A 43686-nucleotide genomic window follows, 5' to 3' on the forward strand; every position below is an offset into this window, starting at 1 on the left:
GACGGCGGCCGTACCCCCAAGGCGACGGCCGCCGTCGTTCTGTGCCGACTCCCCCCATAGAAGCCGGAACCTGCAGGACCCCTTATCCGAAACGGCCGGAGACGTAGTCTTCCGTGGCCTTCTGTGCGGGGTTGTTGAAGATGCTGGTGGTGTCAGCGAACTCGATGAGCTTGCCGGGCTTGCCCGTGCCTGCGATGTTGAAGAACGCGGTCTTGTCGGACACGCGCGCAGCCTGCTGCATGTTGTGGGTAACGATCACCACGGTGTACTGGTCCTTGAGCTCGTTGATGAGGTCCTCAACAGCCAGCGTGGAGATGGGGTCCAGGGCGGAGCAGGGCTCGTCCATGAGGATCACCTGGGGCTCAACGGCGATGGCGCGGGCGATGCACAGGCGCTGCTGCTGACCACCGGAAAGGCCGGAGCCGGGCTTGTCCAGGCGGTCCTTGACCTCGTTCCACAGGTTGGCGCCCACCAGGGACTTCTCCACCAGGGCATCGGCTGCACCCTTGGAGATCTTCTTGTTGTTCAGCTTCACGCCGGCCAGCACGTTGTCGCGGATGGACATGGTGGGGAACGGGTTGGGCCGCTGGAAGACCATGCCCACCTGGGTGCGGACCGTTACGGGGTCCACGCCGGGGCCGTAGAGGTTGTCGCCATCCAGGAGGACCTCGCCCTCGACGCGTGCGCCGGGGAGGACCTCGTGCATGCGGTTCAGCGTGCGGAGGAAGGTGGACTTGCCGCAGCCGGACGGGCCGATGAAGGCCGTAACGGACTTGGCCTGAATGTTGATGTTGACGTCCTCGACGGCCAGGAAGTTGCCGTAGTAGACATTGAGGTCTTTGACGTCGATGCGCTTGGACATGGTGTTCCTTTGTTCCTTGGGGGTTTGGAAGTGTGAAGGGGCCGCCGTCAAACGGCGGCTGGCCCGGCTAGCGGCCCGTTTTGGGCGCGAACAGACGGGCGATGAGGCGGGCTCCGAGGTTCAGGAGCATCACCAGGATGATCAGCACCAGCGCCGCGCCCCAGGCCCGCTGATCCGACGGCTCAGGGTTGGACGGCGACGTCGGGTTGAGGATCTGCGTATAAATGAACGTGGGCAGCGAGGCCATCCAGCCGCTGAAGACGTTGTTGTTGATGGTGGTGGCGAAGCCGGCGGTCACCAGGATGGGCGCGGTTTCACCGATCACGCGGGCGATTGCCAGGGTGACGCCGGACGCGATGCCGGAGATCGCCGTCGGGATAACCACCTTGGTGATGGTGCGCCATTTCCGGACGCCCAGGGCGTAGGAGGCTTCGCGGAGCTCGTTGGGGACGATCTTGAGCATTTCCTCGCTGGAGCGGACAACAACAGGGATCATCAGGACTGAAAGCGCGACGGCGGCTACCGCACCGGTCTTGGTGCCGGGGCCCACGATGGCGAAGAAGAACGCTGCCGCGAAGAGGCCGGCCACGATCGACGGGATGCCGGTCATGACATCCACGAAGAACGTGATGGCGCGGGCCAGCGGACGGCCGTTGCCGTATTCCACCAGGTAGATGGAGGTGAGAAGACCCACGGGTACGGAGATGACCGTGGCAAGGAGCGTGATCTGGATGGTGCCCAGCAGTGCGTGGTAGATACCGCCCAGGACCGGGGCGCCTTCCTCCACTGCCTTGTTGTCATACGCGCCGGTGACACCGTTCATGGACGTGCCCAGGAAGCCGGGAGTGATGAGGCCGGGAATGCCGTTGACCAGCACGGTGAAGATCACCGAGATCAGGGGCAGGAGTGCAATCAGGAACGAGCCCACCACAAGGCATGTGGCGAGCTTGTCCTTGGCCTTCCTGGAACCTTCAACGGCCCCGCTCCAGGAAACCAGGACCACGGCAAACAGGATGGCGGAGACGATGCCCCAGCCGAAGGCGTTGAAGCCGATGAGCGCCATGATGGCCGCGCCCACAATGAGTGCGACGGCCAGGACAATGTAGGGCGCGAACTTGGGCAACTGGCCCTTGGTGAGCGCTGAGCGCTTGCGGACTACTGTGGCGGACATTTAGTTGGCTCCCGAGAATTCTTTGTGCCGGGTGATGATCCAGCGGGCGATCATGTTCACGCCCAGGGTGATGACGAACAGCACCAGGCCGGCGGCGATCAACGTGTTGACCTTGATACCGCTGGCTTCCGGGAAGTTCAGTGCGATTTCCGCGGCGATGGTCTGGTTGCCGGACTGGATGAGACTGGCAGTGAGGACACCGGAGGAGAGCACCAGGGCAACGGCCATGGTCTCGCCAAGTGCCCGGCCCAAGCCCAGCATGATGGCGCTGATGATGCCCGGACGGCCGAAGGGCAGCACGGCCATCTTGATCATTTCCCAGCGGGTGGCTCCGAGTGCCAGCGCGGCTTCCTCGTGCAGCTTGGGGGTCTGCAGGAAGATTTCGCGGGACAGGGAGGTGATGATGGGCAGGACCATAACGGAAAGGACGATGCCGGCGGTCAGGATGGTCTTGCCGGTGGCGGACGCCGGTCCTTCGAAGATGGGGATCCAGCCGAGGTAAGTGGCCAGCCAGTCATAGGCCGGGGAGATCTCCTTGGCCAGGAAAGCCGCACCCCAGGCGCCGTAGACAACGGAGGGGATGGCTGCGAGCAGGTCCACCACGTAGCCCAGGCCGGCAGCGAGCCGGCGCGGAGCGTAGTGCGAGATGAACAGTGCTACGCCGATCGCCACGGGAGTGGCGATGACGAGGGCGATCACGGCGGCAATCAGCGTGCCCACCACGATCGGGGCGATGTAGGCGAAGAAGCCGTTGCCGCCCTGGATGTCCTCAGCCGGAGCGGTCAGGGCAGGGATTGCCTGCACCACAAGGAACAACGCGACTCCGAAGAGGACAGCGAGAATCAGGCACCCTGCGGCCATGGCGGCCCCGGAGAAAACCTTGTCCCCGGCGCGTCCTGCGCCTTGGGAGGTTGTCAGGGAGTTGGTGGTCACTTCACGTTCCTTCAGTCTGGAGTGAACTGGTCTTACATGGCTAAGTTCCCTGCCCCGCGCCGGTGCCGCGGTGGCCACCGGAGAGCGGGACAGGGAACTTCAGTGTTCAGCCGGGTTCAGCAAACCCGCCGGGAAACCTTAGGCCTTGGCCTTGATGGTTTCGATAGCGGCCTTTGCCTTGTCCTGCAGCGCCTTGGAGAGCGGCGCGGACTTCGCGGCGTCAGCTGCGGTCTTCTGTCCTTCGTCAGAAACGACGTAGCTTTCGAAGCCCTTGACCAGGTCAGCAACTTCCTTGGTCTCGTAGGTGGTGCAGACAACGTGGTACGAGACCAGGACTACGGGGTAGGCGCCCGATGCGGTGGTCTTGCGGTCCAGCTTGATGGCAACATCGTTGGCGGCGCGGCCGTCAACGGGCTTGCCGGCTTCAACGGCCTTGGCAGCGGCTTCAGCGGAGATCTTGACGAATTCGTCGCCCACCTTGATGGAGGCGGTGCCCAGCTTGCCGGAAACGGCGGAGTCATCAGCGTAGGTCACGGCGCCCGGGGTGTCGGTGACGGTCTTGACCACACCGGAGGTGCCCTTGGCGTTCTCGCCTGCCAGGGTTGCGGGCCAGATGCCGGCAGCCTTGTCCGTCCAAACCTCGGGAGCAGCAGCTGCGAGGTAGTCGGTGAAGTTGGTGGTGGTGCCGGAGTCGTCAGAGCGGTTCACGGGGGTGACCTTGAGGTCCGGAAGGGTGACGCCTTCGTTGAGGGCGGCGATTGCGGGATCGTTCCACTTGGCGATTTCGCCGCGGAAGATCTTGGCGACGGTCGCGGCGTCGAGCTTGAGGTCCGTGACGCCGGGGACGTTGAAGGCAACGGCGATCGGGGAGATGTACACCGGGATGTTGATGGCGCCGTCGGGACCGCACTTGGCCTTGGAGCTCTCAAGCTCTTCGTCCTTCAGGTAGGCATCGGAGCCGGCGAACTGTGCCGAGCCGTCGATGATGGCCTTGCGGCCTGCACCGGAACCGTCGGGGGAGTACTGAACAGTCGCGCCGGAGTTCGCGGCGGAGAAGCCGGCCTTCCAAGCATCCATTGCTGCGCCGGTGGAGGACGCGCCGATGCCGGTCAGGGTGCCGGTGACCTTGGGGCCGGTAGCTGCCGACTGGGTGCCGCCAGTGGTGCCGGTTGCGTTGTCTGAACCGCAAGCAGTGAGCGCGAGAGCGCCGGCTGCGATGACCGCGATTGCCGCGTTGCGGCCGAAGTGAGTTGCCTTCACTTGGATGTGCCCCTTCCAGGGATTCTTCGATGCGGGCCGAACGGAGATTTCGGCGTGCGCGAGCTGTGGACCAATGTGTTCCTTTACTGAAGGTAAGGAGCGCAGGTAACGGGATCTGCGGTGCAAGGTGAACGGAAGATGAACGACGGCGGACCATTGGGTTATGTGGCGCGTGCCACCTTGAGGGGTACCTGGCTTGAGGTAGTTGGGAGGGGTTGGCCAAATACACTTGGAGGCATGGCTGCCGCAAAGGGATTTACTGCAAGCAAGAGGTTCCTGCGCGCCAGAGTCAGGACCGGATTGGTTCGCAGCCGGAATTCGTTGACGCCGGCCATCCAGATGACGGTGTGCGCCGTGGGTGCCTACGCTTTCGCTGAGTACGTGCTGGGCCACCAGGGTCCTTTGTTTGCCGCTACTTCCTCCTTGATTGCCCTCGGTTTCTCCCGGGATCCCCGGTTGCGCCGGGTGATCGAGGTGGGTCTTGGCTGCACCCTGGGGATTGTTGTTGGTGACCTGCTGCTTCACTGGCTGGGCGCTGGGATCTGGCAGGCCGCCGTCGTGCTTCTTTTTTCCATCCTGCTGGCCAGGTTCCTGGACAGCGGCACTATCTTCACTACCCAGCTGGGCTTGCAGTCGTTGCTGGTGGTCCTGCTGCCGGCGCCGGCAGGTGGGCCGTTTACCCGAAGCCTGGATGCCGTGGTGGGTGGCGTTTTTGCGCTGCTGGTGACATTCCTGGTGCCGAAGGACCCGCGCCGGGAGCCCCGTAAGGATGTCCAGAAGATCCTGCATGAGCTTTCGGAGGTGCTGCGTGAGTGTGCCAAGGCCATGATCGACAGCGATTCCACCCAGGCCTGGCATGCCCTGATCCGTGGCCGGAACTGCCAGCCCTTGGTGGATCGGATGCGGCAGACTCTGCGGGCTTCCGGCGAGGTCGCCACACTGGCACCGGCACATCGGAGGCACCGCGATGAGCTTGCCGACTTGGAGCACTCCCTGGAGTACATCGACCTGGCGTTGCGTAACAGCCGGGTGTTTGCCCGGCGCCTCACCAGCGCAATCAACCATGCCGCGTTGTCTGACGAAGCGATCGAGAGCATCTCCGAAGTCCTTCAGGAAACTGCCGCGGCGATCGACGAGATGACCATTGGGTTGTCGGAGCAGAGCGAGGGCACACGGCGGGTGCATCTGCGCCGGGCCCGGAACGAACTTTCAGACATTGCGGCGCGCCTGCATCCCAAGATGCTGGACGTGCAAAGGCTCGAGGGAGAAACCGTGGTGATGCTGTTCCGGCCACTCATGGTTGATCTGCTGGAAGCGAGCGGCATGGAACCGGACGAGGCCCGGGCGGTGCTCCCGGCGCTGTAGCGTCCACCCGGGTGGCTAATACTGTCAGTCCCCGCCACTACGCTGGAACCCATGGCTTCCAAGACCTCCCGCGCTTCCAAGACACCCGCTTACAAATGCGCCGAATGCGGCTGGACCGCCATCAAGTGGGTGGGCCGCTGCGGTGAGTGCCAGGCCTGGGGAACCGTTGAGGAGTACGGTGCCACGGTAGCGCGTACGACGGCGGCCGCAACAGTTTTGGAGCCGGCCCGCCGGATCGCTGAGGTGGATGGGACCACCGCGGCGTTCCTGCCCACGGGAGTGGACGAGTTGGACCGCGTCCTGGGAGGAGGGTTGGTCCCCGGTGCCGTCATCCTGCTGGCTGGGGAACCCGGCGTCGGGAAGTCCACGCTGCTGCTGGATGTAGCTGCGAAGTTCGCGCGCACGGGACAGGATGTCCTCTACATCACGGGCGAGGAGTCGGCGGCGCAGGTGAAGTTGCGCGCCGAGCGGATCGACGCCGTGGCCCACACCCTTTATCTTTCGGCTGAAACAGATCTTGGCCAGGCACTGGGCCAAGTGGAGAAGCTTGAACCCAAGTTGCTGATTGTGGACTCCGTGCAGACGCTGAGCAGTGCGGACGTGGAGGGCAGCGCGGGCGGTGTGTCCCAGGTTCGTGAGGTGGCGGCGTCCATCATCTCTGCGGCCAAGCGACGCAACATGACCACGCTGCTGGTGGGCCACGTGACCAAGGAAGGCACCATCGCCGGCCCGCGTTTGTTGGAACACCTGGTAGACGTGGTGTGCCAGTTCGAAGGCGAGCGCCACTCCCGTCTGCGCCTGCTCCGCGCCGTGAAGAACCGCTACGGTGCCACGGACGACGTCGGATGCTTCGACCTCAACGAAACGGGCATCGAGGGGTTGGCTGATCCCAGCGGTTTGTTCGTTTCACGGACCCGTGAGCCCGTTTCGGGCACCTGCATCACGGTGACCATGGAGGGTCGCAGGCCGCTGCTTGCAGAGGTGCAGTCGCTCCTTGCCGAGAGTCCCAACTCGCAACCCCGCCGTGCTACCAGCGGGCTGGAGAGCTCCCGGGTGGCCATGCTGCTGGCCGTTCTTCAGCAGCGTGCCGGCTGCATGTTGCACAAGGACGATTCCTATGTGGCGACCGTGGGCGGCGTGAAGCTGACCGAACCGGCCACGGACCTGGCTGTTGCTTTGGCCGTAGCTTCGGCGAAGTCCCGCAAGGCACTCCCCCAACGACTCATTGCTTTCGGCGAGGTTGGCTTGGCGGGCGAGGTGCGCCCCGTGCCGGGGATCAACCAGCGCATCCAGGAAGCCCACCGGCTCGGCTTCACGCACGCCATTGTCCCGGCGAGCCCTGCGGGTGCAGGTGTAATCCCGGAGGGCTTCTCGGTGCGCGAAGTGGGCCACTTGGCCGAGGCCCTGGAACTGCTGATCACCTGATCCTGCCCCGGGGTGTCGGGGCGGTTCAGGGTGTGCAGTCAGCGAGGATGAGAGGCATGACCAAACGGAATGTGCTTATCGGGGGACGCTTTTTCTTTGGCCTTCTGACGTTGGTGGCGGTGGGAACACAGCTGACGGTTCATCTTGGCCTGGGCTATGACCTGTGGAACTTCTTCAGCTACTTCACCAACCTGTCCAATATCTTCGCTGCGTTGGTGCTCCTGATCAGTGGGTACCGGGTGTTGGTCCGGAAACGGCCTACCGAGGCGGACGATGTTACGCGCGGCACGGCCACCATCGCCATGGCCGTGGTGGGGCTCGTCTTTGGTGCGCTATTGGCGGGTGAGGACCTCGGCTCGCTGCTTCCGTGGGTCAACTTTGTGGTGCACTACCTAATGCCTGTGGTGATGGTTGCGGACTGGCTGTTTCAACCGCCGCGCGCCACCCTGCGCCCCAAGCACATTTGGTATTGGCTGCTCTACCCTGTTGGCTACCTGGTTTACAGCCTCATTCGCGGGGCTTTGGTCAACTGGTACCCGTACTGGTTCATTGACCCTGCCCGGGCCGGCGGTTGGGGTGGCGTGGTGGTGTTTGCCCTCGCTATTTCCGTCGGCTTCCTGGTGGTGAGCCTGGCGATGCTATGGCTGGGGAACAAGATGAAGCGTCAGGTGGATTACTAAACAACCGAGGCAAGACTCCGCTCCCGGGACGAGCAAAGTGACGTAGCTCGTGTTGACAGTGCGCAGCCGCAGGACAAGACTGAGGTACAGCTATACATTTGGTATAGCCTTCGGCGGAAGGAGAAACCCAATCATGCCGACGACCCTGAGGCCTCTTCAGATCGCCTACGCGCAGAAGGAACTGGCGCGCTTGGATCACATTCGCGCGGTGATGGCAGCGCACAAGGACGGCGCCTCCCAGACGGCAATAGCCAACGATGCCGGGATTTCGCAGGCAGAAGTTTCCAGAATACTGCGGCGTGTTGAGGCAGTGCCTGCCGCGATCGCCAGGTCTCCTCGTGAGGTGATCCTGCGGCACGCTGCTGGCCAGTTGGATCACGCGTCCATGCTGACCGAGCTTGTAAGCTGGAACTACAGTTTCGCGCAGGATGCTCAGCCGGAAAATCCGCTGAGCGTTCGAACCTCAGGCTCTTGGGAGCAAGTCACAGATGCGCTTCACAGAGGCCTGCTGAGTGACGACGACTTCGACTACCTCTTGGAGCATGTTCGCAGGTCCTCCGCGGACACTACCAAGGGGGACCTGGATGACGGCAATGGACGCGCGGTTGCGCACCGAGCGCGAGTTGATTCGTCTGTCACAGCTTGGGTCCTTTCTTCATAAGGACTCCCACCGATCAACAGCGGTCTTTTATGACGCACGGGATAAGTCGCGCCGTAAATTCCATTCTGAGCTGATCGAGAGCTACACATCAGACGCCGCAGACCTTGGTAAGGATGGGTCTGCGGCTCTCATCACTGCTGGTCCACCCGGCGCCGGGAAGTCAACCGAGGTGAAAAAGCTTGGGCTTACGGGATATCGGGTCATCGACCCGGATGTCATCAAGGAGCATCTTCTTGAAACTGCTTGCACCGACGGCATATTTGACGATCTCCTCGATCTTCAGCTGCCGGACGGGCGCGCGCTATTGCCCAATGAGTTGGCCTCGCTTGTCCACACGGAATCTGCCGATCTAGCGAACGCGGTTTTGCGGCGATCGATTGAAGACGGCGTGAACGTTGCCATTGAGGGCACTTTTTCGTGGCCAAACCTCAAAGACCGCTACCTCAAATGGCTCCTGACCGGCGACTATAGCCATCTCACTGTCGTCGACGTAGAAGTGAGCCGCGAGACTGCTAAAGCGCAGGCCCGCGAACGCTGGTGGGGTGGTCGCGAGCAAGCGTTTGCGGGCACGGGCTCCCATCTTGGCGGACGGTTTACACCTCCGGAGGCGATCGACGGCCTCTATGTAGCTGGCGCGACGACAGCCAGCACGTGCAATGCCAATGCCGTGGCCCTATTCAACGACCCCCTTGCCGATCTCTTCGACGAAGTAACGCTGTACGTCTATGACAGGACGGGCATCAGTGATGAACGCAGTACTTACGTCGCAAGAAACGGAGTCAAGGAGGGAGACGCTCCCGTTCCTCTGGATGTGGCACCAAGAATGACTTAGCCGGCGAGAGATTCGGCTGGCGCCCGCAAGGCAACCCCTCCAAAGCGGAGGATGAGCTCCTTGCCTGCAGCCCTCACTGCCGGGAGATCGCGCCTCAGCCCGGCCAGCGTCAACACGGTATCGGCGGTGGTGGATGCCGAATCTTTTGCGATCAGCCCGTCCGCGCGGAGGTTGATCAAGGACTCCACCAGCCGGAACGCGGTGTCTCCCAGGCCCGGGTCGGCGTCACAGATGGCCGCCAGTTCCCGCCCCAACTCGCCGTAGATAGTCCTGAGTTCCTTGCGGGCTGCCATGAAGGGTCGGAAGATCTCTGCCCTGGCTTCCGGGAGGTGGTAGAGCACCCCCAGGTTCCAGCGCGAACTGCACAGCTGTGAACCGTCAAACGACACCACTGCGTGCAACCGTGCCGCAGCCTGGCCGGCGTCGTCGGAATGATCCCGCACAGCCCGGGCAAACGCCAGGCTGGTGGACACCGTCCCGCCGAGCAGCTCACCCAGGATTTCGTCCTTGGTGGAGAAGTGGTGATAGAGCGACGATTGCCGTATTCCCACGGCATCGGCGATTGCCCGGGTGGAGGTGTTCGCGAACCCCTGGCCCGTGAAAAGCTCGGCTGCCGCATCCAGTATCTCTTCGCGGGCGGTGGCCCCAGGGCGCACCGCCTGCTGCTTACGGGGGCGTCCCGGTCCGGCTGTAGTCACCCTTCATTCTTGCACCGCGCCAACCCCAAAGTTCCCGTTCACGGCCGCCTCCCGTGGTGGTGAGTTTTCATTTACGCCCCGGAAACACGCGGTAACCCAGGCTTTACATCGGCGAAACGCTGCGGGGACACCGCGCTGGAAAACTATCAAGTGACCGATATTCCGGACGGGTGATCATAAGCCTCTCCGGGCTGGTTCCACATCCCGTTCCAGACACGGAGAAACCGATGACTTCCACCCTTTCGACGGCGGCCGGCCGCACTGATGATGCAGACCTGACAGCACTCGGCTACCAGCCCACCCTGCACCGCAAGCTGGGCCGCTACGCATCGTTCGCCGCAGGTTTTTCGTTCGTCTCCATCCTCACCACCATCTTCCAGCTCTTCGCCTTTGGCTACTCCTTCGCCGGTCCTGCTTTCTTCTGGACGTGGCCGGTGGTGCTGGTGGGCCAGCTCCTTGTGGCATTGAACTTCGCAGAGCTCGCCGCCCGGTACCCGTTGTCCGGCGCCGTCTATCAGTGGTCGCGCCGCATGGGCGGTGAAGTGGTGGGCTGGTTCGCCGGCTGGTTCATGTCCATCGCCCAGGTCATCACTGCTGCCGCAGCAGCCATCGCACTCCAAGTAGTCCTTCCCCAGCTGTGGGATGGCTTCCAGTTGGTGGGCGGCGACCCCTCTCTGACCTCCACCACGGGTGCGGCGAACGCCGTCATCCTTGGCGCCATACTCCTGGTGGTTACTACCGTGATTAATTGCCTGGGCGTGAAGCTCATGTCTCACGTCAACTCCATCGGCGTCACCTGCGAGATCGTGGGCGTCGCTGCGGTAATTCTCGCCCTGTTCTCGGCCGCCCAGCGTGGCCCGGGGGTAGTGGCGGACGTCAGTGTTGTTACAACCTCGGACCTTGGCGCCGTGGGCGCCTTCCTGGTATCCGGGTTGATGGCCGCGTACGTCATGGTGGGCTTCAACTCCGCCGGCGAACTCTCGGAGGAAACCAAGAACCCCCGCAAGACGGCCCCGCGCACCATCCTCTCGGCACTGATCATCTCCGGTATTGGCGGCGGACTCATGATCATCGCCGCTCTGATGGCAGCGCCAAGTCTGGACGACGGCCGGCTCGCCACCGAGGGGCTGCCCTATGTGCTCACTGCCGTGCTGGGTACGTTCTGGGGCAAAGTGCTGCTGGTTGACGTGGCAATCGCCATCTTCGTGTGCACTTTGGCAATCCAAACGGCGGGTTCGCGGCTGGTCTTCTCCATGGCCCGCGATGGCAAACTTCCGGCCTCGGCCCTGCTCTCCAAGGTCCACCCGCAGCGTGGAACCCCCATGTGGCCCTCCATCGCGATTGGCGCCCTGGCGGTGGGCATCCTAGCCATCAACATCGGCAACTCCGCACTCTTCACCACTCTCTGCAGTGTGTGCATCGTGATGGTGTACCTGGCGTACCTGATGGTCACGGTTCCGCAGCTGCTCAGCCGTTTCCGCGGCGATTGGAACCGGGTGGGTCAGACCATGCCGGCCGGGCTCTTCTCCCTGGGCCGTTGGGGCTTGCCGGTCAACATCCTCGCCGTCATGTATGGCGCCCTGATGGTCATCAACCTGTCCTGGCCCCGCCCCGAAGTGTACGACCCCTCCGGTGAACACGGGATCCTGCTCTTCTCCGCCTCCATCATGGTGGGCGCCGTCCTGCTCCTGGGTATCTGGGTCCGGCGGAACATCCGGGTCCGGGAGAACAAGGCGGCGCTGGCCGCGGAATCCGCCAACGCGGGCTGACCCGCCCAACATCAGGCCACTTCACGTTCAAGCACAGACAGTTCAAGCACAGAAATGATTGCCATGACACAGACTCTTGAAACACAGACCCCTGAAGGCACCGCCACAACAGCCGGCGCCAAGCTGCACGCACGAGCCCAGCACGGGCGCACGGCCGAAACCATGATCCACGTCCCGCCAGCTTCGGCCCCGGCCCGCCTGATCGAAAACCTCCCTGCCGAGGCGAAGGACTCCCTGACCTGGGCGGAGACCCTCGCCTTCGGCCGCTACACCCATATGGAACTGGCCCGCGGGACGCGCCTGAGGCTCACGGACCTCGACGGCGATGCTTGCGTTCACGCTGTCGTCCTCCGAAGCGGTGCCCAGCATGAGCGGCTCAACGTTGCGGACACCGTAAAAGTCCCTTGGCAGGCCTACATGACCACGGGCCACCCGCTTCTCTCCGACGCCGGCCGTCTGATGGCAACCGTGGTGGCTGATTCCTCCGGCAAGCACGATGCCCTCACCGGCACCACCAGCCTGGCCGGTAACACCGCCAAGTACGGTGCCGGATCAGCCCACAGTCCGTCACCGGCAGGCCGCGAGCTCCTCACCCTCGGTGGCATGAAGCATGGAGTCAGCCAAAGGCAACTACCGCCGTCGTTGTCGTTCTTCAAGGGCGTCACCGTGGACCCGGACGGCCGCATTCAGTTTGCCGGGAGCGCCGGTGCCGGGGCCGTCGTCGAACTTCTCCTCCACATGGACTCTGTGCTGGTACTGGCCAATACCGCGCACCCGCTGGACCCGCGTCCGGAGTTCACAGGCAGCGCTGTGGACATCGTCGCGTGGCGTGCGCCGCAGGACCTCGCAGCCTTGGTGGACGGAACCTCCACTGTTGACCTTGGCCCGGAAGGGCGTCTTGCCCTCCACAACACTGAACTCGACTACAACGCAAGGACTTCCGCATGAACGCCATCGCAGAAATCAGCCCCGCGCTCATAGAGGGGAAAGTGGTACTGGACGAGCTGGTGGAAGCCCGCGGCCCATGGTCGGCCGTAGTGGCTGCCGGCGACGTGCTCACCATCGTGGACCTGGACGGTAACCAGGCCGTGGATTGCATCCTCTACGCAGCACATGACACCGGCACGCGATACTCCGCCGCCATGACAATCGCCAGCCAGGGCTCGATCTTCCTCACCACCGGCTCGGTCCTCCGCTCGGACAGCGGCCAGGAACTCATGACCGTGGTGGCCGATGAAGTGGGCATCCACGACACCATCGGGGGCGCCTGCTCGCAGGAATCCAACACCCTCCGCTACGGGCAGCACACCCATGAACAGCACGCCTGCGTGGAGAACTTCCTCATTGAAGGCGCCAAGTGGGACCTGGGCAAGAAGGACCTTGTGTCCAACATCAACTGGTTCATGAACGTGCCGGTGGACCCGGATGGTGCCCTGGGCATCGTGGACGGGTTGTCCGCACCGGGTAAGCGGGTGGCACTCCGCGCCGAGGTGGACACCCTGGTGCTGGTGTCCAACTGCCCTCAAATCAACAACCCTTGCAACGGTTTCAACCCCACGCCGGTGCGCATGATCGTTACACGTCCGGAGGCCCGCGCATGACCCGTTTCGACACCCTCCTCATTGCCAACCGCGGCGAGATCGCCTGCCGGATCATCGAGTCGGCACGCAAGGCGGGGCTGCGCACTGTCGCCGTTTTCTCCGAGGCTGACCGTGGCGCCAAGCATGTGAAGCTCGCAGATGAGGCCGTCCTTTTGGGACCAGCACCGGCCAAGGAGTCCTACCTGAAGGTTGAAGCCATCCTCAGTGCGGCGGCTGCCACCGGTGCCGGCGCCATTCACCCCGGCTACGGATTCTTGTCCGAGGACGCTGCGTTCGCGGAAGCCGTGGAGGCAGCAGGGCTCGTCTTTGTGGGGCCTACCCCCCAACAGCTCCGAATCTTCGGGACCAAGCACACCGCGCGGGATGCTGCTCAACGCGCCGGGGTTCCCATGATTGCGGGATCCGGCCTGCTTGACGACGTGGACCAAGCCGTGGCCGCGGCGGAAACCATCGGTTACCCGCTCATGCTCAAGGCAACCGGCGGTGGCGGCGGAATCGGCATGGCAGTGTGCCGCGACGAAGCCGACCTCCGCAGCAATTACTCCCGGGTGGCCTGCTTGGCCAGCTCCAGCTTCGGAACCGCCGGGGTCTTCGCTGAGAGGTACATCGAGCACGCCCGCCACGTGGAAGTCCAGGTATTCGGCGACGGTGAGGGCCGCGTCGTAAGCCTCGGTGACCGTGACTGCTCGCTGCAACGACGCCACCAGAAAGTACTCGAAGAAGCGCCCGCGCCGGATCTCCCGGACGCTTTGCGGGAGGAGCTGCACCGGAGCTCCCGCGCACTCTGCGCCTCCGTGGGCTACCGCTCTGCAGGCACAGTGGAGTTCGTCTACGACCCCGTCCGCCAGGAAGCATCCTTCCTGGAAGTCAACGCCCGGCTGCAAGTTGAGCACCCCGTCACCGAAGCCATCACCGGCGTGGACCTGGTGGAGTGGATGCTGAATCTGGCCCAGCAGGAGCCCGTGCTTGATGGCGTGCCGGACAGCGTGCCCGTCTCAGGACATGCCGTGGAAGCCCGCATCTACGCAGAAGACCCCGCCCGGAATTTCCAGCCCAGCGCCGGAACCGTCACCAACGCGCAGTACCCGGCCTCCGACGTCGTACGCATTGACGCCTGGGTGGAAACCGGCAGCGAAGTCTCCACCAGCTACGATCCCCTGCTGGGCAAGGTCATCACGTCCGGTACCACCCGCGACGCCGCCTTCGACGCCCTGGCCACTGCGCTGGCAGAGACCCGCATTGATGGCATTGAGACGAACCTGGGCATGCTGCGTGCCGTGGCCGGAATGGACGTGGTCCGCGCGGCAGGGCATTCCACCGGAACCCTGGACACCGTAGGCGATCCGGAACCGCGGATCACCGTTGAGCGGCCGGGCCTCCAGACCAGCGTGCAGGACTGGCCGGGCAGGACCGGACTGTGGCAGATCGGCGTGCCGCCCAGTGGTCCCATGGATGACTTGTCGTTCCGGCTGGGCAACACCGCCCTGGGTAACCCCGAGGGCGCGCCCGGGTTGGAGTTCACCATGGCCGGGCCCGCGCTCCGGTTCACCCACGCTACCACGGTGTGCGTCACCGGCGCTGACGTCGCCGTCACCGTCAACGGCGTCGCGGCTAACACGTGGGAGCCCATCACCGTCCCCGGGAACGGCCTGCTGGATGTCGGCTCGGCTGACGGTTCCGGGCTGCGGGGTTACATCCTGTTTGAAGGCGGGCTGGATGTTCCCCAGTACCTTGGCAGCGCGTCCACCTTCACCTTGGGCCAGTTCGGCGGCCACGGCGGCCGTGTGCTGCGGGCCAGCGATGTGCTCCGAACGGTCACCGGTCACCTGCCTGAAACGGTCCCCGGCGCGGTCCCGGCCGAGAGCCGCCCGGTGCTCACTTCCGAATGGGAGCTGAAGGTGGTGGAAGGGCCCCATGGCGCACCGGAATTCTTCCAACGCGAAGACATAGAGGAGCTCTATTCCGCCGAATATGAGGTTCACTTCAACTCCGCCCGCACCGGCGTCCGCCTGATCGGGCCCAAACCGCGCTGGGCGCGCAATGATGGCGGCGAGGCCGGACTGCACCCCTCCAATATTCACGACACCGCCTACTCGGTAGGCGCCCTGGACTTCACCGGCGACACCCCCATCCTGCTGGGCCCGGATGGTCCCAGCCTTGGCGGTTTTGTCTGCCCCGTCACCGTGGTGACCGGCGAGCGCTGGAAGTTGGGGCAGTTGCGGCCCGGCGACAAGGTCCGTTTCGCGCCGATCCGCTCGGTTGAGGCGCCGTCCGTGAAGGAACTCGGCGCTGCGCGGCAGCTGATTCTGCCGGGCGGAACGGACTTCAGCAGCAGCGCCGCCGGGGTGCTGCGCGGAGACGGCGACGACGGCGTGCTGGGCCGGGTGCCCGAAGGCGAGGGCCGGCCTGCGGTCACCTTCCGCCGTTCGGGTGATGACAACCTTCTGGTGGAGTACGGGGATATGGTGCTGGACCTGGGCCTCCGCGCCCGCGTCCACGCCCTGCACCAGGAAATCGAACGCCTTGGTGTTCCTGGCATCGTGGATCTGACTCCGGGCATCCGTTCCTTGCAGATCAAGGCCGATCCGTCCCTCCTGCCCACGTCCAAACTGCTGGGCCTGGTGCGCGAGGTGGATGCTTCACTGCCTGCTAGTTCGGAGTTGGTGGTACCCAGCCGCAGCGTCCGCCTCCCGTTGTCGTGGGACGATCCCGCTACCCGTGAAGCAATCGAGCGTTACATGGCAGGTGTCCGCGATGACGCCCCGTGGTGCCCGTGGAACATCGAGTTCATCCGCCGCATCAACGGCTTGGACTCCGTGAATGACGTCTTCGATACAGTCTTCAACGCCGAGTACCTCGTGTTGGGACTGGGCGACGTATACCTCGGAGCTCCGGTGGCAACGCCCTTGGATCCGCGGCACCGGCTGGTCACCACCAAGTACAACCCCGCCCGCACGTGGACCCCGGAGAACGCCGTGGGCATTGGCGGTGCCTACATGTGCATTTACGGCATGGAAGGTCCTGGCGGTTACCAGTTTGTTGGACGGACCACGCAAGTCTGGTCACGCTACGCGGACGCCGCACCTTTTGAGCCGGGTTCCCCGTGGCTGCTCCGGTTCTTCGACCGTATTTCCTGGTACCCCGTCAGCCCTGAGGAACTGTTGGACCTCCGCGCGGACATGGCAGCTGGCAGGGGCCGGGGCGTAGAGATCGAGGAAGGCACATTTTCTCTGGCCGAGCACGAGGAATTCCTGGAACGCAACAGCGTCTCCATAGCGGAGTTCCGTGAAACACAGTCGGCCGCGTTTGCCGTTGAACGTCAGGCGTGGGAGGAAGCCGGCGAGTTCGATCGCGCAGAGCAGGCTGTTTCTTTGGCCCCGCCGGCGGACGACGTGGTGATTCCCGACGGCGGCACCTTGGTCACGTCCCCGTTCGCCGCGAGCGTGTGGAAAGTGGACGTGGAACCCGGCGACGTGGTGGTAGCCGGCCAGTCGTTGGTCTCCCTGGAGGCCATGAAGATGGAGACGGTCATCCAGGCTCCGGTGGATGGTGTGGTCCAACGAGTCCTGCCCACGGCCGGCGCGCAGGTGGTAGCAGGCGAGGCTTTGGTGGTGCTTGAGCCTGTGGATGTCCGGGAACCGGCACTTGTGCTGGAAGGAAGCGCACTATGATCAGCCCCAAAGTCACCACTGCAGAACGCGTCCTTGCCGCGCTTGAGGCGATTGACGCCGTCGACCGCCCTGAAATCTGGATCCACCTCCGCGGGCGGGATGAACTGCTCGCAGAGGCGGCACGGATCGACGCCGCGACTGCCGCCGGGGAGGACCTGCCGCTTGCGGGTCTCCTGCTCGCCGTGAAGAACAACGTGGACGTTGCCGGTGTGATGACGACGGCGGCGTGCCCCGGTTTTGGCGAGGTGCCCGCCCGGGATGCGGTGCCGGTTGCGAGGCTCCGCGCTGCGGGGGCGTTGGTGCTGGGAGCTACCAACCTGGACCAGTTCGCCACGGGACTGGTGGGTACCCGCAGCCCGTATGGAGCTGTGCGCGATTCGCGGCGTCCTGAGCGGATTTCCGGCGGTTCGAGTTCGGGTTCTGCCGTGGCAGTGGCCTTGGGCTTGGTGGACCTTGCCATCGGGACGGACACCGCCGGTTCGGGCCGGATTCCCGCGGCGCTGCAAGGAATTGTGGGGATCAAACCAACCCTGGGCGTGGTGTCCACCGACGGCGTAGTTCCGGCGTGCCGTTCCTGGGACACCGCCACGATTTTCGCGCGCGACCTCGCCACGGCCGAGCTCGCCATGGGCATCATGGCCGGTGAGGGGCGCAGCTGGCCCGCGGACGTCAAACTCGCTGCGCCGGCCACACCGCGGGTGGCCTACCCCGCTGCCCTGCCTGCCCTCCCGGACGCGTGGGCGCTCGAGTTCAAGGCACAGATCGAACGGCTGCGCTCCACGGGCGTGGTGGCCGAAGCCATCGAGCTGGACGTCTTCCTTGAGGCTGCACGGCTGCTGTACGACGGCGGATTGGTGGCCGAACGCTATGCCGCCGTCGGCAGCTTTGTTGACACGGTGCAGGACGGAGGGGTTTCCGCCACGCTCGACCCCACCGTGGCCGGGATCATCACAGCCGCGGGCAAGGTCCCTGCGCACAAGTACGTGACTGACACCGGGGCCCTGGAGAAGCTCCGCCGTGAGGCCATGCTGCGACTGGAGGGCTTCGATGCCCTGATCGTGCCAACCGCACCTTTCCATCCGACGCTGGCAGAGGTCGCGGCCGATCCCGTGGGGGTCAATTCCCGGATGGGTACGTATACCAATTTCTGCAACCTCTTCGACCTCAGCGCTGTGGCAGTGCCGGCCGGGACTGTCACTGACACCGCTGAAACCGGGGAGTCAGGGAGCGTCTCCCAGTTCGGTCTCACTGTGGTGGCCCGAACTTTCGAGGACGGCGTGGCCGCGGACATTGCACGGCGGATCGAGCTCACCCCGGAGAAGCCGGGACTGTTCGCTGCCGGAGCTGCCAACGACGCCGCGCCAAAGGTTCCCTGGCCGGTTGCCGCGGGCGCCGTCGTCGTACCTCTTGTGGTGGTGGGCGCCCACCGGAAGGGCCAGCCGTTGGCGGCGGAACTTGAGCGGCGTGGAGCTTTCTGGGATGGCCGGGTAGTCACTGCGGCGAGGTACCGCATGGTGGCGCTGGAAACCACACCCCCTAAGCCTGGCGTGGTTCGATCTGAACAGGGAACCGGGCTGGTTGCAGAGCGGTGGTTGCTGTCCGAGTCCGCCCTGGGGTCTTTCCTCGCTGACTTGCCCGAACCCATGCTGCTGGGGTCCATCACCTTGGACGATGGGAGCACGGCAGTGGGATTCGCATGCGATGCCGTAGCTGCGGCCAGCGCGCGGGACATCAGCGAATACGGCGATTGGATTAAATATCTGGAAGAAAGTACCTCCTTGCCGGGCAACCAAGGACTGTGGCGGGAGGCAGGCACTGCCTTGCTGACAGGCCTTGGCCGCGGCCAGCGCTAGCGCGGTGGGCGGCCGGTTGACGGAAATAGGGTTTCATCAATCGGCAGCCAAACCACTTTCGAGGCAGCACCGAACATCACGAAATGACCCACTTTGGGGCTTGCTGGTGCGGTTAACGGTGTCCGGAAGCCCTATCATTGTGCTTGTCGTCATGTGGGCATTTTTGGTAGTGCTCGCTGACGCCGGATTCAGCTTGTCTGTGAGCCATGGCTTGCACCTTCGAAGGGAAACCCTATGGCCCGGAGCCCGGAAGAGTCGCTCAAGGCGACCCTTGCCAGAGTCGCACCCGGAACTCCGCTGCGTGACGGCCTTGAACGCATTCTTCGTGGACGGACCGGCGCGTTGATCGTGCTGGGCTACGACCGCACCATCGACTCCATCTGTTCCGGCGGATTCGACATCGGCATCGATTTCTCCCCAACGCGTCTGCGCGAACTGGCCAAAATGGACGGCGCCATCATCTGTGACAAGGATGCCAGCAACATCGTCCGGGCCGCCGTGCAGTTGGTTCCCGATTCCAGCATCGAAACCCAGGAATCAGGCACCAGGCACCGCACCGCGGAACGTGTAGCCATCCAGACCGGCGTTCCCGTTATTTCCGTCAGCCAATCCATGCAAATCATCGCCCTCTACGTAAACGGTTTGCGCCACGTCCTGGAAGGCTCCGAAAAGGTCCTCGCCCGCGCCAACCAGGCCCTGGCAACCTTGGAGCGGTACAGCGCCAGACTGGACCAGGTCACCAGCTCACTTTCGGCCCTGGAGATCGAAGCACTGGTCACGGTCAGGGACGTTGCGGTCACCCTGCAGCGCCAGGAAATGGTCCGCCGTATCTCCGAGGAAATCGCCCAGTACGTGCTGGAACTCGGTGAAGACGGCCGACTGCTCTCCCTCCAGGTGGAAGAACTCACCGTAGGCCGCGGCCCGGGGAGCGAAGTCATCATCCGCGACTACTCCGATCCCGACGCCACTCCTGAGCAGATCGAGGAAGCCGTCCAGGCACTCCTCAACCTTGGCCCCACAGAATTGATCGACCTCAGCCGCATTGCCCACATCATTGGCTTCGCCGGCGGAGTAGAGCAGCTGGACGCCGTGGTTCAGCCGCGCGGGTACCGCCTCCTGTCCGGCCTCAAGTCCGTTCCCAAGGCAGTGGCCGACCGTTTGGTGGACTACTTCGGCGGACTCCAGAACCTCATGGCTGCCACTATTGACGACCTCATGACCGTGGACGGAATCGGCGATCAGCGAGCCCGCACAGTCCGCGAAGGATTGAGCCGCATGGCCGAAGCGAGCCTGCTGGACCGGTTCCTCTAAAGACGACGGCCGCCGTCGGGCCCTGTTTCGGACGAGAACTAGTTCAGCTGGAAGGCGACCTTGGGGCTCGCCTTGTTCCCCAGGCGGGCTTCGAACGTGTAGTAGGCGCCGCCCGCGCCCGGCGTGGCCGCGATGCTGGCACAGCCTTCCAGCGTCCGGTTGCGCTGCCACGGGAAGTTCGCCGTCTCGCTCTTGCCGGGCTGGATGGTCTTGATGAGATCCTCGCCGCCCGTCTGACAGTCCTTGGAGGAGAAGATGCGGTCCGAGCCGCTCATCAGCAGGTACTCCATTTGGGAGGTGCCCACGTTGACCTCACACGGGGCCGTGCCGCCATTGGTGATGGTCATGGTCAGCAGCGGCTTTTCCTCCGGACCGTAAGCGGGCTTATCGGTCTTGGCGGCCACAGTCATCAAGTTCAAGTCGCACACGGGTGTGGGCGACGGCGATGCCGCCGCTGTGCCCGTCGGTGTACTTCCCGGCGTCGGCGCCGTTGATGCCTGGGACGTGCTGACGGCCTGCGGCTCCGGATTTCCGGAGAGCGCGCCGGTGAGGGCCACGACGCCGCCGATCACCACTACGATAACCAGCAGCAGGGCGCCGAAAAACACTTGCCGACGACGCCGGTACACGGCAGGGCTCGGCCGTCGCTTTGCGCTGGGGGAAGCGCCCTTCGCCGCCGCTGATGTGCGCGCGGTCGGCGTCTGCTTACCCTTGTTGGCCATGGTTCTAGGCTAGGCTCGCAGCCGCATTGGGACCTAACCTCCACGCCGAAAGAGCCTCATGCCGGCCTGTGTGACGTCGGCCATGGGCTCTCCCGGACGGCCCTACCTCCGGATTCCACTACAGTGGATGGCAGCATGACACTTCCCGATTCAGGCCAGCTGGCAGGCCTCCACCAAGCCCTTGATCAGTGGTTCGCTGAGACGGCCCGCGACCTCCCGTGGCGCGAGCCGGATTGCAGCGCGTGGGGCATCCTGGTTAGCGAAGTGATGCTTCAGCAAACACCCGTTGTCCGCGTGCTGCCGGTCTGGCTCGACTGGATGGAACGCTGGCCCACACCCGCCCACCTTGCCGACGAACCGTCGGGCGCAGCCGTCCGCCATTGGGGGCGGCTCGGTTATCCACGCCGGGCTCTGCGGCTGCACGCGGCCGCCGTCGCAATCCGTGATCAGCACGGCGGCAAGGTTCCTGACACTTTTGACGAGCTCCTGGACTTGCCGGGTGTAGGCAACTACACGGCGGCCGCCGTCGCGGCTTTTGCGTTCGGCCGGCGCGAAACAGTGGTGGACACCAACATCCGGCGCGTCCACGCGCGGCTCATCTCCGGCAGCGCGCTCCCGGCGCCGGCCTTGACCGCTGCGGAGATGCGGCTGGCCGCGGCCCTCATGCCCGAGGACCAGGAGTTGTCCGTGCACTGGAACGCTTCGGTCATGGAACTCGGCGCCATGGTGTGCACCGCCCGCAGTCCCAAGTGCGCTGAATGCCCGGTCCGTTCCAGTTGCGCCTGGCTCGCCGCCGGCGAGCCGCCGCCGTCGTACACTCCAAAGGGGCAGTCCTGGCACGGCACGGACCGCCAGGTGCGCGGTGCCGTGATGGCCGTCCTCCGCGAGGCGGCCACCCCGGTGCCCCGCGAAATGTTCCAGCAAGCACCGGCGGATCTCGGGTTCGCGCCGTCCGGCGTCGGAATCCCGCTCGCCGCACTGCACCGGCTCAACTCCGCGCCCGAGCAACTCGAGCGCGCCCTTGAGGGCCTGTTATTGGACGGTCTGGCTGAAATGCACGACGGCGGTTTGCGGCTTCCGGCGTAGCTTTGGCCGGGTGCGGTATCGGTTGGGCAACAGGCTTCCAGGATCAATAACAATGCAGGCGCCGTTTGCCCTGCGCCAGCGGCATTCCCGCGACACCCACTGAGTGCAGCACTACCCTGAAGCATGGGCAGAATCGGATTGGCCTTGACCCTTGCCGGGACCGCAGCATTGCTTCCCGGTTGCTTGGCCGAACCAGTGGGCTGCCCGGCGATCGGACACGTGGCCGGCGTATCCCTGACCGTGGCGGCGGACTATGCCCCGGACGTCGCTTCGCTTCGATTGAAGGCATGCCAGGATGGCATCTGCACTGAAAAGGAACTGATGCTGAACCCCGGGGCCACCTCCGTGGACCAGGGCTGCACGCCAGATGGCGTGTGCTCTGCGACATCCTCGCCTGACGGGACGCTTCACGGGTTTATGGAGCTCCCCGCACTGTCCGAAAGTCCTCTTGAGGCAACCGTGACTGGCTCTTCCCCGGCCGGTGTCGCGTTGCCGACGCGTACCCTGACCTTCACTCCCCGAGGTGAGTACCCTTACGGTGAACAATGTGGGCGGGTCATTTCGGCTGGCCTGACGCTGGACGGAGCAGGTTTGCGGCAGCGGTAGTGCTGCCTATGCACCTGCGTCGATGATGAGCCTCGAACCGCCGGAGTCGTCTTCGTCCTTCCCGCAACGTGTGCAGCGCCTGCAGCTGCCACGTGAACCGGCTCCTAGTCACCATGAGCGAGCCGGGATCGGGCGAAGACTAGCCCGGTGGTCCCCCAACAGCCTTCCGGTAACCACTTGGCGTGAACCCCAGGTACTTACGGAAGTCGTTCGTTAGGTGCGCATGATCTGCGTAGCCAAGTTCGACGGCGATCGCCGCAAGGTCCGCTGTTGGGTTGGACCGGGCAAGCTCGGCGGCATCCTGCAATCTGCGGCGCCGTATGAGGGCGGAAGGGCTCAACCCGACGTACTTTGCAGCGATTCTTTGCAGGGTTCTGGGCGACACGGCAAGACGGGACGCCACATCCTCAATCAAGAACACATCGGGCTCGGATGCGATCACATCCACCATCCGGTTCGCGAGCAGGGCTTCCTCGTCAGCAACGCACTCCAGCGAAACCAGCCACGCAACAAAGGCTTCCACTGCCCGCTCTCGGCGAGCGCCGCCGTCGTACGTGTTGCCACCTGAAGTGGCGGTCATGGCTGCCGACACTGCCTGCTGAAGGTGGGCGAAGTCCAGCACCACTTCCTGATCGCGGAGAGCGGCGGGGTTGTCAGTGAAAAGCGGCACTGCTGCGGGCCGGAGTAGTGCGCCCACGGCCCAGCCCTGGCCTGTCAGGTCGCGGTAGGCGGCGCGGGTGGTTGGCCCGGAGAACTCCACCGCATCGCCTTGCACCACCAGGTTGGATGTGGGGTAGGCGATCACATGTTGCCGTGATGACCGGCCGGGTTCGATGTCCCACTCCGGAATCCAGAACCACTGCACCAAATGGAACACAGAAGCCGGGGCCGGGATGCGATGGAAGGTGGGCAGTCGCGCCGGATACAGGATGCCCTTGAACGAACCTTCCATTGGAGCCTCTCCCCTGAGGATCAAAGCTGTCGCAAATCTCCAAGCGCAACAGGGCAAGGTGCCCGTAGCGTCATAACCATGACAGATACTACAAGCAGAGAGTCCATCACAGCAGCCCACGGCGAGCACACCACACATGGCATCCCGAACGGCCTGACAAGCCTGACGCCGTTCCTCTCGGTGCCCAACGCCAAGGAAGCCATTGCCTTCTACCGTGATGTGTTCGGGGCCAGAGTTGTGGGCGAGACCGAGATGGGAGGGGTGGTCGTCCACGCCGAACTCGACTTCGGCAACGGCCACCTTCAACTTGGCGAGCCCAACCCGGAATACCATCTGGTGCCGGCGCCAAGCGGCGAGGACGATTGCTACTCCCTCGGCCTGTATTGCCAGGACGCGGACGGACTGGTCAAGAAGGCCGAACATGCTGGGGCAACCATCCGCGAGCCGCTGTCCACGTTCGTCTCAGGTGACCGTTACGCGAGCATTCGCGATCCGTTCGGCGTGCGCTGGTCCATCATGACGCGGGTTGAGGATATCTCGGAGGAAGAGAGCAACCGCCGCGTTGATGAGTGGGCCGCCCAGCAGGGCTGAACTCACTAAGAGGCCATGCCCGGCGGGCTTCCGTTACGTGAGGCAGAGGCAGAATGGATGCCCGGCCGGGTCAAGGAGCACCCTGAACGTTTCTCCTGGCTGGTGGTCAGCCTTGCTCGCACCAAGGGACAGGGCAACTTCCTCGCCCTTGTCCAAATCCTCCACGATCATGTCCAGGTGCATCTGCTGCGGGATGGTCTGGCCGGGCCATTTGGGCGCCTGGTACACCTCCACTTGTTGGAAGGAGATGCAGTTGCTGCCATCGCTGGGTCGGATATCAAACCAGTCACCTTTGTCCTCCACTTCCCAGCCGAAGAGCTCGCCATAAAAGGCGGCCAAGGCGCCGGCATCAGGACAATCGATAACCACACTCGGGTATTTAGCTATAGCCATGTGTTAAACCTCGTCAGCAGTTTTCTTCATGCGGGCAATGGCGCTCTTGGTGCCGCGCTGGGTGAGAACGTGAACTATTGCGCCCACGCCTGCGGAAACAACGGCGAACACAAGCACGCCCGGTAGTGAATCGTTGAGGTCCGTGCTGTCTTTGGGGGCAGGTTTGCCGGTCTTCTTCTCCCAGAGGCCTTCGAGCGTTTTGTTTGCGAGCGTGCCAGCTCCAAGGCCAATTGCCAGACCAAACACTTTTACCAGTATGTTCACCAAGATCCTCCATAAGATAGGGCGCCGCCAAGCGACGTCTCACACAACAACCGCCTCAGAAACAAGGCAGGGCCGCTGCAATTGCAGCGGCCCTGCCTGGATTCTTAATCCTTCTTGAAGGCATCTTTCAGCTTCTCGCCGGCACCTTTGAGGTCGGCTTTCGTCTGGTCGCCCTTGCCTTCGGCTTCCAGACGCTCGTTGTCCGTCAGCTTTCCGGCAGCTTCCTTAGCCTTGCCGCCCAGCTTCTCGCCAGCGTTCTCCATCTTGTCGTCAGCACCCATGTTTCGTACCTCTTCCTTGTAGTGAACCTGTACCTCTACAACATCACTAATCAGTGTACTTAGCAATATTTCGGAGAAAATTGTCAGAACCTAGAGTTCTCCAAACCCTTCCTCCACAAGCCGCCCCACGTACTCCACGGCCTTCGAGGCGTCCTTGCCGCTCGCTTCAACGCGCAGGGTGGAACCCTTGCCGGCGGCCAGTGCCATGAGCGCCATGATGGACATGCCATCAACGCCGTTGACCGTCACCTCCACATCCAGCCCGGACAGCCCGCCGGCGATTTTGGCCGCCGGCCTGGCATGCATTCCCAAGGGGTTGATGAGCTCGAATTCACCGCTTGCATCCGGCTCATGCTTGACATCAGGGGCCTCCGGGCCCGCATCACCTGCGGGCGTGTTGCCGAACGCCACAGCTTCGGCTGCTTTGCGGACATCCTCGACGCCGGCACCTCCCTGAGCGGCGACGGCCGCAGCAACGAGCCCCTCAACCAGCGGCGCATCGGCGATGAGGACGGCTTCGGGATCGCTGGCGAACTCCACCGCCGACTCGGCTGTCATCACAGCAGAACCAAGATCGGTCAGCACCACCACGCCGTCGCCCCCGGAATCAACCAGGGACTGCTCGACGGCGGCCAGCACCTTCTCCAGGCTGGTTCCGATTCGATCGTCGTCAGTTCCCCCGGCGGCGGCGAGTTCGACGTCGGGTGCCATCTGCGCGGCGAGTTCCACCGCCCCCTCAGCAATCTTGCTGCTGTGCGACACCACCACAATCCCCACGGTCATACGGCGTCGGTTCCTGTATCGCCAGTCGAACCGGCGGCAGCTGCTGCGGCCGCGCGGAGGAGCAGCGCGGTGGAAGCGGCGCCGGGGTCGCGATGGCCTGCACTGCGCTCCCCCAGGTAGCTTGCCCGCCCCTTGCGTGCCACCAAAGGATCGGTGGCCACGGCCCCGGCTTCGGCAGCGTCCGCAGCCGCTTCCAGAACCGCCAGCACGTCTGCACCGCTCGCGGCCGCCTTTTGGGCAGCTTCAACCGCCGGTGTCCAGGCGTCGATCATTGTCTTGTCGCCGAGCTCGGCTTTGCCCCGGGCCACCACGCCATCACGGGCGGCCACGAGGGCAGCGGCTAACGCCTCCGCTTCAATGTCGTTCGCGTCCCCCACGGAGGTTGCTGCCCGCAGATACGCCGTGCCGTAAAGCGGTCCGGCAGCTCCGCCCACCTTGGACATGAGCGCCATCGCTGCAGCCTTCAACGCCGCTCCAGGAGTATCGGGCGGGGTCTCGTCGAGCTTCTGCAGCACAGCTTGGAATCCCCGGTCCATGTTCTCGCCGTGGTCCGAGTCGCCGATCGCCCGGTCCAGCTCAATGAGCTCAACCCGATGTTCGTCCATGGCTTTAGCGGAGAGTTTCAACCATTCCAGCGCCCACTGAACGTCCAAACCCATGCTCAGGCTCCCCACCGCAGGGCTGCAGTGTGGACGGGCGCGTCCCACAGCCTGGTCAGCTCGTCATCGAGGCGCAGCACGGACACTGAGCACCCTTGCATCTCCAGGGAGGTCACGTAGTTCCCCACCAGCGAGCGCTCCACGGTGGCGCCGCGCTCGGCCAGAACTTGGGCAGCGCGTCGGTACACGATGTACAACTCGCTCTGCGGGGTGCCGCCCATGCCATTGACGAAGAGCAGGACCTTCTCGCCTGACGCGAGGGCCAGGTCCTCCAGCACAGGCTCCAGGAGGCGGTCCGTGATGGCGTCAGCACTTTCCATCGCAATCTTGTGCCGTCCAGGTTCGCCATGAATGCCGATGCCGATCTCAATCTCATTCTCCGCGAGTTCAAAACTCGGCGTACCGGCGTGCGGAACCGTGCAGCCGGACAGGGCAACACCCATGGTCCGCACATTGGCCACTACGCGCTCAGCGATGGCGGTGACAGCGTCAAGGTCGTCGCCTCGCTGGGCGGATGCACCGGCGATCTTCTCCACCAGGACCGTTCCACCAACCCCGCGCCTGCCAGCCGTGTACAGCGAGTCTTCCACCGCGACGTCGTCGTTGACCAACACTGAACGAACGCGCACGCCTTCAGCCTGCGCCATTTCGGCGGCCGTTTCGAAATTCAGGACATCGCCGGTGTAGTTCTTCACAATATGGACGACGCCGGCGCCTGAGTCCACGGCGACGGTTGCCGGGATGATTTGGTCCGGTGTGGGCGAGGTGAAAACTGCGCCGGGGACCGCGGCGTCCAACATGCCGAGGCCTACGAAGCCCGCGTGCAGGGGCTCGTGGCCACTGCCGCCACCGGAGACAAGGGCTACTTTGCCCGCTACGGGAGCGCCTTTCCGGACGACGTATTTGGGGTCGGGATGGACGTCCACGATGTCGGCATGGGCCATGCCGAAACCTTCAACGGACTCGTCCACCACGGCGCGTGGATCATTAATGAGCTTTTTCATGTGATGCTCCTGGGCGTGCTGTGGCTGGTGCTCTGACCCTACTACCGGGGGCTGTTGGCACGGTAGGCCTGAAGCGCCGGTTGTGCATAAATAGCGCTAGGACCACCCTCTTAATGACCGGAAGGGACAGCCCCCAATGACTATCCCTTCCGGTGATGCTGCTTTTCGGTCCGCTAATCCTCGGCCGCTTGGGTTGTCACCGCCTCGGGTTTACTTCCGGCCTGATACTCGGGCCAGAAGGCGGAGTACAGATCAGGGTTCGAGTGGCCCGCGTCCTGCAAAGAGGTTTCGTGGGGCCATGATCCGTAAGGCATATCGATCTGGAATGCGGAGAAATCGGGGAACGTGACCCTGGGGTCCATTGTTCGCATCCCCCTTAGCTATTCAGGACGGCGTCGCCGCCGGTAGAGACAACGTCCTGCAGCAGCACCGTCTGATCGATGACCGGAAGCCCTACAACGTGACCGAAGCTGAACATATTCTTCGGATCCAGCTCCGCTTTCGCCTTCCTGAGCCGTTCGCGTGCACCGGGCAGCCACGGCCTTTCCCTGTCCTCAGCATCCACAAAGTGGCCGTGCAGATTCACGAACGTCCCCGCATTGGCAGCCGGACGAAGGTCTTCATGAACCGAGTTAAAGACTGTTGGCAGGATGTCCAGGACCGGCGGGACAGCAATGGCTCCCATAAAGAAGCTGAACGCTGCGTCACGGCCACCCACAATGTCTTCTCCGTCCGCACTCTTTGCCAGGGCGCCGCCCAGGAGCCGCAGTTCCGCCAACAACACAGGACTGTCCACCCCGGGACCAAAGTGCCGCAACAGGGCATCTTCGGTTTGTTCGTCCAGACGATCCAGCAGGAAGCCATGCTCCCGCACAGGCACCGGCTGGTCCGGGTCCTGGTGAATGGTGTCGAATTGGGTGGGGCTCAAAGGCCCGGTGGCGTCCATCATAAAGGGTGCGCAAGTGCGCATTGGCTCCAGGACTTCCGAGGCGGTTGCCGGATCACCTTGATAGGCGTAGCGGAGATGGATGACGAACTTTCCACGCAGTGGCTCCGGAATCATTTCCATCTCCGGGAGGCGCAGGAACGCCATGGACGCTGATGCCTCCACCGGCAGCGAAGGCACCCACTCCCGGAATGCCCGCAGGACCTCAGGCGCATGTCCGCCGTCGAAGTACAACCCGCCGGCGTAAAGATCGTCCGCCGGGAAGAGATGGAATTCCATGGCCGTGACGATGCCAAGGTTTCCTTTGCCGCCACGGAGAAGGTAGAACAACTCCGGGTTCTCGTCTTTGGTCACCCGGCGCTGCGTGCCGTCGGCGGTGACGAGTTCAAAGGCAATGACGTGATCTGAGGCGAAACCATATTTGCGGCCCAGGATGGGCAGGCCGCCGCCCAGGGTGTAGCCCACCACCCCAACGTCGGTAGTGGAACCGCAGAGGCCCATCAAACCGAAGGTCGCGGCGAGATCCACCACGGCCTTCCAACGGACGCCCGCACCAACGCGGGCAGTTTTCTCGATGGGGTCAATGCTCAGCTCCAGCATCCGGCGGGTGCTGATGAGCAGGCCGCCCTCAATGGCATTGGTGGCGCCGTGACCGGTGGACTGGACGGAGACGGGCATACCGCGCTCAGCCGCCCAGCGAACAGCCGCGGAAACGTCCTCAGCATCGAGGGCGCCGAAGGCAAGATCAGGTTGGTGCTGTGTAGAGAGGTTGAAAGCCGCTACTTCGGGAGCGAACCCCGGATCGGCAGGCGTGAACACGGGGCCGTGCACGCTGAGTTGGAGTTCTGAAACATCTGAAAAGGACGCGTGGGACTGCATGATCTTCTCTCAATTGACCGATGTGGTGGAAGCTTCCCCAGCAAGCCACCATCAGTTTATCCATCAAGTGGATATAAGAGAAGGGAAAATAAATCACGCATAATCGGGCAGGCCTGAGCCACTTGGCCTTGGTGGCGGAAATTAAACCGCAAGAGTGCTGCGGCGGGTGTTAGAGCTGCTTGATCATGCGCGTGTTGCCCAGGGTGTTGGGCTTTACGCGGGCAAGGTCAAGGAACTCGGCAACGCCTTCGTCATGCGAGCGCAGCAGCTCCGAGTACACCTGCGGATCAACCACGGACTGGTCAGCCATGACTTCGAATCCGTGACGCTTGAAGAAGTCCACCTCGAACGTCAGGCAGAACACGCGGCTCACGCCCAGGGCTCGCGCCTCTTCCAGAAGGTTCTCCACAAGGACGTGACCCACTCCGCGCCCGCGCCAGGAGTCGGCTGCGGCAAGGGTGCGGATTTCCGCCAAGTCTTCCCACATGACGTGCAGGGCCCCGCAGCCGATCACTTCGCCATCGTCGGATTCAGCAATCCGAAATTCCTGGAGGCTCTCGTAGTACGCCACAGTCTCCTTGGCCATGAGGATCCGCTCCTCGGCCAAGGGGGCCACAAGCCTCTTGATCGCCGCCACGTCGCTGGTGCGGGCAGGGCGGAGGCTGAAGGTCGAATTCACTCCCCCATCCTAACGAGGCAAACAGGTCCCGGCCGCGCACACAGCACCACATGGTTCGCGAACGGATGATCCGGAGTCCGGTCGTCGGACAGGACGCCAGGGAGGAACTAGTCTCAAGTGGTGCCACCCAACTGGAAAGGTATTGAGATGAAGAAGGCCGTTCTCACTCTGGAGGGCACCCTCAGCGATGTTGTCGCCGTCTCGGAAGCGGCAGCGAAGGCCATTGCCGTAAATGACAGGGTTCGGCAGCGGCTGTACCGCGAGTTGCATAGGCTGCACGAGCGTCGTGGTGCATTAGCAAAAGCCCCCGACATTACGAGGGGACGAAAGCGAATCCTGTGGCAGGCATTGTGGGGCTTCCTCCTCAGCGCCGGCTTGTCGGCCGCACTGACAGCAGCCGTGATGTTCGGTCCTTCAGATCGCAAGAGCACCTATATCACCGCGGAGCAGGCAGCTTCGGTAGCCTCCCCTGCCGCGGTGATCGGAATCGTGCTCCTGGCAGTTGCACTCTTCCTCCCGGTGCCCGCAAGGCCGGCAGCACGATACGGAACCGTGTGCACACTGATTGTGGGACTTTTCGTCGTCGGCCTCGTGACCTTCAGGGCTGCCACGGGCGTCGCCGATGATCGAGGATTTGATACCGGGCAGGTCGCACCGTGGCTCATCAAGATGACGCTGACACTTGCACTCCTGGCCCTCCTCGCTTGGCGCCTGAACCGCAAACGATTGCTGGAACTCCAGCGGGACCTCGGTCCCGCAGCTCGCAAAGAGGCTATGCGAAACTTACGGTCGGCGGCTGAACACCTTGCGGCAACGTCGGTTGAACATTGGGACCGAGGAGCCAGCGGCTCGGTATCAGCGGCATGGAAGGCACAACTGAAGCAGCTGGAGCAACAAGGGACACCCTCGCATGTCATCGCTCAGGCACAAGCGATCGGGCCGATCGCATGGCTTGCCCGGTTTGTCTACGGCGGCGATTTCAACGGGGACCTGCGCAGAATCCTGTCCCGATAACACCAAGACAAACGGTAGCGGCGGCCAATGAGGGTTCCCGCGTCACCGGATCTACACTCCCAGCTCCACCGGCAAAGGAACGTCCTCGCCCAGCACCTGCTTGGCCAGGAAGCTCTCAACCACTCCGTACCAAACCTTCGCGTGCTGAGGCTGCAGGATCCAGTGGTTCTCGTCGGGGAAGTACAGGAAGCGGTGCGGGCTTTGGCCGTTCTCATCGGCCGGCAGCTGGGATGAGGACAGTAGCTCGTACCAGAGGCGGAGGCCTTCGCCGATGGGAACTCGATAATCCTTGTCACCGTGGATGACCAGCATGGGAGTTTTGATATTGCCCACGTTCCGGTGCGGCGAGTTTTCCATCGCCATTTCCACGGTCATTTCCTTGAGCCAGTACTGGGCGGCGTCGGTGGTGGGGCCGAATTGGTCCAGTGCCCACAGGCTGGCGTGGGTGACGATTGCCTTGAAGCGGTCGGTTTGCCCGGCAACCCAGTTGGCCATGTAGCCGCCGAAGGACCCGCCCATTGCTGCTGTCCGCGATTCGTCAACGTCCGGCCGGGCAGCCACGGCGTCCGTAATGGCCATGAGGTCCGTGAAGGGCTTCTTTCCCCATTCGCCCCACCCGCGCTGGATGAACTCCTGGCCGTAGCCGGTGGACAGGGCGGGGTCGGGAAGGAGGACGGCATAGCCCTTGGCTACAAGCAGCCACGGGTTCCAGCGCCACGTCCAGGCATTCCACGAACCCAATGGCCCGCCGTGGATCCACAGCAGGAGCGGTGCCGGGTTGTCCCTGGACGCGCCCTCAGGGACCGCCAGGTATGCAGGAATACGGGAGCCATCTTCGGCAGTCGTTTCCACACGTTCCAACTTGCCCTTGAAAACAGGCCGCTCCGCCGGCGCCTGCAACCGGACCACCTCACCGGTGGAGAGATTAATCCGTACAGCCTCGGCGGGGAACTCGTACGAGCTTCGGAGCGCATACGCCGTGGTTCCGTCCGGAGAAACCACGACGTCGGAATAGGCGGAGGCGTCTTCCGTCACCCGAGTGACTGCTCCATCCGCGACGCTGATCCGGAAAACCGGCGACGCGCCGTCGTCGTCCGCTGTTACCAGCACGGCGCTGCCGTCGGGGAGCCAGGCGACGGGGTTGGCCCAGCGGTCCCATTGGTGCGCGAGCGGCTCCAAGTCGGTGGTCTCGCCGCCGGCGACGTTGAGCATGTGGAGTTTCACTTGGGGAGCCTGCGCGGGTGTTGTGTCGCTCTCGCTCTGCACCACCAATGTCCGGTTGTCCGGGCTCACCGGACCGGGGAAGTAGCTCATTCCCGGGTGGTCCAGCAGGACCTTGACGGTCCCGGTCGCGACGTCGACGGCGGCAAGCACCTCGCGGCTGTCAGCCTTCGCGAGCGCTTTGGTCATGCTGGTGTAGATGGTCTTGCCGTCCGGGCTCACCACTGTCTTGGCTTCGCGCAGCGATCCGCCGACGCCGGGTGTCAGGTTCCGGAGGCGCAGCGGCGTTGACGCATCCACGGTGGACGGCTTGCCGGGGGCTTCTTCTTCACCCTGCTCCACAGCGAAGATCCGCGGCTCGGCCGGACCGAGGTCGGCATCCCAGTAGCGGACCGGGTAGCCGCTGTGCAGAATGGCCGAGACCTTGTTGTCCTTGCGGGCTTTGCGTCGTTCCTCGTCGTTCTCCTCGTCCGCGGATCCAGCCAGGACCTCAGCGTTGACGAAGGTGGCATGGGCGTCCCGGGCGGCCATGACCGAGCCAATGCCACCCGAACGTGAGTGGACCACGCGGGCCTCTCCCCCGTCCGCGGGCAGCAGCCACAGTGCATTCACGGGGTCCGCGTCGGGGCTTTCCGGATCGGGACGGGCCGAGGTGAAGTACAGGTCGCCGTTGGCAGCGAAGACGGCACCGGATTCGCCTTTTGAGCTGCGGGTGATGCGGCGCGCGTGTTTCCGGCCGCTGGGGTCCAGCTCCCAGAGCGCAGTGGCGAACTCGGTTCCTTTGCCGTTCAGCGTGGTCACGGTGGTGACCAGTCGCTTGCCGTCCGGACTGAGGGTGAGGCCACCGACCCGGGGGATGGCGAGGTAGTGGTCAATGTCGTGGAACGGGGTTTCGGGCTGCTCGGCCCGTGCATGAGTGTCAGCAGAGTCCATGGTCCGATTCAACACGGATTGTGCACCAGATCACAGAGTGGTTCACTCACAGTGAAACAGTACTTTCACATATTCACCCAACTGAGTCGCAGCAGAGCGCGTTTTGAACGCTCAAAACGCGCTCTGCTGCTACTTACTTGGGAGGTCTTCCAGGGCTTGGAGCACGGGCGCGGTTCCGTCCTCCGCTGCGATGGCCGCCGCCACTTTCGCGGCGCGGTGCGCGTACGACGGCGTGCTGACAGCTTGTGCGATCGCGTCACCAAGGCGCTCCGGAGTCAGCTTCTTATAGGGCATCGGCTGGGGACCCACTCCGAGTGATGCAACGCGGGCCGCCCACAGCGGCTGGTCCGTGTAGACCGGGACGCCAATGGCAGGCACTCCCGCACGAAAGCCGGCCGCAGTGGTTCCCGCCCCGGCGTGATGAACCACTGCCGCCATCCGCGGGAACAGCCACTCATGCGGAACGCCCCCAATGCCAATCGCATCGTCACCCAGGGCTCCGTCCGCTCCCTGTACAACAGCCCGCACTCCGGCACGGCGGGTTGCCTCGAGGATGAAAGTGGGGTCGATGTGGGCACTACTTCCAAAACCAACAAAAACGGGCGGTGGGCCGTCGGCAAGGAAGGCCACCAGGTCCGTCGGAGGCTGCCAATCCGCTCTCACGGCCGGCCACCAATATCCCGCCATCACCAGGCCCGCGTGCCAATCTGCAGGCCTCGGCAGCACTGAGGGACTGATGCCGTGAAGAATAGTGGCGTGCGCTTTGCGACGACGGCGCTCACCGGCTGCGCGGCTCTGCCTGCCCAGTCCGAGCTCCTTGCGAAGGCGCGCACTGGGGCGATCGTAGGGAGCCGGGCCCGCAGCTGCGCGCTCACCAATAATCTTGTTTCCCCAAGCGCCAAGGCTTCGGGCAGAATTCATGAGCACCGGCGGGTATGCTGCACTGGGCTCCGTGGGCTGCAAATGTGCTCCTATGGCCGGAATGCCCAGGGCTTCTGCGATGTCGTACGCATAGGGCGCCACCGAATTGGCCAAGATCACGTCAGCCCCGGCCTCAGCCGCAGCCAGGGTTCCGGTGGCGGCGTCATCCATGTATTCAGTGAGCTTCCGCCAGAAGCTGAGCACACTTCCGGATGACGCGTTGGCGCCGGGCGCTGGTTGCCTGATCAGTGCCTCAAGATCTCCGGGGAGCGGCCTGAACTCGCAGCCGGACTCGACAACAAGAGGGGCGTAGGCAGGGTTGGACGCGATGGCCACCTCATAGCCCAGGTTTTGTAGACGGTTTCCCAGCCCCGCCATGGGCGCGACATCTCCCCGAGTCCCCGGAGCCACCATGAGAACGCGCATGCGGTCCCACCTCCCTTCTTCGGAGTTTTTGTACAGATAACGCCCTTATGAAGCCACCTTATGGGCATTACCTGTACAAAAACTCGGCACGCGCCAACGCAAAAGCCCCGCCCGCTCTTTGTTGGAGCGGGCGGGGCTTAGTGCTGGTGCGCTTTGTGCTGTAGAGACTACGCGGTGGGAGCGATCTCCGGGATTCGCGGCTTGGCGTTGCCTTCGAATGTGAACTTGGCGTCGTCACCTTCGCCGTCAACGTCCACCACCACGATGTCGCCGGAGTGGATCTCGCCGAACAGGATCTTCTCGGACAGCTGGTCCTCGATCTCGCGCTGGATGGTGCGGCGCAGCGGCCGGGCACCCATGGCGGGATCGTAACCGCGCGTGGCCAGGAGAACCTTGGCAGCGGGGGTGAGCTCGATGCCCATGTCCTTGTCCTTGAGGCGACGCTCCAAGCGGTTCACGAACAGGTCCACGATCTCGATGATCTCGTCCTGCGTCAGCTGCGGGAACACCACGACGTCGTCAACACGGTTGAGGAACTCGGGGCGGAAGTGCTGCTTGAGCTCCTCCGTCACGCGGGCCCGCATCCGGTTGTAGCCGGTCTGGGTGTCCGTACCGGACTGGAAGCCAGTGGCCACGCTCTTGGAGATATCGCGGGTACCAAGGTTGGTGGTCATGATGATCACCGTGTTCTTGAAGTCCACCACGCGGCCCTGGGAGTCGGTCAGTCGGCCGTCTTCCAGAATCTGCAAGAGAGAGTTGAAGAGGTCCGCGTGGGCCTTTTCCACTTCGTCGAACAGGACCACGGAGAACGGACGCCGGCGGACCTTCTCGGTCAGCTGGCCGCCTTCTTCGTAGCCGACATAGCCCGGAGGTGCACCGAAGAGACGCGAAACCGTGTGCTTCTCGGAGTACTCGGACATGTCCAGCGTGATGAGGGCGTCCTCTTCACCGAACAGGAACTCGGCAAGTGCCTTGGCAAGTTCGGTCTTGCCGACGCCGGTGGGCCCGGCGAAGATGAACGAGCCGCCAGGACGCTTGGGGTCCTTCAGGCCTGCACGGGTGCGGCGGATGGCCTGGGACAGAGCCTTGATGGCCTCGTCCTGGCCCACAACGCGCTTGTGCAGTTCGTCTTCCATCTTGAGCAGGCGCGAGGACTCTTCCTCGGTGAGCTTGAAGACCGGAATGCCCGTGGAGTTCGCAAGAACTTCCGCGATCAGATCCTCGTCAACCTCGGAGATGTCGTCCATGCCGCCGGACTTCCACGTGCGTTCCTTCTCTGCGCGTTCGGCAATGAGCTTCTGCTCCTTGTCGCGCAGCGAGGCAGCACCCTCGAAGTCCTGGGCGTCGATTGCCGATTCCTTCTCCATCTTGACGTCAGCAATGCGCTCGTCCATGGCCTTGAGCTCCGGCGGAGCGGTCATGCGGCGGATGCGCAGGCGTGCGCCGGCTTCATCGATGAGGTCGATCGCCTTGTCCGGAAGGAAGCGGTCCGAGATGTAACGTTCGGCCAGCTGTGCCGCCGAGGCGAGGGCGCCGTCGGTGATCGTTACGCGGTGGTGTGCCTCGTAGCGGTCACGCAGGCCCTTGAGGATCTCGATCGCGTGCGCAACAGAGGGTTCCTTGACCTGGATGGGCTGGAAACGACGCTCAAGCGCAGCGTCCTTCTCAATGTGCTTGCGGTACTCGTCAAGGGTGGTGGCACCGATGGTCTGGAGTTCACCACGGGCAAGCATCGGCTTGAGGATGGATGCAGCATCGATGGCGCCCTCGGCAGCACCTGCACCAACGAGCGTGTGGATCTCGTCGATGAAGAGGATGATGTCGCCGCGGGTGCGGATTTCCTTGAGAACCTTCTTCAGGCGCTCTTCGAAGTCACCGCGGTAGCGGGAACCGGCAACCAGGGAACCGAGGTCAAGCGTGTACAGCTGCTTGTCCTTGATGGTCTCCGGGACATCGCCGCGGACGATCGCCTGGGCGAGGCCTTCGACGACGGCAGTCTTACCGACGCCGGGCTCACCGATCAGGACCGGGTTGTTCTTGGTGCGGCGGGAGAGGACCTGCATGACGCGTTCCATCTCCTGCTCGCGGCCGATCACGGGATCGAGCTTGTTCTCGCGGGCAGCCTGGGTGAGGTTGCGTCCGAACTGGTCAAGCACCACCGAACCGGCAGGAGTACCTTCCGGCTGGCCCTGGCCCGAGCCGCTGCCAGCGGTCTCCTTGCCCTGGTAGCCGGAGAGCAACTGGATAACCTGCTGACGGACCCGGTTCAGGTCCGCCCCAAGCTTCACCAGCACCTGGGCGGCCACGCCTTCGCCTTCGCGAATGAGGCCGAGCAGGATGTGCTCAGTACCGATGTAGTTGTGGCCGAGCTGCAGTGCTTCGCGGAGGGAAAGCTCAAGCACCTTCTTGGCGCGCGGGGTGAAGGGGATGTGACCGGATGGGGCCTGCTGGCCCTGACCGATGATCTCCTGCACCTGCTCACGAACGCCATCGAGCGAAATGCTCAGGGACTCGAGCGCCTTGGCAGCAACGCCTTCACCCTCGTGGATCAGACCCAAGAGGATGTGCTCGGTACCGATGTAATTGTGGTTAAGCATCCGTGCCTCTTCTTGGGCAAGGACGACCACGCGACGGGCACGGTCCGTAAATCTCTCAAACATTTCGCCACACTCCTAGCTACGACGTACTTTGATGCTACGTGTCTGAGAAGCACTTTTGGGGCGTGTTCGCCACAGGGGAAACATGACGTGATTGCGGAATAAATCCGGCTCCAGCCCTTGACCTCGGCTAGCCGCCGGTGTCACCCTGTCGCCTTGCCGGGCATCACACAGTGGCGCCGGGCCGGAAGCATTTCCGGCCGCCCTTGGCCGCGAGTTAGTTGAAACCCCATTCATGCCGGTATTCGAACCTTGCTACTCCTGGGGATTCACAGGATATTCCAAGGCTTGGGAGGGACTCCCGCAAACTTCCGCCTTAAACGCCAATGCCCCGGCAAGAGACTGCCGGGGCATTGCAGCGGTTAATCAGGAATTGGCCTTTTGGTAGGCTTCCTGAATTTCAGCCTGAATACGACCGCGGCTGTTGACGGTGTAGCCGTTGTCACGGGCCCACTGGCGGATTTGCGCCGAATCCTGGTTACGTGCGGCTGTTGCACGGCCCCTGGTTGCGCGGCCGGAAGAAGTCTTCCTAGCCTTTGCGACGTAGGGCTCCAATGCCTTGCGCAGCGAGGCTGCGTTGGCAGTGGACAGGTCCATCTCGTAGCTCACGCCATCGAGGCCAAAACGGACAGTTTCGTCCGCGGCGCCTTCATCCAGGTCATCGACGAGGATGATTTTTACTTTCTGTGCCATGAGGTGCCTCTCATTCGGAGGGTTGGATATTCAGAAATTCCCCGGATTCCTTTGATGATTATCGTTCACGGCAAGCATGCACGTCAAAGCGTAATTGGATTCTCTTCAGTTAGCTGAACCCAATTGAGCTATTTAGCTGCCGGCCCCTCGGAGGCAGGTCCCGAGTTTTTCAAATTCGCTTCGGCCTGCGCCTTGGCTTCCGCCTGACGTTCTGATTTGTCCGCATTGAAGATCGACTTCATGGCAAACCAGAAGATCAATCCCACCACAATGGATGGCGCCAGGACTGCGATGTACTCCATAATCAGTGACCTTCAGGCTTCAACAACGGGAACAGGATGGTTTCGCGGATACCAGCACCGGTAAACAGCATCACCAAGCGGTCAATACCCAACCCGATGCCACCCATGGGTGGTGCACCGTATTCAAGGGCCCTCAGGAAGTCCTCGTCCAGCTGCATGGCTTCCTCGTCGCCTGCAGCGGAGCGACGGGACTGCTCTGTGAGGCGCTCACGCTGGATCACGGGATCAATGAGCTCAGAGAACGCCGTTCCCCGCTCCATGCCGCCAATAATCAGGTCCCAGGCCTCAATGAGCCGGCCGTCTTCACGGTGCGGGCGAGCCAGCGGCTGGGCCGACGGCGGGTAGTCGTAAACAAATGTGGGGTTCAGCAGGGTTGGTTCCACGATCTCGCCGAACAGTTCCACAACGATCTTCTCGGCGTCCCATTTGGGGTCCACCTTGACCTCGTGCTTGGCAGCAATTGCCAGCAGTTCATCCACCGTGGTGTCCGGAGTAATTTCAACCCCTACAGCTTCGGAAATACCCGGGTACACCGAAATCCACGCCCATTCGCCGTCGAGGTTAATTTCCCCGGCGTCCGTCTGGATGGTGCGTGTCCCCACGACGTCGGCCACGTTCAGGATGATTTCCTTCATGCGCTCGGCCATGACGAACTGGTCCGCCCACGCTTCGTAGCATTCGAGGGTGGTGAATTCGGGGCTGTGCGTGGAGTCCACGCCTTCGTTGCGGAAGACCCGGCCCATGTCATAGACGCGGTCAATGCCGCCAACAACAGCGCGCTTGAGGAAGAGCTCAGTGGCGATGCGCAAGGTCATCTTCTGGTCGAAAGCGTTCATGTGCGTCTCGAACGGACGTGCAGTAGCTCCGCCGTGGACCAGCTGCAGGATGGGAGTCTCCACCTCCACGTACCCGTGGCGGTCAAGGGTGTCGCGGACCGAGCGGGTGATGGCTGCACGCTTGTAGACCATTTCGCGGGCTTCGTCGCGGACCATGAGGTCAACGTAGCGCTGGCGAACACGGGTTTCCTCATTCAGTTCCGCGTGCAGGACCGGGAGCGGACGCAAGGCCTTGGATGCCATGGACCAGGAGTCGGCCATGACAGACAGCTCGCCGCGGCGGGAAGAGATGACCTCGCCCTTGATAAAGACGTGGTCTCCAAGGTCAACAAGGGCCTTCCAGTCAGCGAGCGCTTCCTCACCGACATTGGCCAGGCTCAGCATTGCCTGGAGGCGCACCCCCTTGCCGTCCACCCCGCCCTCCTGGAGCGTGGCGAAGCACAGCTTGCCGGTATTGCGGACGAAGACGACGCGGCCGGTGACGCCCACGGTGTCTCCCGTGGTTTCATCGGCTTCCAGGTGTGCGTACTTCTCGCGGATCTCGCTGAGGGAATGGGTCCGTTCTACACCCACCGGATAGGCCTCGGTGCCGCGCTCCATCAGCTTGGCGCGCTTCTCCATACGGATGCGCATTTGCTCGCTGGCATCGATGGGCTCTGCGGAGGTGTTCTGGGCGGGGGTGTTTGCGGAAGTCACAATCCTTAAGTTTACCGGTGATTACGGGCCTTTACTTCCGGGGGCCCAGATCGGGGAAACGCATAGACTCAGGCTGTGGAAACGTGGACGGTTGAAACGAACGACGGCGGCGGGCAGCTTGAGGTGCACACCTTTCGGCCTGCCGATTCTGCAGGTGCTTCCCTTCCGGGTTCGAAGGCACCTGCTGAACCAGCCGGCGTCGTACTTGTTCATGGCACCTTGGTGACCGACGCCCTGTACTGGCCGTTCGCGCGGACGCTGAGCGTCATGCTGGGGCGTCCGGTGCACAGTTACAACCGGCGCGGAAGGGGACATTCCACACCGCAGCCGCCCGACTATTCTGTGGGCACTGAGATCGCGGACCTTCAAACCGTCATGGAACGCACCGGCTCCACGGATGTGGTGGCACACAGCTATGGCGGATTCGTAGCACTGCAGGCCGCGCGCCAAGCCAGAATCAACAAGCTGGTGACGTACGACGCCGCCGTGTCGCTCTCAGGCAACCTCAACAGCCGGTGGCGGCCCGAGCTCGAGGAAGCTGTAACCTCCGGCCAGCTGGATCACGCTTGGGCCCATCTGGTGCAAGGACTGGGAACGGCGGGGCCGATTTCCTATCTGCCCATGGGTGCGCTGCGTGCGCTCAGTGTCCTCTCCGCCCGGACCCGGCTGGGTTTGGAGATGCGCTCCCTCCTACCCACCGCCGTCACGGAAATGCGTGCGGTACTGGACGCGGACGCCCACCTTCACGATTTCATGCAGCTCTCCACCCCTACTCTCATGCTCAGCGGTGGGTGGAGTCCGTCGTATTTCGCCGAGACCGGCCGGATTCTGGCCGGCGCCGTGCCGGCCATCACCTTCGCGGTGGTGCCGCTTCAGTTCCATGAGGGTCCGCTCCGGCCCGGGAAACGGCTCGCGTCGCGGATCGCCCGGTTCCTGTCGGGTAGTCCCGGTAGTCCCGTGGAGGACGAAACCGACAGCGCCCCCTAGGATGTTCCGGTGAGGGAACGGGACATCAAAACGCACGACGGCGGCAATCTCGCCCTGTACAGCTACGGCACGGAAGACGCGCCCGGGGAGCGCCGCGTGGTGCTCATTGGAGGCGCATTCCTCACTGCTCTGATCTACCGTCCTTTTTCCATAGCTCTATCCAAGGGACTGGGCGAAGGCTGGGCCGTGGATGTGTACGATCGCCGCGGCCGGGGCCAGTCAAGCGAGCAACCCCACAATTACTCCATGGCGACTGAAATCGCCGATGTCCGCACCATCATGGACGCCACGGGTGCCCGTAACATCATGGGCCATAGTTTGGGCGGCGCCGTGGCGCTCAACGCAGCCCAGGCCTTCGCAGGCACGCCCCACCAGCCGGACAAACTTGCCGTGTACGACGCCGCCGTAAACATTGACGGCAGCATGGATACCGGGTGGATCAAAGGGTTCGAGGACTCCGTCAATGCCGGTGACATCAATCAGGCCATGGCAAAGGTGAAGCGGGGCATGGAGGCTGGGACAGCACTTGCCCGCGTACCGGAACCCATTCTGGTCGGGCTCATGGCCGTGGTGTCACGAACCAAAGTAAACAAGCTCTTCCGCGACTTGCTGCCCACTGGCGTGGGGGAACTCAAAGCAGCCTTCGATGAGTCCGACACTCCGCGGGATTTCGCCGTCCTTCCTCCCAGCACGCACTTCATGGTGGGTAAGAAGAGCCCGCAATTCTATAAGGTCACCGCAGCGCGCCTTAACAGGGCCGTTCCAGGCAGCACCTTGGAAGTCTCGCCCAAAGGCTTTCACGGCTCTGTTCCGGCCGCGGTCAATGAATTGGTCTCCGACATCTCGGACTATTTCAAGAGCTGATCCGTTCCCTGGTTATACACATAAGGGGCGGCATGCTGCCTGCATTCAGGTCGCTCGGTTAGGCTCGAGTTATGACGCGCGACATCATCATGACCCACGACGGCGGACACCTCGAAGTACTCACCACCGGCGGTGAACTGGCAGCAGGCTCCGGCGTCGTCGTCGTTCCTGCCTCAATGGTGACTGCCACTGACTACCAGCGTTTCGCTCAGAAACTCAGCGAGGCCCTTGGCCGCCCGGTCCACACGTTCAATCGCCGTGGGCGCGGGGATTCGTCCCCGCAGTCGGAGGACTACACGCTTGAAGCGGATATCCGGGACCTCCACGACGTCATGAAGCACACGTCCAGCACTGATGTGTTTGGTCACAGCTTCGGCGGCGCAGTGGCGCTGCACGCGGCCCGGACCCTTCCGGTGGAACGCCTGGCGGTGTACGACCCCGCCGTGTCCGTTAACCACAGTGTCAAAGCTGATTGGACACCGGATTATGAACGCGCGACGGCGGCCGGTGACTATGATCGTGCCCTCGCCATCCTCATCAAGGGAGTTGAGACCGGCGGCGCCTTCGCCCGCATGCCCCTGTCCATGCTGACCTTGGCAAACAAACTTGCCGCCGGAACTCCATTGGGCAAGCAGATGCGTGAGCTGATGACTTGCGGTGTCCGCGAGATCAAGGCGGTCATCGCTGCGGACATGCCGGCCGAGCCGTTCGTTGAACTGCCTTTGGAGACCTTGATTGTGGTGGGCGAAAAGAGCCCCGCATACTTCGGCGTTGCGTGCGGCCAGATCCACGACATCCTTTCCGGATCCAGCTACACCATCCTGCCCGGCTCGGGGCATGACGGGCCCATCAAGGCTCCGGAAAAGCTGATCTCGGAGTTGTCAGAGTTCTTCTCGGGCTAGGACCTTCGCCGGCATTCGGGCGGGCTCTACGCCCTTGGACCGTGGTTTGGCAGAAACTTGTCCCCCGCTTAGGCTGTTAATACTAAGTCCCCTTACCTTTTAGGGGGCGTGCGTTGACCGGTTCAGATTCCCGGCAGCTGCATGACGTGTTCCAGACCTCGGCAACAGGAGGACCACCATGACTGATCAGTACACATTCCGAAACCCCGTCACGGCCTACGAAAAAATCTCACCACCCAAACAGCACCAGCCCGAGCCCGGCCTCGATGCTGAACTGACGCCCAAAGCCGACCTGGGTGAAGAAAGCTACCGCGGAACGGGACGGCTGGAAGGCCGCAAGGCGATCGTCACCGGCGCGGACTCGGGAATTGGTGCCGCCACGGCCATCGCCTTTGCCCGGGAAGGGGCAGACGTCGTTCTTTCGTACCTGCCCGAAGAGGAAGAAGACGCAGCCCGAATTGCCGGCATCATTGAGGCCGCAGGCCGCAAGGCCGTGAAGGTGCCCGGAGACCTCAAAGACTCTGCCATGTGCCAGGAAGTGGTGGACACCGCTATTGCTGTCCTCGGCGGTGTGGACATCCTGGTCAACAACGCAGGCAAGCAAGTGGCGCAGGAAGATCTCACCGAGATCACCGACGAACAGTTCGACCACACGCAGAAGACCAACGTGTACGCCATGTTCTGGCTGACCAAGGCAGCACTCCCCCACCTGCCTGCCGGATCCACCATCATCAACACCACATCCATCCAGGCCTACAACCCGTCACCAACACTGGTGGACTACGCCAGCACCAAGGCGAGCATCAACAACTTCACCAAGGGACTCGCGCAGCAGCTGGCGCCCAAGGGCATCCGTGTCAACGCCGTAGCACCCGGCCCTATCTGGACCCCCCTACAGGTCAGCAGTGGTCAGCCGAAGGAAGAACTTCCGGAATTCGGGCAATCCACACCCCTGGGCCGCGCCGGCCAACCAGCCGAACTGGCTCCGGCCTACGTGTTCCTTGCCTCAGCGGAATCCAGCTACGTTGTCGGTGAAACGCTCAACGTCAACGGCGGCAGCCCCACGCCATAATTAGCGGCGCTCACCTATTCTGGGTGCGGCTTCTTGGGGGGCGAGCTTGTTACCGCCTATTCAGGGCAGGCTCGCTCCCGGGGCGGGCTGCTCAGCCTGGTTGTGGGTGGGTTAAAGTCGAAGAGCCCCAGCCAGTGGCTGGGGCTCTTCTTAATGGTTGTCCGGCGGTGTCCTACTCTCCCACACCCTCCCGGGTGCAGTACCATCGGCGCTGTGGGTCTTAGC

General features: G+C 63.3%; 40 protein-coding genes. 19 read left to right on the forward strand and 21 right to left on the reverse strand.

Annotated elements, in window-relative coordinates:
- Positions 1-82: 82 nt before the first annotated feature.
- The 4 genes from pstB to pstS all read right to left on the reverse strand — a co-directional run bounded on the left by pstB (position 83) and on the right by pstS (position 4226).
- On the reverse strand, positions 83-862 hold the full coding sequence (gene pstB / locus MOD31_RS11910; RefSeq protein ID WP_017197024.1) for a phosphate ABC transporter ATP-binding protein PstB: 780 nt from the start codon (positions 860-862) through the stop codon (positions 83-85).
- 67 nt (positions 863-929) lie between these two features.
- Positions 930-2033 carry a phosphate ABC transporter permease PstA gene (gene pstA, locus MOD31_RS11915; protein ID WP_166840987.1) on the reverse strand — a complete coding sequence of 368 codons (1104 nt, stop codon included), beginning with the start codon at positions 2031-2033 and terminating at the stop codon, positions 930-932.
- The gene (gene pstC, locus MOD31_RS11920) at positions 2034-2966 is read right to left on the reverse strand and encodes a phosphate ABC transporter permease subunit PstC (RefSeq protein ID WP_024819033.1); all 933 of its coding nucleotides are present in this window, start codon (positions 2964-2966) and stop codon (positions 2034-2036) included.
- A gap of 138 nt (positions 2967-3104) precedes the next feature.
- On the reverse strand, positions 3105-4226 hold the full coding sequence (pstS, locus tag MOD31_RS11925; protein WP_250820706.1) for a phosphate ABC transporter substrate-binding protein PstS: 1122 nt from the start codon (positions 4224-4226) through the stop codon (positions 3105-3107).
- 237 nt (positions 4227-4463) lie between these two features.
- Between pstS and MOD31_RS11930 the strand changes: the two genes are divergently transcribed.
- The 5 genes from MOD31_RS11930 to MOD31_RS11950 all read left to right on the forward strand — a co-directional run bounded on the left by MOD31_RS11930 (position 4464) and on the right by MOD31_RS11950 (position 9189).
- Positions 4464-5591 carry an aromatic acid exporter family protein gene (locus MOD31_RS11930; protein WP_142937147.1) on the forward strand — a complete coding sequence of 376 codons (1128 nt, stop codon included), beginning with the start codon at positions 4464-4466 and terminating at the stop codon, positions 5589-5591.
- 51 nt (positions 5592-5642) lie between these two features.
- Entirely contained in the window at positions 5643-7016 is a 1374-nt protein-coding gene (gene radA, locus MOD31_RS11935; protein ID WP_166840984.1) for a DNA repair protein RadA, read from the forward strand.
- A 56-nt stretch (positions 7017-7072) separates the two neighbouring features.
- A complete protein-coding gene (locus tag MOD31_RS11940) occupies positions 7073-7696 on the forward strand; it encodes a Pr6Pr family membrane protein (RefSeq protein WP_142937149.1) in 624 nt (207 codons plus the stop codon).
- Positions 7697-7829: 133 nt separating this feature from the next.
- Complete coding sequence (locus MOD31_RS11945; protein ID WP_142937150.1) at positions 7830-8357, forward strand: hypothetical protein; 528 nt, start codon at positions 7830-7832, stop codon at positions 8355-8357.
- Positions 8281-9189, forward strand: coding sequence for an ATP-binding protein (locus MOD31_RS11950; protein ID WP_250820707.1), 909 nt, complete (start codon positions 8281-8283; stop codon positions 9187-9189). Before MOD31_RS11945 ends, MOD31_RS11950 begins: the two co-directional genes overlap by 77 nt.
- Here the strand turns inward: MOD31_RS11950 and MOD31_RS11955 are convergent.
- Positions 9186-9887: a TetR/AcrR family transcriptional regulator gene (locus tag MOD31_RS11955; RefSeq protein ID WP_250820708.1), complete on the reverse strand. Its 702-nt coding sequence runs from the start codon at positions 9885-9887 to the stop codon at positions 9186-9188. The two genes, MOD31_RS11950 and MOD31_RS11955, sit on opposite strands and share 4 nt — an antisense overlap.
- A gap of 227 nt (positions 9888-10114) precedes the next feature.
- Between MOD31_RS11955 and MOD31_RS11960 the strand changes: the two genes are divergently transcribed.
- The 6 genes from MOD31_RS11960 to disA all read left to right on the forward strand — a co-directional run bounded on the left by MOD31_RS11960 (position 10115) and on the right by disA (position 20092).
- Positions 10115-11656: an amino acid permease gene (locus tag MOD31_RS11960; protein ID WP_250820709.1), complete on the forward strand. Its 1542-nt coding sequence runs from the start codon at positions 10115-10117 to the stop codon at positions 11654-11656.
- A gap of 63 nt (positions 11657-11719) precedes the next feature.
- Complete coding sequence (locus MOD31_RS11965; protein WP_250820710.1) at positions 11720-12604, forward strand: urea amidolyase associated protein UAAP1; 885 nt, start codon at positions 11720-11722, stop codon at positions 12602-12604.
- The gene (locus MOD31_RS11970) at positions 12601-13257 is read left to right on the forward strand and encodes an urea amidolyase associated protein UAAP2 (protein ID WP_223941434.1); all 657 of its coding nucleotides are present in this window, start codon (positions 12601-12603) and stop codon (positions 13255-13257) included. Before MOD31_RS11965 ends, MOD31_RS11970 begins: the two co-directional genes overlap by 4 nt.
- Positions 13254-16928 carry an urea carboxylase gene (gene uca / locus MOD31_RS11975; protein ID WP_250820711.1) on the forward strand — a complete coding sequence of 1225 codons (3675 nt, stop codon included), beginning with the start codon at positions 13254-13256 and terminating at the stop codon, positions 16926-16928. Before MOD31_RS11970 ends, uca begins: the two co-directional genes overlap by 4 nt.
- A complete protein-coding gene (atzF, locus tag MOD31_RS11980) occupies positions 16925-18781 on the forward strand; it encodes an allophanate hydrolase (RefSeq protein WP_250820712.1) in 1857 nt (618 codons plus the stop codon). Before uca ends, atzF begins: the two co-directional genes overlap by 4 nt.
- A 234-nt stretch (positions 18782-19015) precedes the next feature.
- Entirely contained in the window at positions 19016-20092 is a 1077-nt protein-coding gene (gene disA / locus MOD31_RS11985) for a DNA integrity scanning diadenylate cyclase DisA (RefSeq protein WP_011772955.1), read from the forward strand.
- A gap of 38 nt (positions 20093-20130) precedes the next feature.
- Here disA and MOD31_RS11990 read toward each other — a convergent pair whose 3' ends face one another.
- Positions 20131-20814 carry a hypothetical protein gene (locus MOD31_RS11990; RefSeq protein WP_223941431.1) on the reverse strand — a complete coding sequence of 228 codons (684 nt, stop codon included), beginning with the start codon at positions 20812-20814 and terminating at the stop codon, positions 20131-20133.
- 135 nt (positions 20815-20949) lie between these two features.
- Between MOD31_RS11990 and MOD31_RS11995 the strand changes: the two genes are divergently transcribed.
- Positions 20950-21900 (forward strand): A/G-specific adenine glycosylase, encoded by a 951-nt coding sequence (locus MOD31_RS11995; protein WP_166840974.1) that lies wholly within the window; start codon positions 20950-20952, stop codon positions 21898-21900.
- A 123-nt stretch (positions 21901-22023) separates the two neighbouring features.
- Positions 22024-22506, forward strand: coding sequence for a hypothetical protein (locus tag MOD31_RS12000; protein WP_250820713.1), 483 nt, complete (start codon positions 22024-22026; stop codon positions 22504-22506).
- A gap of 139 nt (positions 22507-22645) precedes the next feature.
- On the opposite strand, the gene MOD31_RS12005 is transcribed toward MOD31_RS12000, so the two are convergent.
- Positions 22646-23458, reverse strand: coding sequence for a helix-turn-helix transcriptional regulator (locus MOD31_RS12005; RefSeq protein ID WP_250820714.1), 813 nt, complete (start codon positions 23456-23458; stop codon positions 22646-22648).
- 78 nt (positions 23459-23536) lie between these two features.
- On the opposite strand from MOD31_RS12005, the gene MOD31_RS12010 reads away from it, so the two are divergent.
- Positions 23537-24049: a glyoxalase/bleomycin resistance/extradiol dioxygenase family protein gene (locus MOD31_RS12010; protein ID WP_250820715.1), complete on the forward strand. Its 513-nt coding sequence runs from the start codon at positions 23537-23539 to the stop codon at positions 24047-24049.
- A gap of 33 nt (positions 24050-24082) precedes the next feature.
- Here MOD31_RS12010 and MOD31_RS12015 read toward each other — a convergent pair whose 3' ends face one another.
- The 8 genes from MOD31_RS12015 to MOD31_RS12050 form a co-directional block, all read right to left on the reverse strand.
- The gene (locus MOD31_RS12015; protein ID WP_142937163.1) at positions 24083-24442 is read right to left on the reverse strand and encodes a VOC family protein; all 360 of its coding nucleotides are present in this window, start codon (positions 24440-24442) and stop codon (positions 24083-24085) included.
- Positions 24443-24445: 3 nt separating this feature from the next.
- Complete coding sequence (locus tag MOD31_RS12020) at positions 24446-24706, reverse strand: DUF4235 domain-containing protein (protein WP_142937164.1); 261 nt, start codon at positions 24704-24706, stop codon at positions 24446-24448.
- 104 nt (positions 24707-24810) lie between these two features.
- The gene (locus tag MOD31_RS12025; RefSeq protein WP_035760998.1) at positions 24811-24987 is read right to left on the reverse strand and encodes a CsbD family protein; all 177 of its coding nucleotides are present in this window, start codon (positions 24985-24987) and stop codon (positions 24811-24813) included.
- 90 nt (positions 24988-25077) lie between these two features.
- Positions 25078-25770, reverse strand: a complete 693-nt coding sequence (gene dhaM / locus MOD31_RS12030) for a dihydroxyacetone kinase phosphoryl donor subunit DhaM (RefSeq protein ID WP_223941429.1) — start codon at positions 25768-25770, stop codon at positions 25078-25080.
- A complete protein-coding gene (gene dhaL, locus MOD31_RS12035) occupies positions 25767-26429 on the reverse strand; it encodes a dihydroxyacetone kinase subunit DhaL (protein WP_250820716.1) in 663 nt (220 codons plus the stop codon). The genes dhaM and dhaL overlap by 4 nt, the downstream gene beginning before the upstream one ends.
- A 2-nt stretch (positions 26430-26431) precedes the next feature.
- Positions 26432-27433 carry a dihydroxyacetone kinase subunit DhaK gene (dhaK, locus tag MOD31_RS12040; protein ID WP_142937167.1) on the reverse strand — a complete coding sequence of 334 codons (1002 nt, stop codon included), beginning with the start codon at positions 27431-27433 and terminating at the stop codon, positions 26432-26434.
- Between the two features lie 376 nt (positions 27434-27809).
- Complete coding sequence (locus MOD31_RS12045; protein ID WP_223941427.1) at positions 27810-29258, reverse strand: FAD-binding oxidoreductase; 1449 nt, start codon at positions 29256-29258, stop codon at positions 27810-27812.
- Between the two features lie 169 nt (positions 29259-29427).
- The gene (locus tag MOD31_RS12050; protein WP_223941426.1) at positions 29428-29937 is read right to left on the reverse strand and encodes an amino-acid N-acetyltransferase; all 510 of its coding nucleotides are present in this window, start codon (positions 29935-29937) and stop codon (positions 29428-29430) included.
- Positions 29938-30084: 147 nt separating this feature from the next.
- On the opposite strand from MOD31_RS12050, the gene MOD31_RS12055 reads away from it, so the two are divergent.
- Positions 30085-30951, forward strand: a complete 867-nt coding sequence (locus MOD31_RS12055; protein ID WP_250820717.1) for a hypothetical protein — start codon at positions 30085-30087, stop codon at positions 30949-30951.
- Between the two features lie 51 nt (positions 30952-31002).
- Here the strand turns inward: MOD31_RS12055 and MOD31_RS12060 are convergent, their stop codons facing one another.
- From MOD31_RS12060 to lysS, 6 genes are all read right to left on the reverse strand, one after another.
- The gene (locus MOD31_RS12060; protein ID WP_223941425.1) at positions 31003-33105 is read right to left on the reverse strand and encodes an alpha/beta fold hydrolase; all 2103 of its coding nucleotides are present in this window, start codon (positions 33103-33105) and stop codon (positions 31003-31005) included.
- A gap of 129 nt (positions 33106-33234) precedes the next feature.
- Positions 33235-34452, reverse strand: a complete 1218-nt coding sequence (locus MOD31_RS12065; RefSeq protein WP_250820718.1) for a glycosyltransferase — start codon at positions 34450-34452, stop codon at positions 33235-33237.
- A gap of 167 nt (positions 34453-34619) precedes the next feature.
- Positions 34620-37112, reverse strand: a complete 2493-nt coding sequence (locus MOD31_RS12070; RefSeq protein WP_089593213.1) for an ATP-dependent Clp protease ATP-binding subunit — start codon at positions 37110-37112, stop codon at positions 34620-34622.
- Positions 37113-37475: 363 nt separating this feature from the next.
- Positions 37476-37802, reverse strand: coding sequence for an Lsr2 family protein (locus MOD31_RS12075; RefSeq protein WP_014920382.1), 327 nt, complete (start codon positions 37800-37802; stop codon positions 37476-37478).
- Between the two features lie 128 nt (positions 37803-37930).
- Entirely contained in the window at positions 37931-38104 is a 174-nt protein-coding gene (locus MOD31_RS12080) for a hypothetical protein (RefSeq protein WP_011772935.1), read from the reverse strand.
- Between the two features lie 2 nt (positions 38105-38106).
- A complete protein-coding gene (gene lysS / locus MOD31_RS12085; RefSeq protein WP_250820719.1) occupies positions 38107-39636 on the reverse strand; it encodes a lysine--tRNA ligase in 1530 nt (509 codons plus the stop codon).
- A gap of 75 nt (positions 39637-39711) precedes the next feature.
- Here lysS and MOD31_RS12090 point away from each other — a divergent pair, with 75 nt between their 5' ends.
- From MOD31_RS12090 to MOD31_RS12105, 4 genes are all read left to right on the forward strand, one after another.
- Positions 39712-40623 carry an alpha/beta fold hydrolase gene (locus MOD31_RS12090; RefSeq protein WP_250820720.1) on the forward strand — a complete coding sequence of 304 codons (912 nt, stop codon included), beginning with the start codon at positions 39712-39714 and terminating at the stop codon, positions 40621-40623.
- 9 nt (positions 40624-40632) lie between these two features.
- The gene (locus MOD31_RS12095; RefSeq protein ID WP_250820721.1) at positions 40633-41487 is read left to right on the forward strand and encodes an alpha/beta fold hydrolase; all 855 of its coding nucleotides are present in this window, start codon (positions 40633-40635) and stop codon (positions 41485-41487) included.
- A 71-nt stretch (positions 41488-41558) separates the two neighbouring features.
- Positions 41559-42389: an alpha/beta fold hydrolase gene (locus MOD31_RS12100; RefSeq protein WP_250820722.1), complete on the forward strand. Its 831-nt coding sequence runs from the start codon at positions 41559-41561 to the stop codon at positions 42387-42389.
- 178 nt (positions 42390-42567) lie between these two features.
- Positions 42568-43461, forward strand: a complete 894-nt coding sequence (locus MOD31_RS12105) for a glucose 1-dehydrogenase (RefSeq protein ID WP_250820723.1) — start codon at positions 42568-42570, stop codon at positions 43459-43461.
- Positions 43462-43686 lie beyond the last annotated feature (225 nt).

It is taken from the genome of Paenarthrobacter sp. TYUT067 (assembly GCF_023656375.1).
Taxonomy (GTDB): domain Bacteria; phylum Actinomycetota; class Actinomycetes; order Actinomycetales; family Micrococcaceae; genus Arthrobacter.

What these genes read in the sequence shown, in the direction of transcription:
- pstB (WP_017197024.1), bottom strand. Translation starts at nt 862, where the DNA reads ATGTCCAAGCGCATCGACGTCAAAGACCTCAATGTCTACTACGGCAAC.
- pstA (WP_166840987.1), bottom strand. Translation starts at nt 2,033, where the DNA reads ATGTCCGCCACAGTAGTCCGCAAGCGCTCAGCGCTCACCAAGGGCCAG.
- MOD31_RS11930 (WP_142937147.1), top strand. Translation starts at nt 4,464, where the DNA reads ATGGCTGCCGCAAAGGGATTTACTGCAAGCAAGAGGTTCCTGCGCGCC.
- radA (WP_166840984.1), top strand. Translation starts at nt 5,643, where the DNA reads ATGGCTTCCAAGACCTCCCGCGCTTCCAAGACACCCGCTTACAAATGC.
- MOD31_RS11940 (WP_142937149.1), top strand. Translation starts at nt 7,073, where the DNA reads ATGACCAAACGGAATGTGCTTATCGGGGGACGCTTTTTCTTTGGCCTT.
- MOD31_RS11945 (WP_142937150.1), top strand. Translation starts at nt 7,830, where the DNA reads ATGCCGACGACCCTGAGGCCTCTTCAGATCGCCTACGCGCAGAAGGAA.
- MOD31_RS11950 (WP_250820707.1), top strand. Translation starts at nt 8,281, where the DNA reads ATGACGGCAATGGACGCGCGGTTGCGCACCGAGCGCGAGTTGATTCGT.
- MOD31_RS11960 (WP_250820709.1), top strand. Translation starts at nt 10,115, where the DNA reads ATGACTTCCACCCTTTCGACGGCGGCCGGCCGCACTGATGATGCAGAC.
- MOD31_RS11965 (WP_250820710.1), top strand. Translation starts at nt 11,720, where the DNA reads ATGACACAGACTCTTGAAACACAGACCCCTGAAGGCACCGCCACAACA.
- MOD31_RS11970 (WP_223941434.1), top strand. Translation starts at nt 12,601, where the DNA reads ATGAACGCCATCGCAGAAATCAGCCCCGCGCTCATAGAGGGGAAAGTG.
- uca (WP_250820711.1), top strand. Translation starts at nt 13,254, where the DNA reads ATGACCCGTTTCGACACCCTCCTCATTGCCAACCGCGGCGAGATCGCC.
- atzF (WP_250820712.1), top strand. Translation starts at nt 16,925, where the DNA reads ATGATCAGCCCCAAAGTCACCACTGCAGAACGCGTCCTTGCCGCGCTT.
- disA (WP_011772955.1), top strand. Translation starts at nt 19,016, where the DNA reads ATGGCCCGGAGCCCGGAAGAGTCGCTCAAGGCGACCCTTGCCAGAGTC.
- MOD31_RS11990 (WP_223941431.1), bottom strand. Translation starts at nt 20,814, where the DNA reads ATGGCCAACAAGGGTAAGCAGACGCCGACCGCGCGCACATCAGCGGCG.
- MOD31_RS11995 (WP_166840974.1), top strand. Translation starts at nt 20,950, where the DNA reads ATGACACTTCCCGATTCAGGCCAGCTGGCAGGCCTCCACCAAGCCCTT.
- MOD31_RS12000 (WP_250820713.1), top strand. Translation starts at nt 22,024, where the DNA reads ATGGGCAGAATCGGATTGGCCTTGACCCTTGCCGGGACCGCAGCATTG.
- MOD31_RS12005 (WP_250820714.1), bottom strand. Translation starts at nt 23,458, where the DNA reads ATGGAAGGTTCGTTCAAGGGCATCCTGTATCCGGCGCGACTGCCCACC.
- MOD31_RS12010 (WP_250820715.1), top strand. Translation starts at nt 23,537, where the DNA reads ATGACAGATACTACAAGCAGAGAGTCCATCACAGCAGCCCACGGCGAG.
- MOD31_RS12015 (WP_142937163.1), bottom strand. Translation starts at nt 24,442, where the DNA reads ATGGCTATAGCTAAATACCCGAGTGTGGTTATCGATTGTCCTGATGCC.
- MOD31_RS12025 (WP_035760998.1), bottom strand. Translation starts at nt 24,987, where the DNA reads ATGGGTGCTGACGACAAGATGGAGAACGCTGGCGAGAAGCTGGGCGGC.
- dhaM (WP_223941429.1), bottom strand. Translation starts at nt 25,770, where the DNA reads ATGACCGTGGGGATTGTGGTGGTGTCGCACAGCAGCAAGATTGCTGAG.
- dhaL (WP_250820716.1), bottom strand. Translation starts at nt 26,429, where the DNA reads ATGGGTTTGGACGTTCAGTGGGCGCTGGAATGGTTGAAACTCTCCGCT.
- dhaK (WP_142937167.1), bottom strand. Translation starts at nt 27,433, where the DNA reads ATGAAAAAGCTCATTAATGATCCACGCGCCGTGGTGGACGAGTCCGTT.
- MOD31_RS12045 (WP_223941427.1), bottom strand. Translation starts at nt 29,258, where the DNA reads ATGCAGTCCCACGCGTCCTTTTCAGATGTTTCAGAACTCCAACTCAGC.
- MOD31_RS12055 (WP_250820717.1), top strand. Translation starts at nt 30,085, where the DNA reads ATGAAGAAGGCCGTTCTCACTCTGGAGGGCACCCTCAGCGATGTTGTC.
- MOD31_RS12060 (WP_223941425.1), bottom strand. Translation starts at nt 33,105, where the DNA reads ATGGACTCTGCTGACACTCATGCACGGGCCGAGCAGCCCGAAACCCCG.
- MOD31_RS12065 (WP_250820718.1), bottom strand. Translation starts at nt 34,452, where the DNA reads ATGCGCGTTCTCATGGTGGCTCCGGGGACTCGGGGAGATGTCGCGCCC.
- MOD31_RS12070 (WP_089593213.1), bottom strand. Translation starts at nt 37,112, where the DNA reads ATGTTTGAGAGATTTACGGACCGTGCCCGTCGCGTGGTCGTCCTTGCC.
- MOD31_RS12075 (WP_014920382.1), bottom strand. Translation starts at nt 37,802, where the DNA reads ATGGCACAGAAAGTAAAAATCATCCTCGTCGATGACCTGGATGAAGGC.
- MOD31_RS12080 (WP_011772935.1), bottom strand. Translation starts at nt 38,104, where the DNA reads ATGGAGTACATCGCAGTCCTGGCGCCATCCATTGTGGTGGGATTGATC.
- MOD31_RS12100 (WP_250820722.1), top strand. Translation starts at nt 41,559, where the DNA reads ATGACGCGCGACATCATCATGACCCACGACGGCGGACACCTCGAAGTA.
- MOD31_RS12105 (WP_250820723.1), top strand. Translation starts at nt 42,568, where the DNA reads ATGACTGATCAGTACACATTCCGAAACCCCGTCACGGCCTACGAAAAA.